This is a genomic window from Candidatus Pantoea deserta (assembly GCF_003813865.1).
GTDB classification, from domain to species: domain Bacteria; phylum Pseudomonadota; class Gammaproteobacteria; order Enterobacterales; family Enterobacteriaceae; genus Pantoea; species Pantoea deserta.
Map to the genome: position 1 here is coordinate 173,015 of NZ_RMVG01000001.1, position 56,438 is coordinate 229,452.

The window sequence follows — 56,438 nt, forward strand, 5'->3', positions numbered from 1 at the left end:
TCGGCACGCCCCAGGTGCGCTGACGAGAGATACACCAGTCCGGACGGTTGGCCACCATCGCCTCAATGCGCGCCTGGCCCCAGTCCGGGATCCACTGCACGCCTTTGATCTCTTTCAGCGACTGCGCGCGCAGCCCTTTCTGATCCATGCTGATAAACCACTGCGGCGTCGCGCGGAAGATGATCGGCGTTTTATGACGCCAGCAGTGCGGATAGCTGTGCAGCAATTTTTCCACATGCAGCAGCGCGCCCTTCTCTTTCAGCAGCTCAACGATGACATCGTTGGCTTTAAACACATTGAGACCGTCCAGCGTCGGGTAGGTGCCTGGCAGATAGCTGCCGTCCGGGCCGACCGGGTTCGCCACTTCAATGCCATACTTCTGACCGATAACATAGTCGTCCGGACCGTGACCCGGCGCGGTGTGCACGGCGCCCGTACCGGCTTCAAGGGTCACATGTTCGCCCAGCACCACCGGCGACTGGATGTTGACCAGGAAAGGATGCTGGAAGGTGAGACGCTCCAGCGCCGCGCCTTTGCATTCGCCCAGCACCGTCCATTCGGCGACGCCAGCGCGCTTCAGCACGCTCTCTGTCAGCTCTTTCGCCAGGATCAGGGCGCGCCCGTCGATCTGCACCAGCTGATAGTCAAATTCCGGATGCAGCGAGATAGCGCGGTTAGCCGGTATGGTCCAGGGGGTCGTCGTCCAGATAACCAGCGAAATCGGGCCATTGACCGGCGCGTCGCCAAATCTGGCGCGCACGGCGTCAGCATCCACCGCGTTGAACATCACGTCGATAGAGGGCGAGGTTTTGTCGTAGTATTCGACTTCCGCTTCCGCCAGCGCCGAACGGCAGTCGAGACACCAGTGCACCGGCTTCGCGCCTTTATGCAGATGGCCGTTGCCGATGATTTTGCCCAGCGCGCGGATGATGTTGGCTTCGGTGTCGAAATTCATCGTCAGATAGGGACGATCCCAGTCGCCCAGCACGCCGAGGCGGATAAAGTCCGCTTTCTGGCCTTCAACCTGCTCGGCGGCGTATTTGCGGCACGCTTCGCGAAATTCGGCTGGCGTTACTTTCTCGCCCGGCTTGCCGATCATCTGCTCGACTTTATGCTCGATCGGCAGACCGTGGCAGTCCCAGCCCGGCACGTAGGGCGAATCGAAACCCGCCATGCCTTTGGACTTAACGATAATGTCTTTCAGAATCTTGTTAACTGAGTGACCAATATGAATGCTGCCGTTCGCGTAGGGAGGGCCGTCATGCAGAATAAAGGTTTTTTTCCCTTTTTTGGCTTCGCGGATGATGTTGTACAGATTGTCATCATACCAGCGTTGCAGCATCCCCGGTTCGCGTTTGGCCAGATCGCCACGCATCGGGAACCCCGTTTCGGGCAAATTCAGGGTAGATTTATAGTCACTCATCAGATTCTCGTTTCCGTATTTCGCGGGATTAAAGCCCAAAGAATTGCCGGGCGGTTACCACATCTTTCGCAATTTGTTCTTTCAACGCCTCCAGCGAGGCAAAGCGCTGCTCGTTACGTATCTTATGCTTCAGCACCACATCAATGTGCTTTCCATACAGATTGATATTGATGTCAAGCAGGTGAACTTCAAGCTGCTGGCGCAATCCTTTTACCGTCGGCCGCGTGCCGATATTAGCCACGCCGGGAACAGGCGCGCCCAGGCCGTGCACTTCCACCGCGTAGACGCCTTTTACCGGCGAGACGATGCGGCGTAAAGGAAGATTCGCAGTGGGAAAACCGATAGTGCGCCCCAGGGCGTCGCCGTGCACGACGCGCCCGGAAATACTGAAAGGATGGCCCAGCAGCGTTTGCGCCTGCGCTAAATCGTCAGCAGCCAGCGCCTGACGTACGGCCGTGCTGCTGATGCGCTTACCGCCGTCGCAAAAGGTCTCGGTGCTGACAACGTCAAAACCGTATTCCGCACCGGCCTTCTGTAATAACAGGAAATCGCCCTGACGACCAGCGCCAAAGCGGAAATCATCTCCCACCGCCAGATAGCTGACGCCCAGCTTCTCGACCAGCAAATCGGTGATAAAGCACTGCGCCGACTGCGCGGCGAAGCGACGGTCAAAGCGCACGCAGAGCACCCGATCCACTCCGGCTTCCGCCAGATACTTCAGCTTCTCGCGCAGACGCGTCAGACGCGCGGGGGCTTTATCCCCGGCAAACAGCTCAAGCGGCTGCGGCTCAAACAGCATCACCATCACCGGAAGCTGGCGTTTTCGTCCCTCTTCGCACAGGCGCGCCATCAGCGCCTGATGGCCGCGATGCACGCCGTCGAAGTTACCAATGGTCAGGACGCAGCCGCGATGCTGCTCGTTTAAATTATGAATACCGCGGATAAACTTCATGGCTGACTCAAACCGGTGGAAATCGGCGGATTATACCCTTGAAAGGCACGAAGGTTAACCCGTTAACCACACCTTTCCTCGCTGGCGCGCGATTTAACAGGGCCTGGCGCGTATACGCCTTCCGGCTGAGAATTTTGTTGCGAAACGCTGTATTCAACGCGGGGAAGCTGGTAGAATCTTGCGCCATCAATTACGTAACCGAGCGTGGTTTGTAAAACGACGCTTATTTGCACAAATCCATTGACAAAAGAAGGCTCAAAAGGCATAGTCCTCGGCCTTTGATTTGTCCATATAGAACACATTTGGGAGTTGGACCTTGGCTAATATCAAATCAGCTAAGAAACGCGCCGTAACATCTGAAAAACGTCGCAAGCATAACGCGAGCCGTCGTTCTATGATGCGTACTTTCGTTAAGAAAGTATACGCGGCGATCGCAGCTGGCGACAAAGCTGCTGCGCAGAACGCATTTAACGAAATGCAACCGATCGTGGACCGTCAGGCTGCTAAAGGTCTGATCCACAAAAACAAAGCAGCACGTCATAAAGCTAACCTGACTGCTCAGATCAACAAAATGGCGTAAGCCTTTGTTTATCGCTTTGTAAAAAGAACCGGCGCTTAGCCGGTTTTTTTTCGCCTCAGTTATGCCGCCCCACGCCCCGCCAGACGTCTGCGCAGAATCAGATAGCCCGCCACCGCCGACAGGATCGAGCCAAGCAGAATGCCCAGCTTCGCCAGCGTAATAAGCTGCGGGTTGCTTTCGCCATAGGCCAGCGACGCGATAAAAATCGACATTGTGAAGCCTATGCCGCACAGCACGCCGACCGCGGCAATATCCGCCAGCGAGGTATTTTTCGGCAGCGAGGCCAGTCTGCCTTTTACCGCCAGCCAGCAGAACAGCGTAATGCCGAGCGGCTTGCCAAACAGCAGTCCCGCCATAATGCCCAGCGGCAGCAGCGAGAAAATACTGGCGGCGTGAACCCCGTCAAGCGACACGCCCGCGTTGGCGAAGGCGAACAGCGGCAGAATCAGCCAGCGCACCCAGGGATGCAGCGCGTGCTCCAGATGGATCGCCGGGGAATGCCCTTCCTGTTTCTTTAGCGGAATCAGGAACCCAACGACCACGCCCGCCAGCGTGGCATGGACGCCCGACTTGAGCACTGCGGTCCATAATACCAGCCCCACCAGCAGGTAGAGTCCGGTATTACGCAGATTAAGCAGGTTCATGGCGGCCAGCACGATAATCGCCAGCGCGGCGACGGCCAATGCGCTCATCGACAGCTCACTGGTGTAAAACAGCGCGATAATCACGATCGCGCCGAGATCGTCAATGATCGCCAGCGCCATCAAAAAGATCTTCAGCGCCGGCGGCACGCGGCTGCCCAGCAGCGCGAGAATACCCAGCGCGAAGGCGATGTCGGTGGCGGTCGGAATCGCCCAGCCGCTGCGCGTAGCCGCATCCGCGCCGTTAAAGGCCAGAAAAAGCAGGCCTGGCATCAGCATACCGCCCAGCGCGGCAATCAGGGGGAAAATAGCCTGTTCACGCTTCGCCAGAGCACCCATCACCATTTCCCGCTTCACTTCTAAACCGACCAGCAGAAAGAAAATCGCCATCAGCGCATCGTTAATCCACAGCAACAGATTCTTGCTGATGTCGAGCGCGCCGAAGCGAAATTCAACCGGTATCGCCAGCAGGTTTTGATAGCCTTGCTGGGTCGGCGCATAGTTCGCCAGAAACATTGCCAGCGCGGCGGCGAGGATGAGCACAACGCCGCTGGTCGCGTCGTTGTGGAGCAGTTTTTTCAGCCCGATATTCACGAAGCAGTCCTTTTCAGAAAATAAACAGCAAACAGACCGCAATGATAACATTTTGTAACAGCGGTTGAGTCCGGGACCGGAATGATTACTTAAGAAAGGGGCAAAAAAAAGCCAGCGGCTGCGCGCTGGCTTAGTTATCAGAACAGGAAACTTAGCGGGTCAAATCGTCAAAGAACTTCTTCACGCCGTCGAAGAAGCTTTTGGAGCGCGGGCTGTTATTTTCACCCGTCGGTCCGCCGAAGCTCTCTTCAAGGTCACGCAGCAGCTTTTTCTGTTTCTCGTTCAGATTCACTGGCGTTTCGACCACCACGCGACACAGCAGATCGCCGACCGCACCGCCTCGTACCGACTTCACGCCTTTGCCGCGCATGCGGAACAGCTTGCCGGTCTGGGTTTCCGCCGGAACTTTCAGCTTCACGCGTCCATCCAGCGTCGGCACTTCAATCTCGCCGCCCAGCGCCGCCATCGCAAAATTGATCGGCACTTCGCAGTAGAGGTTGTTATCTTCGCGTTCGAAAATCGGGTGTTTTTTCACCGACACCTGAACGTAGAGATCGCCAGCCGGCGCGCCCTGCTCGCCCGCTTCCCCTTCGCCGCTGAGACGAATGCGGTCGCCGGTATCCACGCCTGCGGGGATTTTCACCGACAGGGTTTTCGATTTCTCAACGCGACCGTGTCCATGACAGGCGTTGCACGGATCTTTAATCACCGAGCCGCGGCCATGACAGGTTGGACAAGCCTGCTGTACGGTAAAGAAGCCCTGACGCATCTGCACCTGGCCTGCGCCGTGGCAGGTCGGACAGGTTTGTGGCTGCGTACCTGATTTCGCGCCGCTGCCGTGGCAAACATCGCACTCTTGCAGCGTCGGGATGCGGATCTCTTTGGTCACGCCGCGCACCGCTTCTTCCAGCGTCAGCTCCATGTTGTAGCGTAAATCGGCACCGCGCGCTGCGCGCTGACGACGTCCGCCGCCAAAAATATCGCCGAAAACGTCGCCAAAGATATCGCTGAAGTCGGCGCCGCCGCCAAAGCCGCCGCCGCCGAACCCGCCGCCGCCCATACCGCCCTGTTCAAAGGCTGCATGGCCGTACTGATCGTATGCCGCGCGTTTCTGCGCGTCGGTCAGGATTTCGTAGGCTTCCTTAACCTCTTTGAATTTGGCTTCAGCTTCTTTGTCACCCGGATTACGGTCAGGGTGATACTTCATCGCCAGGCGCTTATACGCCTTTTTAATTTCACGTTCGTCTGCGGATTTGGAGACGCCTAAAATCTCGTAGTAGTCACTCTTCGCCATTTTTTCTTAGCCCTTAACATGCTCGCACGGGCGTGGAGAGATCTCCTACGCCCGTGCTGGTTTCAACGGCTGTCAGGCCAACCGTCGCGCCCGGTCAGGGGCAATTATTTTTTGTTATCTTTCACTTCTTCGAATTCAGCGTCGACAACGTCGTCATCTTTCTTCGCAGAAGCGTCGGCTGCATCCGCGCCGCCAGCCTGTGCCTGCTGCTGTGCCGCTTCCATCAGTTTGCTGGAAACCTGCATCAGCGCCTGCATCTTCGCGTCGATGGCTTCTTTGTCTTCGCCTTTCAGCGCGGTTTCCAGCTCGCTAAGCGCGGCTTCGATAGGCGCTTTGTCGTCGGCGGAGAGTTTGTCGCCCGCTTCTTCCAGCTGCTTACGCGTGCTGTGGGCAATCTGGTCGCCCTGGTTGCGCGTCTGCACCAGCTCTTCGAACTTGCGATCCGATTCAGCGTTCGCTTCGGCATCGCGAACCATTTTTTCGATCTCTTCCTCGTTCAGACCAGAAGAGGCCTTGATGGTGATCTTCTGCTCTTTACCGCTGTTCTTGTCTTTGGCTGAGACGTGCAGGATACCGTCCGCATCGATGTCAAAGGTGACTTCGATCTGCGGCATGCCGCGCGGCGCAGGCTGGATGCCGTCCAGGTTGAACTGACCCAGCGATTTGTTATCGCTTGAACGCTTACGCTCGCCCTGTAGCACGTGAATGGTCACGGCTGACTGGTTGTCTTCCGCCGTTGAGAACACCTGGCTGTGCTTGGTCGGAATCGTGGTGTTCTTGCTGATCAGCGAGGTCATCACGCCGCCCATGGTTTCGATACCCAGCGACAGCGGGGTTACGTCCAGCAGCAGAACGTCTTTCACGTCGCCAGCCAGTACGCCGCCCTGTACCGCAGCGCCGACGGCAACCGCTTCGTCCGGGTTAACGTCTTTACGCGGCTCTTTACCGAAGAACTCAGCGACTTTGGACTGCACCATCGGCATACGGGTCTGACCGCCCACCAGGATCACGTCGTTGATGTCGGAAACCGAGAGACCGGCATCCTGCAACGCGACTTTCAGCGGCTCGATAGAGCGGGTGACCAGATCTTCAACCAGCGACTCCAGCTTAGCGCGGGTCACTTTGATGTTCAGGTGTTTCGGACCGGTCGCGTCTGCGGTGATGTACGGCAGGTTAACGTCGGTCTGCTGCGCGGAGGAGAGCTCGATTTTCGCTTTCTCTGCCGCTTCTTTCAGGCGCTGCATCGCCAGCGGATCGTTGTGCAGATCGATGCCCTGATCTTTCTTGAATTCGGCAACCAGATAGTTAATCAGACGGCTGTCGAAGTCTTCGCCGCCCAGGTGGGTGTCACCGTTGGTCGCCAGCACTTCAAAGGTTTTTTCGCCGTCAACTTCGTCAATTTCGATAATAGAGATATCGAAAGTACCGCCGCCCAGGTCATAGACCGCGATGGTGCGGTTGCCCTGGCCTTTGTCCAGACCGTAAGCCAGCGCAGCGGCCGTCGGTTCGTTAATGATACGTTTTACTTCCAGACCAGCGATACGGCCGGCATCTTTCGTTGCCTGACGCTGTGCATCGTTGAAGTAGGCCGGAACGGTAATAACCGCTTCGGTGACCGGCTCGCCGAGATAGTCTTCAGCGGTTTTCTTCATTTTTTTCAGCACTTCCGCAGAGATCTGCGGCGGAGCCATTTTCTGGCCTTTTACATCCAGCCAGGCATCGCCGTTGTCGGAAGAGGTGATTTTGTACGGCATGATTTTAATATCGCGCTGTACTTCTTCATCCTGGAAACGACGGCCAATCAGACGCTTGATAGCAAACAGCGTGTTCTGCGGGTTTGTTACCGCCTGACGTTTAGCCGGTTGACCGACCAGAGTTTCGCCATCCTGCGTATAAGCAATAATTGAAGGCGTGGTGCGATCGCCCTCGGCATTCTCCAGCACGCGTGCTTTAGTGCCGTCCATGATCGCAACACAAGAGTTGGTTGTACCCAGGTCAATACCAATAATCTTACCCATCTAAACGTCTCCCACTTAAATTCTTTGTCAGTTTGGGTTGTGAACCCTTTATGCGGGCGCTTTGCTGGCTTTCAACCGCCAGGACTCGCTTTTTTCCCAGGCTCACAACGCTCGATGACAACTAGATGGGGCCGCTTCGAAGCGCATCAAGGGTTAAAAGAAAAAATTTTTTCAGACTGGTGCGCTTCGTGGCGTCGAACCTGGCGCAGACAAAAGAAAAAGCCGCCGAAAAGGCAAAAGAAAAGGCCGCAAAAACTGCGGCCTTTAAACGGATGTCTGATTAAGTGCTGTGTGAGTGCATCGGCCCACCTGGGGGTGCGATGAAAATGTATTATCGTTATTATTGCAAAACTAATTTATTTTTCTGTTTTTCCCTGGTGTCAGCAAGATGCTGTAAGAGGTGAATCAAATCAGCAAAGCCATCATAATACAGCTGGCTGACTGTCACAGGGGGAATATTAACCCTTGCGCGCCGCTTAGCGTCATGCTAATAATGGCAATTCTGGGCATGTTAATATAACACCCTTCCCTTACTCATCATTTATCAAACGGACGCGACTATAATATGGAAATTAAAATCAGCCATATTGAAGACCGTCAGACCGAAGAATATATTATTCAGCGACTCTGGCAGCACAATAACCGCTTTGCTGACGTCAATATGAAATCCCTGAATGTTTTTCTTTACGATGATGAGCAGCGTATTCAGGGCGGCCTGCTGGCGCATACCTGGTTTGGCACGCTGGATATTAACTATCTGTGGATTGATGAGGCGTACCGCCAGCACGGTTCGGGACGTCAGCTAATGCTGGCGGCTGAGGAAGAGGCGCGCGGCCGCGGCTGCCATATGGCGGTGGTAGATACTCTCAGTTTTCAGGCGCGCGGCTTTTATGAAAAACTGGGCTATCGCGTTTACGGCGAAAAAGACGATTATGCGCAGCGCTTTGCCCGTTATTATCTGGCAAAAAGATTATAAACCGGACTCTATTAGCGAGGCGCTATGGATAGTCCCTATCGCAGTGTTGATGATTTTATTGCCGCTTTTGCCACTACAATGGATTTATTACCCACGCCCTGGGGTTTTAAAGATGCGGCATCGCAGCATCTCTATATGAATGCGGCGGCGAGACTCTATACCGCCACGCCTAAAAACTATTCATTAGAGGGCAAAAAAGACAATGAGTTTCCTACCAGCTGGAGCGACTGCGCAGATGAGTTTTGCGAGCACGATGAAAGAGCGAAAGCCTTGCGCAACCGTGTCGCCGTCATCGAAACGCATTACTGGTATGGTAAAAACTACCTGACGCCCTTCGTCAGCGAAAAATTTCCCGTGTTTAACTGCGACGGCAAGTTCCTCGGCTGCATCTGGAACGCGCGTCCGATGGACTGCGTCACGGCGCTGACGTTTATTCATCCCCAGAAAGCCTCGGTCCTGACCACCCAGCTTGAGCATTCTCTTTTTACCCCAGCCGAACTGGATATCATCTTTCTGCTGCTACGACGATTTAGCGCCAAAGAGATCGCCCGTATCTATAGTCTCAGCGTGAAGACGATTGGCAATCGTATCGCGACCCTGTATCAAAAGGCGGGTGTGCACTCGCTTCAACAATTCGAACAATACTGTCGTGCTGAGTCGCTGGAGAATTATCTGCCGGAAAAGCTGCTCAGCAAGGGCGTTGCTTTTATTTAACCCGGTGAGGAAAACGCGTTGTGAGTAAATTAGATGACTATCCATTGAGCCGCGTCCCTGCGAATGAGAGACACTCATTGCTTAGCGTCGCGATTGTGCATATGGGGATGTTGACCGCTCTGGATCAGTTTATGCTTGGAGCCGTGCTGGGCAACAGTATGACCCTCGCGGAGGCCTTTACCGCTATTACGCTGGCGAGCCTGCTGTTCGGCGTGCTCACCTTCGCGCTCGGCTATGCCGGGATGCGTGAAGGCTTATCAGGCAGTCTGCTGGCGCGCTGGTGCGGCTTTGGTCGTCATGGCTCGGTCTTGATCGGTCTGCTGGTCGCCATTAGTTTGCTCGGCTGGTTTGGTATTCAGAATGCGGTTTTCGCGCGTTCGCTGAGCTACGCCCTGAAGGGCAAACTCAGTTTCGCCGAGTCGGCGGCGCTGTCGGGAGCGGTGCTGACGCTGCTGGTGGCATTCGGCTTTAAGGCGTTACGCTTCACCGCGCGCATTGCCGTTCCGCTCTTTATCGCGCTGGTCGGCTGGATTTTCTGGCACGCGTTTCACGGTCAGGCAGGCGATGCCGCCCTGCCCGTCGCGCCATCCGATCCCATTACCGTTAGCGCCGCCATTACCATGGTAATTGGCGGGGCGATTCTGGCCAGCCTGATGACGCCTGACCTGACCCGCTTTTCCCGCAGCGGCAAAGATGTGTTTAGCATTACCCTGCTGACGATACTGGCCGGGGAGTACGGCGTTAACGGTCTGGCCATTCTGATCGCCAGAGAGCTTCACACCTCTGACATTATCGCCATTATCACTCAGACAACCAGCACGCTGGGCCTGTTCGCCGTGGTTTTCTCTACCCTGCGCGTTAACGATCTCAACCTTTACTCCTCGTCGCTGGGTATCGCCAACGCCACGGAAGGGCTGACCGGCTATAAACCCCGTTACAGCGTGATAACGCTGCTGCTGGGCTTTCTCGGCACGCTCTGCTCTATTCTGGGCATTCTCGATCGCTTCGTCGATTTTCTTGAACTGCTGGGCGTGGTTTTCCCGCCGGTGCTGGGCGTGATGATTATTGATTATTATCTGCTGAAAACGGACCGTCAGATCCTTGAGCAGAGCCGGAGCAGCAACGCCCTTCCGGCTACCTCGCAGCTGATTGGCTGGCCCGCGCTGATTGCCAGCGTCGCCGGCAGCGCAACCGGCCTGCTGGTTGAAAGCGGCGTGCCGGTCTTCAATTCACTGATTGTCGCCTGCGTCGTCTATCTGCTGACCGCGCCGCTGATGAAGCGCGCCACGGTCATATCGAAACAAGCCGCAGAGTAAAAGTAAATGAAAACGCGCCTGCTTACAGGCGCGTTTCACTCACCAGTTGCCCCTGCCGTCCCGCGCTCTGTAGCCATATTCCAGTAAGCAGCCCCGCCAGCGCCAGCGCCAGCACATACCAGGCCGGTGCCAGTGGCGTGACGCGCAGGATCAGCGTAACGAAAATCGGCGTCAGGCCGCCGAAAATGGCATAGGCGACATTGTAAGAAAAAGAGATGCCGGTAAAGCGCACTGCCGCAGGAAAGGCGCGCACCATTAAAAAAGGCACCACGCCCACCACCCCGACGCTTAGCCCTGCCAGCCCGTAGTTAAAGAACAGCCCTTCCGCATCCGCCGTCTGGCTCGAAAAGAAATGCCAGCTACAGACGGCCAGCAGCAGCGAGCCGCCGATAAGCGTCTTCGCCGCGCCCATCCAGTCCACCAGCCATCCGGCCGCCACGCAACCTGCCAGCAGCATGACCGTTGCCAGGCAGTTAGCCTGCAAACTCAGCGCGGCGCTGATACCGTGCTGTTTCTGCATCAGGGCGGGAGCCATTAAAATCACCACCACAATACAGGCGGAGAGCAGCCAGGTCAGCAGCATAGAGAGCAGGACGCCGCCCTTATGCCGGGTCAGTACGGTCTTCAGCGGCAGCGTATCGGCCAGGGTTTTCTGCTGCTGCATTTGCTGAAAGACTGGCGTCTCATGCAGCCAGCGGCGTAAATACATCGCCAGCAGACCGAACAGCCCGCCGAGAAAGAAAGGAAGCCGCCAGCCGATGCTGGAAACCGTCTGCGGCGTCATGCTGCTGTTAATCGCCGTCGCCACCAGCGAACCCAGCAGGATCCCGGCCGTGAGACCGGCGGTCAGCGTGCCGCAGGCAAATCCGACCCGTTTTTCCGGCACATGCTCCGCCACAAAGACCCAGGCGCCCGGCACCTCGCCGCCGATCGCCGCGCCCTGCAACAGGCGCAGCAGCAGCATCAGCAGCGGCGCGATAATACCTGCCGTTTCATAAGTCGGCAGCACGCCCATCGCCAGCGTCGGCAGCGCCATCAGCAGGATGCTCAGGCTGAACATTTTCTTACGTCCAACCTTGTCGCCAAAGTGCGCCATAACAAGCCCGCCCAGCGGACGCGCCAGATAGCCGGCGGCGAAAATGGCGAAGGTTTGCAGCTGACGCAGCCAGTCGGGAATATCAGGCGGAAAAAACAGCTCGCCAATCACCGCGGCGAAAAATACAAAAATAATAAAGTCGTAGAACTCCAGCGCGCCGCCAAGCGCGGCCAGCGACAGCGTTTTATAGTCTTGCCTGGTCAGGCGATGAGAAGTAGGCGAATCCATAAGTGCACGGCTTCCGGCAGCAAGTGAGAGGTTGTAAAAGAAGACTTACTATACCGTCAATTTTTCACTACACCAGCGCTGCCAGAGGCTATGCCTGAAAAGATGAATATTTAGTTATTTATCTCTCTTATCGCGCTTTTAGGGCGAAAAGCTGCTACCACCTGCTGATGAGTTTCAACATAAGGCCCATCCAGCAGCTGTAAACAATAAGGTACAGCGGCAAAAATCCCAGGCACCCTGACCTTGCCGTCAGCCTCTTTTACCCCTTCCAGCGTTTCTTTAATCGACTTTGGCTGACCGGGCAGATTGAGCACCAGCGACTGCTTGCGAATCACGCCCACCTGTCGCGACAGAATCGCGGTCGGGACGAATTGCAGGCTAATCTGCCGCATTTGCTCGCCGAAGCCGGGCATTTCCCGATCGGCAACCGCCAGAGTGGCGTCAGGCGTCACGTCTCGACGCGCCGGACCGGTGCCGCCGGTGGTCAGCACCAGATGGCAGAAGCGCTCATCGACCAGCTCGCAAATCGCCTGTTCGATCAGCGGCTGCTCATCGGGCACCAGACGGGTTTCAGTGGTAAAGGGCGTCGCCAGCGCGCTGCTGAGCCAGGCTTCCAGCGCCGGAATACCCTGATCCTGATAAATGCCGTTGGCGGCGCGATCGGAAACGGAGATCAGTCCAATGCGTAAAGTATCCATGAGTTTTTACCCGGTTGACCGCAATGCGGTAAAAAGAGAGGAATGCAGAGAGAATAATAGAAAGTGAGGCAAAGAGAAAACCGTGGCGGCGGGCCGCCACGGGGAAAGATTACAGCAGGTCGGCAATCATCTTCTCAAGTTTGCCCTGATCGACGGCAAAGTTGCGGATGCCTTCCGCCAGCTTCGCGACGGCCATTGGATCCTGGTTGTGCTGCCACAGGAACTCAGATTCGGTCATTTTGGCCGGACGCGCCTTCACATCGCCGCTATAGCTCAGTTTGCGCTCGACGGTGCCTTCGCTCTCCGCCAGCTCTTTCAGCAGCGCCGGAGAGATAGTCAGACGGTCGCAGCCCGCCAGCTCCAGAATCTCGCCGATGTTACGGAAGCTTGCGCCCATCACCACCGTCTCATAGCCGTGCTGCTTGTAGTAGTTGTAAATCTCAGACACCGACACCACGCCCGGATCTTCATGCGGCGCGTACTCTTTCTTGTCAGTGTTATTTTTGTACCAGTCGAGGATACGTCCTACGAAGGGTGAAATCAGAAACACGCCCGCTTCGGCGCAGGCACGCGCCTGAGCGAAGGAGAACAGCAGCGTCAGGTTACAGTTGATGCCCTCTTTCTCCAGCTGCTCCGCCGCGCGGATGCCCTGCCAGGTAGAAGCCAGTTTGATCAGGATACGGTCGTTGCTGATGCCCGCATCGTTGTAGAGCTTAATCAGGCTACGCGCTTTGGCGATGCTGCCTTCCGTATCGTAAGAGAGACGCGCATCAACTTCTGTTGAGATACGGCCAGGGATCAGCTTGAGGATCTCCAGACCAATGTTGACGGCCAGTTTGTCCGACACCAGCGAGATCAGGTCTTCTTTGTTGCCGTTCTGCTCGCGCGCCCAGACGATGGCTTCATCAATCAGCTTACGGTATTCCGGGATTTGCGCGGCGTTAAGAATCAAAGAAGGGTTAGTGGTGGCGTCTTGCGGCTGATACAGCTTCATCGCTGCAATATCACCGGTGTCGGCAACCACGGTGGTGAGTTGACGCAGGGAGGTCAGTTTGTCCGTCATGTCTCTTGTCTCTTCTGTAATGTCAGGGTGAAAAAGGCTGTTGCGATAATATCATGCGGCAACCGAGGCGCAAGGTCGCCGGATGCCGTTTACGATAGCGCGAACAAATGGCTGCGATTTGCCGATCGCTGCGCCTTTTTTGCTACACTCGGCAGCCTGACAATCAGCACTTTTCCTGTAGCAACAAGGAATAATCGAGGAAGCGACTATGTTAATGGTGATCTCACCCGCCAAAACGCTGGATTTTAGCAGCCCGCTGGCAACGCAACGTTTTACCCAGCCCGCGCTGTTAGAAAAATCACAACAGCTGATTGAGGTGGCGCGCGATCTTACCCCGGCGCAAATCGCTTCACTGATGAGCATCAGCGACAAGCTGGCGCATCTGAACGCCGAACGCTTCAACAGCTGGCAGCCTGATTTCACGCTGGAGAATGCGCGTCAGGCGATTCTGGCCTTTAAAGGCGATGTGTATACCGGCTTACAGGCGGAAACCTTTAGCGAAGCGGACTTTGATTTCGCTCAGCAGCATCTGCGTATGCTGTCTGGCCTGTACGGCGTGCTGCGTCCGCTGGATCTGATGCAGCCTTATCGTCTGGAAATGGGGATTAAGCTGGCCAGTCCGGCAGGCAAAGATCTCTATAGTTTCTGGGGCGATCTGCTGACGGAACACCTTAACGCGGCGCTACAGGCGCAGGGCGACGAGGTGCTGATAAATCTGGCCTCAGATGAGTATTTCCGGGCGGTTAAGCCAAAGCAGCTGACTGGACGCGTGATTAAGCCCGTGTTCCTCGACGAGAAAAACGGCGCCTTTAAGGTCATCAGCTTTTATGCCAAAAAAGCGCGCGGCCTGATGAGCCGCTACATTATTCAGCATCGCCTGACCGACCCGGCAGCGCTAGAGCAGTTTGATGTAGAGGGTTACTTTTTTGATGCCGCCGCCAGCAGCGAGAACGAGCTGGTATTTAAGCGCTACGAGCAGAAATAACCATGGGCTGGCCGCTCGCTTCAGCGGAGGCCAGTCTTGATGATTAGGGCGCGCGGCATATCGCTCTTGCCTGTTACCGCCCTGTTAATTATCCGATCGCGCGCGTGATATTTAGTTAGCATAAGAGAAACCTTAAAAAATAAACTACCGCCTTATTTATCTACATTAATTAACAACTGGCTTTTGTTATTCACCTCTATCCGCGCAGTTAATTACCGCTTACTCCTCCAGGCAGAGAAGAGCACCCGGCAATATTCCTCTCCGTTGAATATTTATATACGTACCATCAGGAATACTACGTACCTCCATAGTCTGACCGGTCGCGTCAGGCTATATATTTTTTGAAATGCAATTAGGCAACAGGGAATATTTTCCTGGTTATTTTGCTTATACCTATAGAGACATTTTCAATGAAGATTAAAAACAGCTTTCTGCCATTGATCCTGGCGGGATTGATGTCATCCGGCGCGGCTTTTGCAGCTCCCACTGATGGTCCTTCCCCCATTCATACTAACCCAGGCGCGGATGCTGGTACTCAGGGCGCCGGCGGCGAAGTGAAATTTACCGGTGAAATCACCGATGTATCATGTGAAGTTTCTACTGCCAGCAAAAATCAGAGCGTTGACTTAGGCAAATGGGCAAAAACCTATTTCGATAGCCGCACTGAAACTACGCAAACGCCTTTCACTATTTCAGTGAAAAATTGCCCTCAGTCTGTATCGACAGTGGCGGTGCTTTTTGATGGCGATAAAGACAGCGACGACAATACGCTGCTGAAAACCACCGGCGGCGCAACAGGCGTCGGCATCAAACTCTATGAATCTGACCGCGCCAGCCCGGTCGCTATCGGTTCCATTTCAAATGCCGTTAACGTTACCTCTGGCAACGAAGGCGGATCGGCCGATCTGACTTTCTACGCGGACTATAAGAGTGATGGCGAAGCCATTGCCGTAGGTCAGGCAAACGCCACCTCTAACTTCGTGATGGTTTACAACTAATCGCTGGCAGGGGAAACCCTGCCTGCTACTTCCTGAAGAAAGAGTAACCGTAATGAAATTTTTTAATTTAAAAAAGATCAGGACTATTGTTCTCCTTTCAGCCTCTCTGCTGAGCATAACGGCGCAGGCCGGTATTGTTATGGGCGGAACACGCGTTATTTTCCAGGAAGGAAAAAAAGAAGCCACGCTTACCGTAACTAACCAGGATAAACAGACGCCTTATCTGGTGCAGTCGTGGATTGAAAACAGTAATAACAGCAAAGCCGCGGTGCCTTTTATCGTCACTCCGCCCCTTTTCCGTCTTGATGCGGAAAAAGAGAATGTGCTGCGTATTAACTATAATGGTCTGCCGCTGCCGAAAGACCGCGAGTCCGTATTCTGGCTAAACATTAAGTCGATTGCGCCCTCCTCGCGCGATCAAAATAATCAACTGCAAATCAATATCAAATCCAAATTCAAACTTTTTTACCGCCCCAATGGATTACCCGGCTCGGCGGCGGAGGCCTGGCGTCAAATTACTTTCCGCCGCGAAGGCAATCAGCTTATTGGCCATAACTCTACGCCCTACTTTGTCTCTTTTTACAAGCTGAGCGTCGGCGGTCATGAAATTCAGCAGCCAGGGATGATTGGTCCGGGCGAAGAACAGCGCTGGAAGGTGGTCGGTTCCGGACCGGTTACCTGGTCGGCAATTAACGACTTTGGCGGAACCACGCCGGAACAAACCCGTTAATTCTCCTGTTCAATACGGCGCACAGCGTCGTCGTAGCGGATTGTCTCTGGAAATATCGACGTGAAAGCAAGTATTCCGGTTCTAAAGGTCGCCTCAGAGGCTAATAAACGCCCTACCCGGTCATTCTACCCCTGGCTGGCAGGTTTGCCTGGCGTGCTGATGCTGATTAGCCCGGCGCGCACCGCTTTTGCCGAAGATTATTTTAATCCCGCCGCACTGGAGTTCTCTTCGACGCAGCAAAAAAGCGCGGATTTGCACTATTTCAGCCAGCAAGGCGGGGAAGAGCCAGGGACTTATCACGTTACTATTTTGCTGAACAATACCGCCTGGGAAAGCCGCGATATTACCTTTGTCGAAGGGCGTAAAGGACTGGTTCCGCTGCTGACCGTTCGGCAGCTGGCGGAGATGGGGGTGAACGTCCGCGCATTCGCCGCTTTCGATCATCTTAAAGAGGGCGAAACCCTACAGGAGCTGGGCAACTATATTCCCGACGCCTCGACAAGGTTCGACTTTTCGCAGCAGCAGCTGTTTATCAGTATTCCCCAGATCGCCCTGACGGAACAAAAGCGCGACTATATCGATCCCTCGCAGTGGGATGAAGGCGTGCCGGCAGCCTTTGTTAACTACACCCTGTCCGGCTCTCGTTCGCGCAACGAGGGCAGCGACTGGCAGTCGGCGCTGCTGAACCTGCGCAGCGGCGCCAACATCGGCGCCTGGCGCTTACGCAATACCTCCACCTACCGTTACGACCAGAAAAGTCACTGGCAGTCGCAAACCACTTATCTTGAACGCGACATTAAGATGCTGAAAAGCCAGTTTCGCGTAGGAGATACCTATACGCCCGGCGAAGTCTTTGACAGCGTGCAGTTCCGCGGGCTACAGATGATGTCTGACGACAATATGCTGCCGGACAGCCAGCGCGGTTTCGCGCCGGTAATTCACGGTATTGCTCACAGTAATGCCAGAATTACCGTGCGTCAGCATGGCTACGTGATTTATGAAACCCAGGTCGCGCCAGGCGCATTCGAGATCAAAGATCTTTACCCAACGGCGCAAAGCGGCGATCTGGAAGTGACCATCAAAGAGAGCGATGGTACGGAGCGTAAATTTACCCAGCCCTATTCCGCCATCCCTTTTATGCTGCGTCAGGGCCATAAGAAATACAGCCTCAGCGTCGGTCGTTATCACTACGCCAGCAGCACGCCGCTGCGATCGCCCGTGTTTATGCAGTCCACCTTGTTTTATGGTCTGCCGATGGCGTTTACCGCCTTTGGCGGCGCGCTGGTGGCGCAAAATTATCACGCGGCCGCGGCCGGTCTGGGAAAAGGATTTGGCGACTTTGGCTCAGTCGGGGTGGATGTCAGCCTGGCGAAAACCGAGCTGCCTCAGGGCAGGCACAGCAGCGGTCAGTCGGTGCGGGTGCAGTATCAGAAGAGTTTCGCCTCCACCAATACCACCTTTAGCATGGCGAACTACCGCTACTCATCCGGCGGGTTTTACTCTTTCAGCGAAGCAAACGCCCTGATGAGTCCGTCATCCTTTGTGAACAACAAGCGCAGTCGCTCAGAGATTTCCGTTTCGCAGGGTATCGGCGATTATGGCAGCCTCAGCCTCGCCGCCTATACGCAGAACTACTGGCGAAGCGGCAGCCAGGAGCGGACGCTGCATCTCGGCTTTTACAGCACCATTAAAAGCGTCTCATGGGGCATAGGTTATTTTTACACCGACTCCAGCGGCAGCAAAAAAGCTGACCGCGCCATTACGTTCAACCTCAGCATTCCCCTCAGCGCCCTGCTGCCGGACAGCTCGGTCAGCTACAGCATGAATAGCGACAACGACGGCAATACCTCTCAGCAGGTGGCCCTGTCGGGATCGATGCTGGAGAACAGAAATCTCTCCTACAGCCTGCAACAGGGCTATGACAGCAACGGGCAGAACGTAAACAGCAACGCCTCGCTGAGCTATCGCGGCAGCCGCGGTACGGCCAGCCTGGGCGTCAGTCATGATAAACGCAGCAGCCAGCTTAGCTATGGTCTGGCGGGCGGCGTCGTCGCGCATGCGCACGGCGTCACGCTGAGCCAGCCGCTGGGCGATACGTTCGGCATTGTCCGGGTGCCCGGCGCCAGCGACGTGAGCATCCAAAGCGCCAGCGACGTCAGCACCGATGGACGCGGCTATGCAGTGGTTCCCTCGCTGTCGCCCTACCACAAAAACACCGTTGAGCTGGATGAAGGGACGCTGCCGGACAACATCGACGTCGAGCTGGGCGCGCAGAGCGTCATTCCTACCAGCGGCGCGATAATGATGATTGACTACGCCACCCACATCGGCAATCGGGTGCTGTTTACGCTGACTTATCAGGATGGGACGCCGCCATTCGGCGCCACGGCGAAAGTGGATCTGCCAAAACAGGAAGAAGGCAGCAGCAGCGGCATCGTCGCCGAAAACGGGCAGCTCTATCTGAGCGGCGTGCCGGCGCAGGGAACGATCGTCCTGACCTGGCGCGAAGATGGCATGTCGAAAACCTGCCGTGCGCCATTCCGCCTGCCGGACACGCCCTCAGCCAGTTCGGTCAAATTGATCTCCGCCATCTGCCGGTAATAAACAGGAACAACTCATGAACGTATCTATGTCCCTAACGACGCCGCTGCTGGCTTTAGCGGCCCTGTTCAGCCTGCAAGCTTATGCGCAGGAGGAGTGTCACGGCGTCAGTCAGATTGTGGTTCAGACCCATGACGTCAACTATCTACCGGGCGCCACCGACGGCACGCCCATTTCCGCCCAGATGCCGCTGGATAACGATAACGCCTTTAACTGTAATAAAAACAACGGTGATAGCGGCCTGGCATATAAAGATATCGGCTACACCATAGACGCTGAAGAGAGCGGCCTGCAAGCCACCCTTGAGGGCGGTCACAGCACGCCGATTTATCGCATTGCGGGGACCAACGGCATTGGTTTCGCCATCGGCTTTAAAGAGCCTACCTACTGCGGCGGCTCCTTTTACGATTCCACGGCGAAAGGCAAACGCGTCTCTATTTGCAACTCGATGACCAGTTCGCAGATTAATCAGGCCAACACGCTGACCATGCAGTCTTATCTGGTGTTTTATAAAATTCCTTCGCAGTCCTCGCCGCTCCATCCGGGTAATCAGCCCGCTAACGTGCCCGAAACCACTATCGGTACCGCCACGTTGCAGGTTGGCGACAGCGCCGCCAGCAGCCAGCCGATCGCCGACAAACCCAGGGTGATCCTGTCCAGCTTTACCGTGAAGTACGGAAGCTGCGCCGTGACGTCCAATCAGTCGACAATCAATGTCGATATGGGCAAAGTGAGCAGAAGCGAATTTAGCGGCATAGGCAGTAAAGCGGGCAGCGAAAAAAGTTTTCAGATTCAGGTGTTGTGTGAAAACAGCGCGTCGGTAAAAGTCGGCTTCTTTGGCATGGCCTCTGCTGGCGATAAAGATGCGCTGGCGCTTACGCCTCAGACCAATTCCGCATCAGGCGTCGGCGTCGCGCTCTCCTACGGCTCCGGCCTTCAGGTTGCGGCGGGTCAGCGAGTGCCGCTGAATACGCCGACCGATCAGCTGCCGGTATTAGCGACGCTCAATACGCCGAATCAGACCCAGACGCTGGAGTTTAAAGCGCAATATATCCAGACGGATGCGCAGATTACGGCGGGCAAAGCCGACAGTATCGCGACCTTCAATCTGGTTTATAACTAGCAGCGTGATACAGCGCGCCGGTTGACGCCCGACAAGGGGGACAACCGGCGCGCCGTCAGCGGTTACGCCTTCAGAAGAAAGGCGCGCAGCGGCGCAAAATCAGCCTGCATGGTATGCGACAACAGCGGCAGGTCGGCGCGGTCCGCCAGCGCCTGCGGCAGCGGCAGCGTCTGGCCGAGAATCTCTTCCACGCTCTCCTTGAACTTCGCCGGATGCGCCGTGCCGAGGAACAAACCAAACTCCCCTTCCTGCAATTGATCGCGCAGCAGGCGGTAAGCGATAGCTGCGTGCGGCTCGGAGATATAGCCGATCTCCGCCAGTTCGCGCATGGTCGACTGCGTGGTCTCGTCGCTCACCGCGCCGTAAGCGAGATCGGTCAGACGCCAGGTTTTGCGGCGAAACAGCTCTTCGACGCGCGGCCAGTTATTAGGCTGGCTGACATCCATCGCATTCGATAAGGTGGCGACGGTGGCGTTCGGCGTCCAGCTGCCGCCTTCAAGAAAGCGCGGCACGGTATCATTAGCATTGGTCGCCGCGATAAAGCGCTTGATCGGCAGGCCCAGCGATTTCGCCAGCAGGCCGGCGGTAAGATCGCCGAAGTTGCCGCTCGGCACCGACACCACCAGCTGATTGCGCTTCTCCTGGGGCAGCTGCGCGACCGCTTCAAAGTAGTAGCAGATCTGCGCCAGCAGGCGACTGATGTTGATAGAGTTAGCCGAGTTCAGCCCAATCGCTTTCTTCAGCTCTTCATCGTCGAACGCCTGCTTCACCAGCGCCTGGCAGGCGTCAAAGTCGCCGTCGATGGCGATGGTTTCGATATTGCCGCCCAGCGTACAGAACAGTTTTTCCTGAAGCGGGCTGATTTTGCCCTGCGGGTAGAGGATCACGACGCGCACGTTTTCCATGCCGTAAAACGCGTGCGCCACGGCCGCGCCGGTGTCGCCGGACGTCGCGGTAAGAATAGTGATCTTCTCGTCCGCGCCCGAAACATAAGAGAGCATTTGCGCCATAAAACGGCCGCCAAAGTCTTTAAACGCCAGCGTTGGACCGTGAAACAGCTCCAGACAGGAGATGTCTTCGCTGACCTTCGCGACCGGCGCAGGGAAGGCAAACGCGGTTTTCACACGCTCGGCCAGCTGGTGCGGCGCGATTTCGTCGCCGATATAGGCAGAGAGGATTTTGCTGCTGCGGCTGACAAAGTCCATCTCCAGCATCGCGTCGATGTCGGTCAGCTCAAACTCTGGCAGTTCAAGCGGAAAGAACAGTCCCTGCTGCGAACCCAGGCCCTGTTTCACCGCCTGCGAAAAGCTCACCTGCTCGTTATGATCTTTAAGGTTGTAGAGTTTCATGCGTTATCCCAGTTTACGTGCGCCGGCCGTATCAAGACGGCAAATATGGACGAAGCCTTCATCATTTTGCAGATAGTGCTGGCGCAGCCAGTCCGCCATCCGCTGTGCCGTTTCCATCTGGTTGCAAACGGCGAAGAGCGTTGGGCCTGAGCCGGAAATGCCGCAGGCCAGCGCGCCGATGTCGGCAGCCGCGCCGCGCGCCTCGGCAAAGCCCGGCAGCAGTTTAGTGCGGTAAGGTTCAGCAATGACATCCTGCATCAGTTTAGCGGCCAGCAGCGGCTGGCGGGTATGGCAGGCATGAATAAAGCCGGCCAGCAGGCGGCCATGCTTAATCACGTCGTCTTTGCGGTATTGCGCGGGCAGAATGGCGCGCGCCTCGGCGGTGGAGACTTTAATGCCCGGATAGGCCATCACCCACAGCCAGTCGTCGAAGCCAGGCACGGCCTGACTGATAATGCCGTTCTCCTCCAGCATCAGCTGAATGCCGCCGAGGAAGCACGGCGCGACGTTGTCATAGTGCACGCTGCCGGAAATGCGCCCTTCCAGCTCTCCCATCAGCGTCAGCAGCTGCGTGTCGCTGAGCGGTTTGCCGCAATATTCATTCATCGCCAGTAAACCGGCAACCACTGAGCAGGCGCTGGAGCCAAGACCGGAGCCAATCGGCATATTTTTTTCCAGCGTCATCGCCACCGGCACCTCTTCGCCGATCGCCTCACAGAAGCGCTGCCAGCACTGGTAAACGATATTTTCTTTGGGATCGTCTGGCAGCTTGCTGACGAAACGCCCGCTGTTTTGCAACGAAAAGCGCGGAGCCGCCTCTACCGAAACGCAGTCGCCCAGCAACGAGCCATCCACCGGCGACACCGCCGCGCCCAGCACATCAAAGCCGACGCTAACGTTGCCAATCGAGGCCGGTGCGTAAATTTTTACCATCATCAAACTCCCAACTTCCACGACAGAGTACGCAGCAGATCGGCGAAAACGCCCGCCGCCGTCACATCATTTCCCGCGCCGTATCCGCGCAAGACCAGCGGGATCGGCTGATAATAGCGGCTGTAAAACGCCAGCGCGTTCTCGCCATTTTTCACTTTATACAGCGGATCGTTGCCGTCGACGGCGTCGATCTTCACTTTACAGACGCCGCCCTCTTCAATCACGCCGACGAAGCGTAACACTTTACCTTCATCACGCGCTTTGGCAACGCGCGCGGCAAAAGCGTTATCCAGCTCCGGCAGGCGCTGCATAAAGGCCTCGACGTCGGCGATCTCCGTCAGGCTGGCGGGCAGCAGCGGCTCGATGTCAATGTCGCTCAGCTCCAGCTGGTGACCCGCTTCACGCGCCAGGATAAGCAGCTTGCGCGCCACGTCCATGCCGGAGAGATCGTCGCGCGGGTCCGGCTCGGTAAAGCCCATCTCGCGCGCCATCGCCGTGGCCGCAGAGAGCGAAACTCCTTCGTCCAGCTTGCCAAAGATAAAGGAGAGCGAACCCGAAAGAATACCGGAGAACTTAATCAGCTCATCGCCGGCGTTGAGCAGGTTTTGCAGGTTTTCAATAACCGGCAGGCCCGCGCCGACGTTGGTGTCATAGAGGAATTTACGGCGCGACTGCGCGGCGGCGGCGCGCATTTGCTGGTAGTAGTTCCACGATGAGGTGTTGGCCTTTTTGTTCGGCGTGACCACATGAAAACCGTCAGCAAGAAAATCAGCGTACTGATCGGCGACCGCCTGGCTGGACGTACAGTCTACGATCACCGGGTTGAGCAGATGGTACTCTTTTACCAGACGATTGAGGCGGTCGAGGTTAAACGGCGCTTTGGCTTCGCTCAGCGCGCCTTTCCAGTCGCTGAGGTCGATGCCGTGCACGTTGGTCAGCAGCGCGCGGGAATTGGCGATGCCGCAAACGCGCAGATCGATATGCTTCTGCTTGAGCCACGCCTGCTGACGATAAAGCTGATCCAGCAGCGCGCCGCCGACGCCGCCGACGCCGACCACAAAGACTTCGATAACCTGATCGGTGGCGAACAGCATCTGATGCACGACGCGCACGCCCGTGGTGGCGGCGTCGTTGCTGACCACGACAGAGATAGAGCGCTCTGACGAGCCTTGCGCGATCGCCACGATGTTGATATTGGCGCGCGCCAGCGCCGAGAAGAATTTAGCGGAAATACCGCGCAGCGTGCGCATGCCGTCGCCCACCACGGAAATCACCGCCAGCTGCTCCATCACTTCCAGCGGATCGAGCAGACCGTCTTTCAGCTCCAGGTAGAACTCTTCCTCCAGCACGCGGCGCGCGCGCGCCTGCTCGTTCTGCGGCACGCAGAAGCTGATGCTGTACTCTGAGGAGGACTGGGTAATCAACACCACCGAAATGCCGGTGCGCGACATAGCGGCAAACACGCGCGCCGCCATCCCGACCATGCCCTTCATGCCCGGTCCGGAGACGTTGAACATCGCCATATTATTCAGATTGGTGATGCCTTTGACCGGATTCTCATCCTTTTCGCCTTCGCCGCCGATCAGGGTGCCCGGCGCCTGCGGATTAGCGGTGTTTTTGATCAGGCAGGGGATCTGGAACTGCGCAATCGGCGCGATGGTGCGCGGATGCAGCACTTTGGCGCCAAAATAAGACAGCTCCATCGCTTCCTGGTAGGACATCGACTTCAGCAGGCGAGCGTCGGGCACCTGACGCGGATCGCAGGTATAGACGCCGTCGACATCGGTCCAGATTTCACAGCAGTCGGCGCGCAGACAGGCGGCCAGCACGGCGGCGGAGTAGTCAGAGCCGTTGCGCCCCAGCACCACCAGCTCCCCTTTCTCATTGCCCGCCGTAAAGCCGGCCATAAGGATCATATTTTGCGGCGGGATCTGGCTGGCGGCGATACGGCGCGTCGACTCGGCAATATCTACCGTGGATTCAAGATAGTGGCCGATGGCCAGCAGTTTTTCGACCGGATCGATGACCGTTACGCTGTGGCCGCGCGCCAGCAACAGCGCCTCCATAATGGCTATCGAAAGCTTCTCGCCGCGGCAGATAATCGCGGCGTTAACGCTGTCCGGGCACTGTCCCAGCAGACTGATGCCGTGCAGCACCTGTTTTAGCTGAGCGAACTCCAGATCGACGCGAGTTTTCTGCCCGTCATAGTCAAAGCCCGGCTGCGCCTTCGCCAGCCCCACCAGCAGCTCATCGAAGATACGCTCAGCGTCGAGGATATTCGGCAGCGCGTCCTGACCGCTGATGGTTTTTTCGATCATCGCCACCAGATGGTTGGTAATCTTTGCGGGTGCAGAGAGTACGGTGGCAACCTGTCCCTGCTGCGCATTACTTTCCAGAATGTCAGCGACGCGAAGAAAACGTTCCGCGTTCGCTACCGAGGTTCCACCAAATTTCAGCACTCGCATAGTCAAGCTCTCCTGAATTTATGCCGAAAAAAAAGCCCGCACTGTTCAGGTGCGGGCTTTTTTCTGTTTTTCCTGTATGCGTCAGCCCGCACCCTTACCTGTGGTAATGGTGGTGGTAATAATGGTGATGTTCAGGCTGGTTGAGTTACGCATGTAGATTTTTCTGTCTGTCTTTTTAAGTCTGTCTGTGTTCCAGAAGTAAAGCAAAGCGCCGATCAAGTCAATGAATTTGTCTGGCGCTGAATTTATCGCCACTGCGCACTGCTGCCTTTATGCCGCGAAAATCTTTGCACGATCGTTTGCTGGTGCGCTACTTTCCACGATCTGCTGCCAGGAAAGCCGCGTTTTCAGGAAGATTTATCTATAAGTTTTTTTTCTATGTCATGCAAAAGGCGGTGCAGCATGGCGCTGTCGCGCTGCTCAAGCAGGCCAATGCGCTGATCGATCCAGTCAGCCATTTTGCGATCGTCGCTGACCTCCAGCGTGTGCAGCAGACGTTCAAAGCGCAGACGCAGCGCCTCTAGCTGTTGTGCGTCAGCCTGCGCCGCCTCAGGGGGCGCGACGCGATTCAGCGAAGAGAGCTGATAGCAGAAGACCATGACCGCCTGCCCCAGATTGAGCGAAGGGTAATCCTGCGCCATAGGGATGCCGGTCAGCAAATCGGCCTGCTCCAGCTCTTCATTGGTCAGCCCGCTATCCTCGCGGCCAAACACCAGCGCCATACTCGTTACCCACTGCCGCTTTTCCAGCAGCTGCGCCTCTACCTGCTGCGGCGTTGCGTAGTAGCGGAACTTCGCCCGACTGCGCGCCGTTGTGGCCACGGAAAAATCGATGTCCGCCAGCGCCTCGCTCAGGGTGTCGAAGGTACGCAGATTATCGAGAATGTCTCCCGCGCCGTGCGCGACGCGTCGTGCGGCCGGATCTTGCCAGGCGTCGCTGGCTACGATCCGCAGTTCGCTAAAGCCCATGGTTTTCATTGCGCGCGCCGCTGCGCCAATATTTTCTGCCCTGGCGGGCGAGACTAGGATAAGAGGAAAACGCATGATTATTCCATCTGTGTTTAGAAATCGCGCCGTATAGTAGCACGCAAGGCAGTAGAAGCCGGTATGAAGCCGAAACAGAAAATGAGAAGTAAAGGATGTTAAAAGTCAATAAATGCCGCTGAAGGGCAGGATAGATGCGCAATGCGCGTAAATTGCAAATTTACCGTATAAACCTCTTTTATTTCAGCTTAATAAACGATGAGTGTCTGGGTTTTATTCTGCTCAGCAGATACAACGAAAAGTTAGCAAATATGATGCTTTTTGTGAGCTAACCTTGCATTACAAGAGAAGTTTTTCACAAAAGTGTTAACGTGCTACAATTGCATTTGATATAAGTCAACGAAGCGTTGTTTTTATGCTTATCGGTTGTTGTTGGTGCTGTTAGGTTGCTGTTAATACAGTTAGGATATGCGCCAATTATTCTCTCCTGGGGCATGCAATTTTCATCCTGACTGGCTGAGCTAACACTGTTGTTGACGTTGATAGATGGTGTATCAAGAACATAATTTCGTACAACGGTTAAGCGCCTTATGCTGTGCGTTTTCTAGCGAGCCTGAAGACCCGCGTACGCCCTGTTTTCAATTTGTTGGCAAATTTTAGGTAGCGAAACATGCAGACCCCACACATTCTTATCGTTGAAGACGAACTGGTCACGCGTAACACGCTCAAAAGCATTTTTGAGGCGGAAGGTTATGTCGTATATGAAGCAACCGATGGCGCTGAAATGCATCAGGTGCTTACCGATAACGACGTCAACCTGGTTATCATGGATATCAACCTGCCCGGTAAAAACGGCCTGTTGCTGGCGCGCGAACTGCGTGAACAGGCAAATGTGGCGCTGATGTTCCTGACCGGTCGTGATAATGAAGTGGACAAAATTCTTGGCCTGGAGATTGGCGCCGATGACTACATCACCAAGCCGTTCAATCCGCGCGAACTGACTATCCGCGCCCGAAATCTGCTGTCGCGCACCATGAATCTGGCCATGCCGAATGAAGAGCGTCGTCAGGTAGAAAGCTACAAGTTTAACGGCTGGGAGCTGGATATTAACAGCCGCTCGCTGATCAGCCCGAACGGCGAGCAGTACAAACTGCCGCGCAGCGAATTTCGCGCCATGCTGCACTTCTGCGAAAATCCGGGAAAAATCCAGACTCGCGCGGATCTGCTGAAGAAGATGACCGGTCGCGAACTGAAGCCGCACGACCGTACCGTGGACGTGACCATTCGCCGTATTCGCAAGCACTTCGAATCGACGCCGGATACGCCTGAAATCATCGCCACTATTCATGGCGAAGGCTACCGCTTCTGCGGCGACCTGCAGGAATAATCGGCATCGCCCCGTCGCAGGTTGCAGACGGCTGCCAGGCTGAGCGGTCGGCAATGCCGCCTTAACCTCGTCATCAACCTGCGCTGATACGAAAAAAACGCCCTTTCGGGCGTTTTTTTATTCCCGCCACGGCATAATCGGCACCGCGCTCAGGGCATTTTTCGGCGAACCTTCCACGACGCGATCGGAATAGCTCAGGTAGATCAGCGCATGACGTTTCTGATCGAAGAAACGCACCACCTGTAACTTTTTAAACACCAGCGACGTTCGTTTCTTGAAAACCACTTCGCCCTGCGCTTTGCCACTGGCGATAGCGTCACTCAGCTCTACCGGCCCAACCTGCTGGCAAGAGATGGCTGCGTCAGCGGTATCTTCCGCCAGTCCCAGACCGCCCTTAATCCCGCCGGTCTTTGCCCGGCTGATATAACAGGTTACATTTTTTACGTCAGGATCGTCGAACGCTTCCACCACGATCTTGTGGTCAGGCCCAAATATCTTGAATACCGTATCTACCGAGCCGATCTCTTCAGCCATAACAGGAGACGCCAGCAGCAGCGTAGCGAGCGAGGCGGCTAAAAAACGAGATATTGTCATAGAGTTACCATTGCAAACTGAATAGATGAACATGTAATGTACTGGGAATTGGCCGCGTTGACCAAACCAAACCGGTTTACTCCTGCATTGACATGGCACAATCTCCCAACAAAACTACCCACGCCAGATGTGCAATGAGTGCTATTATTCGGCGACCGCATTAGCCGCGCCCAGAGAGTATGAGGATGTTTTATGGACCAAGCCGGTATCATTCGAGATTTGCTTGTCTGGCTGGAGAGCCATCTGGATCAGCCCCTTTCACTGGATAATGTTTCCCTTAAAGCGGGTTATTCCAAGTGGCATCTACAAAGGATGTTTAAAGACGTGACCGGCCATGCGATTGGCGCCTATATTCGCGCTCGACGTTTGTCCAAGGCTGCCGTGGCGCTGCGTCTGACCAGCCGCCCGATTCTGGACATTGCTTTGCAGTATCGCTTTGATTCGCAGCAAACCTTTACCCGCGCCTTTAAAAAACAATTTAATCAAACGCCTGCGTGGTATCGCCGTTCGTCGGAATGGAACTCGTTCGGCATTCGTCCGCCAATCCGTCTGGACGACAACAGCATGCCGGAATCCTCTTTCGTCACGCTGCCGGAAACCGTGCTGGTCGGTCAGACGCAAACCTACAGCTGTACGCTGGAGCAGATTTCCAGCTACCGCGACGAAATGCGCATCCATTTCTGGAAGCAGTTCTTGCTGGAAACCGACACCGTTCCGCCTGTGCTCTACGGCCTGCATCAGGTGCGCGCCAGTCAGGAAAAGGATGACGAGCAGGAGATCCTTTACACCACCGCAGTGCCGTCCGACCAGGCTATTAACCTGCACTCCGGCCAGAGCGTTATCCTTGAGGCCGGGGATTATGTGCAGTTTACCTACAGCGGCCCGCGCAACGAGCTACAGGAATTTATTCTGCTGCTGTATGGCACCTGCATGCCGACGCTCGGCCTGACGCGTCGTCAGGGCCAGGATATTGAACGTTTCTACACGCACGGCGGCAAGAAGCGCAGCGAACCGCCAAAAGAGATCCGCTGCGAATATCTTATTCCGATTCGCCGTCAGCAGGCCGCCAGCTAACGACTATGCCGTCCTCGCGACGGCATAACGGGATTAGCGCTGTAGCTCGTCCAGCGCAGGCGCGTCCAGATGCGACACGTCGCCTGCCGTTTCCACCACCCACCCCTCCGCCAGCCAGGCGCTGTGCTGATGATCGACGCGTGAAATCGAGCAGTTGCGCAGCCGCAGCCGGCGCTCCGCATGCGCTGGCAAACCGAGAATGGTGCTGATCAGCCCGCCCAGCGCCATACCGTGACTCACCAGCAGCGGTCGGCTGCCCGCCGGCAGTGACAGACAGGCGTTAAGCGCGTCGTGCATACGCGCCGCCATTTCCGCCATAGATTCGCCCTGCGGAATACGGCCGTCTACCGTGCCGTCCACCAGCGTACTGCGCCAGCGCTCTTCTTCCTCGGTTAAGCCGTCCAGCGGACGTTTCTCCAGCACGCCCATATTTAATTCCCGCAGGCGTGGGTCGAGCGTAACCGTACAGCCACAGGCGTCGGCGATAATTTCAGCGGTGCGCCGCGTGCGGCCCAGATCGCTGGCGATAACGTGGGTAATGCCAAGACGCTTTACGCGCTCGCCCACCTGGTGGGCCTGTTGCTCTCCTTTTTCCGTCAGCGGACTGTCGGATTGTCCCTGAATGCGGCGCTCCGCATTCCATACCGTTTCACCGTGACGAACAAGATAGACCTGTAGCATGCTGAGTTTCCGTTATACTGCGACAAATTTGCCTAAAGGGTTCAATAGATTATGTACCAGGTTATCGCAGCCACCATCAATCCGGCAAAAATTCGCGCAATTTCTCAGGCGTTCAGCGACGTTTTCGGCGAAGGATCCTGCCATATTCGCGGGGTCGAGGTCGATAGCGGCGTGGCGGCGCAGCCCCTGAGCGATAAGGAAACGCGAACCGGCGCACGCCAGCGCATCGCCAATGCGCGCGTTGCCGCGCCGGACGCGGATTTCTGGGTAGCGATTGAGGCCGGTATTGAGGAAGAGTGCGCCTTTGCCTGGATGGTCATCGAAAATGCGTCGCAGCGCGGCGAATCGCGCTCGGCCAGCTTTACGCTTCCCGACGTGGTGCTGGACGGCCTGCGCGCCGGGCGCGAGCTGGGTGACGAGATGGCGCAGCTGACGGGCGTTGAGAATATCAAACATAAAGGCGGCGCGATCGGCGCGCTGACGCACGGGCTGCTGACGCGGTCAGGCGTCTATCACCAGGCCTTAATTCTGGCGCTCTGCCCCTTTACTCACCCGCTTTATCAGCGTTGATGTCGTGACGTCCGAGATGCGCCTCCAGCCAGCGGCGCAGTTCGGGCGGCGCCTCTTTCAGACTGTTCGATCCGCGCGTAATGGTGGCGATACCCACGCCCAGCTCATTTTTCAGCTCGCGCTGGCTCATCTCGCCATTCATTAACTCTTCGACAATGCGCAGACGCGTGCCGAGCGCTTCGCGCTCATCCGGCGTCAGCATCAGCTGCAACAGCGGCAGCGCGACGTCATCGGCATAAGCCTGCTGCATCAGCGCGATAAAGCGTCGCCAGTTGGCTTCAGAGAGAGATTGTTGCGCCGGACGGGCAAGAGGTTGCGTCATTGAAAAGGCTTCCGTACTCACTAACGAGTACGGAAGCATAGCACAGCTAGTAACGTCGATTCCACTCGCTGTCAGACAGCACCTTATCCGGCTGCCCCATAAAGTGACGATAGTAGGCGTCATAGGCCAGCACATTCTTCACGTAGCCGCGCGTTTCCGAGAACGGAATCGTTTCGATAAAGGCCACCGCATCGAGATTGCCCGCGCTGACGTTCTGCCAGCTGCGAACGCGGCCTGGCCCGGCGTTATAGGCCGCCGACGCGAAAATACGGTTCTGCCCGAACTGCTGGTAAACGTATTCCAGGTATTGCGTACCGATTTGAATATTGGTCTGCGGGTCCAGCAGTTGATTGCTGTTGGAATAGCCGGGAAGATTGTACATCTTCACGGTATGCGCGGCGGTAGCGGGCATTACCTGCATCAGACCGCTGGCGCCCACCGGCGAGCGCGCTTTTGGATTCCAGGCGCTCTCCTGACGCGAGATAGCCATGGCGTAACTCGGCTGGATAGCTTTATCGCGGGTATTGTTGCGGTAGAAGCTCTCCCACGCCAGCGGGAAACGCTCTTTCAGGCTATCCCACATCTTCGCCGTAATCGTCGCCTGCACGCTGAGATCCCACCAGTCCTGTTCATTGGCGTAGCGCGCCAGCATTTGCTGCTGCGTGCGGCTTTTGCTGGCGATCAGGTTAGCCCATTCGCTGCGCGCGAGGTTGTCCAGTCCCCAGAACATCAGCTCGCGCACGCGCGCTAATTCGGGTCCCTGCACCGTCGCGCTGTCCGGCTTCGGCGCCTCATCGATCTGCAACGGATAGTTCACACCCAGCCGCTGCGCCGCCACCATCGGATAGAAGCCGCGCGCCTGCATCAGCTTATGCAGGATCTCGTCGGCCTCCTCTTTGCGCCCCTGTGAATAGAGCAGATCGGCCTGCCAGTACTGCCACTCATCTTTCTCTTTTGCCTCCAGCGGCAGACGAGCGATCCAGGTATTCAGCCCGCGACGGTCGTGCTGCGTCAGCGCCAGACGCACGCGCCTTTCAATCAGCGCCGTCGTCTGGCTGTTCATCACCACCGCGTCGCGCCAGCGCGCCTGCTCCGAGGTCAGATCGCTGCCCATCATGCGCCAGACCACGATCTCTTTCAGCGCCTGCTCGTCGTCGGCCTCCATTTTCTGCGCCCGCACCAGCAGCGGAATAAGGCTGCGCGCGTTTTCCATATCGGCGCGCGCCACGCGGGTAAAGGCGTAAATCGTTGCCTGGCGGGTAAAGTCGGTCGGCCCGACAGACTGGGCGAAGGTCAGTACGGTCTGCGGATCGCGCTGTAGATCCAGCACGCCGTTGGCAATGGTCTGGTAATCTTCGGGCAGGGTTTTCGCGAGGAAACTCACCAGGCTGTCGTTGCCCGCTTTCATCGCCAGGCGAATACGCTCCAGCACGGTAATGGGTGACATCTGACCGGAGGATTGCCAGACAGAGAAGAGGCGATCGCAGTCGTTGGGCAGCGAGGTGCCGCGCAGCCAAATCGCTTTCGCGCCCTCAAACGCCTGCTGCTGCGCGCCGGTCGCCCATTTCGCGTAGAGCCAGTTACAGCGCGCCTGCACCGGACCCGGCTCTTCCGGGCTGAAGCTCAGTACGCCCTGCCAGTCCTGACGATGCGCCAGCACGTTAACGAATCGCGTTTTCAGCGAGCGCGCCGGGGGCAGCGTCGGATACTGCTGAATGAAGTTTTTCACCGCAAGCGGCGTTTCCTGGTCGAGATCCTGCGCCAGCAAGCGGTACTGCAAGTAGGGATAGAGCGGATAATCCTGCAACGTCGGCAACAGCTGCTCGACCGTCGCCATTTGATTGCTGTCCCAGGCCTGTTTGATCTGTTGATATCGCTGCCGCTGTTGATCCAGCGAGTCGGCCCACGCGCTGCTGGCCGCCGCGGCCAGACAGATCCCTGTCATCCAGTTACGCCACTTCTCCACAAAAATCTCCTCTGTTGCTGCTCTCCGGCTGCGTGCCAGGCTTTATTCATGCTAACCAGGGGAACCGGCTCTTGCCACGTTCTTCACAAAATTTACGCAGCGCATTGAGATCCTCTATACCTTAGCGCGGGGTTTCCTTGTTACGGCAGGCCGCGACCCACGCTGACGTAAGGTTTACGGGACATTCCGCTTACCGTTAAGATGAGGCGTTCCGAAGCGCAACTTGTTAAAATAGCGATAATTATCGCAGCGCGCTAATGTACAGATGCGGTCGCCAGCGGCGCGCCGTTTTCGCTACCAACCACAACAGAGATGTCTATGGAAACCCGGCGCGACGAACGCATTCAGAAACTGATCCTGGCGCTAAAACGCACCGACAAGCTGCATCTGAAAGATGCCGCCCAGCTGTTAGGCGTCTCAGAGATGACGATTCGCCGCGATCTGAGCGAACCGGCCTCAACGGTGGTGCTGCTGGGCGGCTACATCGTCAGCGATCCCAAAAGCCACGTCGGACACTATTTTGTTTCAGACCAGCACGGGCAGAACGCCGCCAAAAAGCAGCGGCTGGCGCAGGCGGCCGTCAGCCTGATCGGCGAGAACGACACGGTGTTCTTCGACTGCGGCACCACTATTCCCTATATCATCGACGCCCTGCCCGACGCGCTGCCTTTTACCGCTATCTGCTGCGCCATGAATACCTTCCTGGCGCTAAAAGAGAAACCGGCCTGCAACGTGATCCTGAGCGGCGGCGAGTTCCACGCCGACAATGCCCTGTTCACGCCCGTCGGCGCGCACTCCATTCTTGACGATCTCTGTCCGACCCTGGCTTTTATCTCGGCGGCGGGCATCGACCCGCATCAGGGCGCGACCTGCTACAACCTTAACGAGCTGGCGATGAAGCACCGCGCCATGCTGCGTTCACGCCAGCGCATTCTGGTGGCCGACAGCAGCAAGTTCGGCAAAGTCCTGCCGGCGCGCATCGGCGAGCTGCATCGCTTTGACCTGCTGGTCAGCGACAGCGCGCCGGACAAGACGCTGGCCGACTGGCTGGCGCAGCAGCCGCTGCCGCTGCGTCTGCCCGATTCGCCGTAGCGCCCTCTTTTCTTTTGCGCATAACGCCGGCGCACGACTGGGATTAGCCAGGCAAAAAGGCTAAACTTCGTCACTAATTCACCCACCAGAATCAGAGGCTCATTACAACGTGGCTCAATTCGTCTATAGCATGCATCGCGTCGGTAAAGTGGTACCGCCGAAGCGTCATATTCTGAAGAACATCTCCCTCAGCTTTTTCCCAGGCGCGAAAATCGGCGTGCTCGGTCTGAACGGCGCGGGTAAATCCACGCTGCTGCGCATTATGGCGGGCATCGATAAAGACATCGAAGGCGAAGCGCGTCCGCAGCCGGGTATCAAAGTCGGCTATCTGCCGCAGGAGCCGCAGCTCAACCCGGAGCAGACGGTCCGCGAATCCATTGAAGAGGCAGTGTCTGAAGTGGTCGGCGCGCTGAAGCGCCTGGATGAGGTTTACGCGCTCTACGCCGAGCCGGACGCCGATTTCGACAAGCTGGCCGCGGAACAGGGTCGTCTGGAAGAAGTTATCCAGGCGCACGACGGCCATAACCTGGAAACGCAGCTTGAGCGCGCCGCCGATGCGATGCGTCTGCCAGACTGGGATGCCAAAATCGGCAATCTGTCCGGGGGCGAGCGCCGTCGCGTAGCGATGTGCCGCCTGCTGCTGGAAAAGCCGGATATGCTGCTGCTGGATGAACCGACCAACCACCTGGACGCCGAGTCCGTGGCCTGGCTGGAGCGCTTCCTGCACGAGTTTGAAGGCACCGTGGTGGCGATTACCCACGACCGTTACTTCCTCGACAACGTCGCGGGCTGGATCCTGGAGCTGGACCGTGGCGAAGGCATTCCGTGGGAAGGCAACTACTCGTCCTGGCTGGAGCAGAAAGATCAGCGTCTGGCGCAGGAAGCCTCTGCTGAAGCCGCTCGCCGCAAATCGATTGAAAAAGAGCTGGAGTGGGTGCGTCAGGGCGCGAAAGGCCGTCAGTCTAAAGGCAAAGCGCGTCTGGCCCGCTTTGAAGAGCTGAACAGCACCGAGTATCAGAAACGTAACGAGACCAGCGAACTCTTTATTCCGCCAGGTCCGCGCCTGGGCGATAAAGTGGTCGAGGTGAAAAACCTGACTAAATCCTACGGCGACCGCGTGCTGATCGACGATCTGTCGTTCTCAGTGCCGAAAGGGGCTATCGTCGGCATTATCGGTCCGAACGGCGCAGGTAAATCGACCCTGTTCCGCATGATGACCGGGCAGGAGCAGCCGGACTCCGGCAGCATCGAGCTGGGCGAAACCGTCAAGCTGGCGTCGGTCGATCAGTTCCGCGACTCGATGGATAATTCAAAAACCGTGTGGGAAGAGGTGTCCGGCGGTCTGGACATCATGCGCATCGGTAACTTTGAGATGCCGAGCCGCGCCTACGTGGGCCGCTTTAACTTCAAAGGCACCGACCAGGGCAAACGCGTCGGCGAGCTGTCCGGGGGCGAACGCGGCCGTCTGCATCTGGCGAAGCTGCTTCAGGTAGGCGGCAACCTGCTGCTGCTTGACGAACCGACCAACGACCTGGACGTAGAAACCCTGCGCGCGCTGGAAAACGCCCTGCTGGAGTTCCCTGGCTGCGCCATGGTGATCTCGCACGACCGCTGGTTCCTCGACCGTATCGCGACCCATATCCTCGACTATCAGGATGAGGGCAAAGTCGAATTCTTCGAAGGTAACTTCAGCGAATACGAAGAGTACAAAAAACGCACCCTCGGCGCAGAAGCGCTGGAGCCAAAGCGTATCAAGTACAAGCGTATTACCAAGTAATTCCTCAGGCGGCAGCGATGCCGCCTTTTCTTTATGCGCTTTTCTGTGACCCTTTGCGCGTTCCTTTGTCGCTTCGCCCAATTATCCCTTTTATTCCGCATTTAACCCTGGGCTGTCGCCCGATGCCGCCGCCTGGCGCGCTTTTTATACTCGCTGATGATCTGATTCGACTCACCCTACCGTTCCGGCAAGCTGTTATAAAAATTCACGCCGGGGGTCATCTTACGAGGTCTGTGGCATGAAAATAGTTTCAATCGACGTGATACGCGTCGCCATTCCTTTTAATGCGCAGCGACAGGCGCCCCGACAGCAGGAAACCACCTTTAACGCCGCCTCTTCATCGCTGCGCCGTATGGAAACGCTGCTGGTGAAAATCAGCTGCGATAACGGCCTGTGCGGCTGGGGAGAAGCCTTTGGTCATCTGGCGAACCCTGTTACCGAGCAGGCGATCTGCACGCTGGTCGCCCCGCTGTTTATCGGTAAACCCCTGCCGGATACGGCGCAGGCTATCGCGGATCTGATGCAGCAGGCAGAGCAAGCGCTGCATGCCTTTGGCCGCAGCGGTCCGGTGCGTTACGCGCTCTCGGCGGTAGATATTGCGCTGTGGGATGCGCTAGGGCAGCGACAAGATAAGCCGCTGTGGCAGCTTCTGGGAGCCAGCCGTCAGCGCGTTGAGCGCTATGCCAGCCTGGTCAGCTACGATAACGATCCCGTCGCCGTCGCCCGGCAGGTCAGACGCGCCTGGGATGAAGGCTTTACCACCCTCAAACTGCATGAAACCGCCTTCGCCGCCATTCAGGCGGCGCGCGACGCGTTGCCTGAGCAGGCTGAACTTATGGTGGACGTTAACTGTCCGTGGACGCGCGAACAGGCGACGCAGCAGGCGCACGAGCTGCGCGCGCTTCAGCTCGGCTGGCTGGAAGAGCCGATCTGGCCGCCTGATGATTATCAGGGCCTGGCGCAGCTGAAACGCGTCGGCGTGCCGCTGGCGGCCGGTGAGAACGTAGACGGCGACTGGGGCTTTATCCATCTGCTGGAAAACGGCGCGGTCGATGTCGCGCAGCCCAGCGTGGCGAAGGTGGGCGGCATTAGCGCCGCGCTGCGCGTATTTGCCGCCGCGCAGCAGTATCGGGTGCGGGTCGTGCCGCACTGCTTCTATTACGGCGCAGGCATGCTGGCGACCGCGCATCTGGTCGCGCTGTTGCCTGACGAGGTCAAAATGGAAGTGCCGTGGATCGCCTTTGAAGCCGAACTCTACCCCGATTTCCCGCAGGAGACGGTTTTTACTCTCTCCGCGCGGCCAGGACTAGGCTACGCGCCGGATGAAGAGGTGCTGCGCCGCTATCGCCTCTCGCTGAGCCAGATCACCGATAAAGGAGTGCGTCGCTATGCGTAAAAACTACCGTGTTGTCATTGCGCTACTGCTGTTTTTCGCCGGTATGCTGAACTATCTGGATCGCGCCGCACTCTCCGTTATGGCTCCGCTCATCAAAACCGATCTGCATATTAATGACGCAGAGATGGGCATTCTTTTTAGCTGTTTTTTTATCGGCTACTGCGCATTCTGCTTTCTCGGCGGCTGGGCCGCAGATCGTTTTGGCCCACGTCGCGTCTATGCGTGGGCGGCGGGCGTCTGGTCGCTGTTCTGCGGCGCAACCGCGCTGGTGACAGGATTTACTCACCTGCTGATCGTGCGCATGCTGTTCGGCATCGGCGAAGGGCCGATGGGCACCACCACCAACAAATCGATCGCCAACTGGTTCCCTAAAAAAGAGACGGGCCGCGCGGTGGGCTTTACCAACGCCGGCCAGCCGCTCGGCGCCGCGATTGCCGCGCCGGTTGTCGGGCTGGTTGGTTTGCACTATGGCTGGCGCATCGCCTTTGTCGTTATTGCGCTGGCGGGCTTTGTGTGGGTCGCCTGCTGGCTGTGGCTGTTCCGCGACAAGCCTGAAGATCATCCTCGCGTCGGCGCGGCAGAGCGCGAGCTGATCAGCGGCCAGCGTCCGGCGACGCAGGCCGCCGCTTCGCCACAGCAGGATCGCCATTCGCTATGGCGCTACATTTTTTCGCTGCCGGTGCTGGGCGTGGCGAGCGCCTTTTTCTGCTTTAACTATATTCAGTACTTTTTCCTTTCCTGGCTGCCCAGCTATCTCACCGATTTTCAGCATCTTGATATTAAGAGCATGAGCATTATCGGCGTTCTGCCCTGGCTGGGCGCAACGGTGGGCTTTCTCGGCGGCGGCATCGTCTCTGATATGCTGTTCCGCCGCACGCAAAACTTTTTGCTGTCGCGCAAGCTGGTGATCTTTATCGGCCTGGCGGTAGCGGCCCTGTGCGTGCTGTTAACGGCGTGGAGTCAGGATGTTGCCAGTGCGGTGACGCTGATTACGCTGGCCAGCGTTTTCGCCTATATGACGCCGCAAGCGTGCTGGTCGCTGTTGCAGGATATTGTTCCGGCGGGCCGTATCGGCACCGCAGGCGGCTTTGTTCATCTGCTGGCTAATCTTGCCGGTATCCTGTCGCCGGGCATTACCGGCTTTCTGATCCAGTACGGCGGCGGCTATCACACCGCGTTTCTGCTGGCGAGCGCGCTGGCGCTGGCGGGTATGCTGCTGCTGGCGCTGCTGGTGCGGCAAAAAGGGGTCAATATGCTGCGCGCGCTGGCGGCTGCCTGAAAAATGGGGCGTCAGCCCCATTTATAATCCTTTAATATAAAAACTAATGCAGCAAGCTAACCATTCACCTCTGAGCTGATGTCTTTATTAATACTCAGGTATTGCGTACTGGATTGTTAGCATGGCGATGTTTTTATTTTATTTTCACCCAGTCTTCAATATGTCCCTGGTGGTCTTCACCATTTATCTTGTAAAGAATACAGGTCAACGTATTAGTTTTATCAAAACCAACCACAATATTGTCGCCTAGCTGGGCTGAATTCATTACCTGGTTACTTTCGTAATAAAGCCTGAATTCGGAACGTGTTTCGTGCGACATTCTGGCTTCGTACCATTTCATACTTACTTTATGCGGCGTGTCATCACCACCGTAAAAAAAGTTAGTCTGGAAATTTTTATCAAGCGTTCCGAGCATGTTTTTCAATACTTTAACACCATTCAACTCCTTTTGATCATAAAGTTCACTTTTTGAGAGGGTTTTAATGCAAGCGCTTTTCAGACTCTGAGTCTTCATAAAATAACTCATCCTTTGAGAAATGAGATTTAATGATAAAGACCTTTTAATTCTTTTCTGTTACAGACATCAAATAATGGCTTAAGGGATTTTCCGTTGAAAATACGCTCTTTCTGGAAAGAAAACTCTGTAGAATGTTTATAAAAATATCCATTTGAAAAAAAATGACAAATTTCAGATGTAGTTATATTTTTACCAGGTTGTCTTTTTGACAACCCGTTTCTGATTAATTTATTTTGCAGCCGCGCTTGCTACCTTTTTTCCTTCCATCATCCCTTTCACCAGCTCAATACAGCGCAGAAACCGCGTATCGTAATCGTCCTCGCGCACATGCGCGAAATCGACGTTGTTTTCCCGCAGCATGGTCACCAGCAGAGACTGGAACTCCCGGCGATCCACCGAGCTGCCCAGGCTGCGCAGGCCGTCAGCGACCCAAGGCACGTTGTTCTCCAGCAGGATCACCAGGTCGAAGCGGTATTCGTCGATCAGCGCCTGCACAAAGGGGTGTTCGCGCCCTTCATACTTCAGGCAGAACGCCTGGGTAGTGATAAAGTCGGTATCGATAAAGGCGACTTTGTTGGCGTACTTCACCGCAAAGTCGATGTACTGCGCCTGGCCGAGCGCAATCTTGTCGTAGTCGGAATACTGCAGCGCCATTTCGTCGCCGCCCAGATGCGAGAAGACGTAGTCGCGCCCGTACTCCCAGGCGCTGGTCGTGTTGAAAATATTAGCCAGCTTGTTGACCAGCGTGGATTTGCCGCTCGATTCGCCGCCGAGCACGGCCACGGTGCGCACAAAGAAGGGCTTTACCTCGGTGGGAATATATTCCCAGTAGCGGAACGGATCCTGACGGATCTGCCCGCCGCTGATATTCATAAAGGATCGCGCGGGATCAATCAGCACGGTGTTAATGCCCAGATGCTGCTGATACATCTCGGCATCCGCGGTTTCGCTGGTGTAGATGCAGTCAGGGGAAATGCCTTGATCGCTGAGAAAGCGTTTGACGCCCTCGCTCCAGACATCCCAGCCGTGCGGATAAGGCTCGATGCCCTCTTCGTTAAAAGAGTGGATGCGAATGTTTTTCTGATATTTGAAGGTCTGTAGCAGCCAGCGCAGCCGATCGCTGACGGTCGGCTGCTGCGACATCGCGCTGTTTTCGAACAGTTCACGATCGCGCGGCTCGTCGTGACCCATGATGATATGCAGCTCGTCCACCTGGCTACAGGCGCGCTGGATCAGATAGATATGGCCGGTGTGCAGCGGATAAAACTTGCCGAACACCACCCCAACCGTTTTTTCGCGACGCGGAAACTCCAGCCCCAGAAAACGATGCAGCGCTTCCAGCTTCTGCGCGCTGGGGCTTTTAATTTTGGCATTGAGCAGCTGGCTCAGATAGCCCTTGGTCATCCCGCTGGCGTCGGCCACCTGTTGCAGGGTATGCCCCTGCTGGCGAATGGCGGTTTTCAAATAGTCGAACGACGTCATGCTGCCTCCTGCATGGATTGAATTTGCCAGCGAGTTTACCCGCTCAGCCTTTAAAGCTCATCCAGTATCGCCAGCGCGTCCGCCAGTTTTTTCGCGCTGTAAACCTTCATACCGTCGATCGCTTTTTTAGGCGCGTTGCCAGCCGGCACGATGGCGCGTTTGAAGCCGTGCTTGGCCGCTTCAGAGATGCGCTCCTGGCCGCTTGGCACCGGACGGATCTCGCCCGCCAGCCCCACTTCGCCAAAGATCACCAGATCCTGCGGCAGCGGCCGATCGCGCAGGCTCGACACCATCGCCAGCAGCAGCGCCAGATCGGCGCTGGTTTCGGTTACCTTTACGCCGCCCACCACGTTGACGAAGACATCCTGATCGGCCATTTGCAGCCCGCCGTGGCGGTGCAGCACCGCCAGCAAAATAGCCAGACGATTCTGTTCCAGCCCGACCGCGACGCGGCGCGGATTGCCCATCATCGAGTGATCGACCAGCGCCTGAATCTCAACCAGCAGCGGACGCGTTCCTTCCCACACCACCATTACGGAGCTGCCAGAGGTAATCTCATCGCCGCGCGACAGGAAAATCGCTGAGGGATTGCTGACTTCCCGCATGCCCTGCTCGGTCATAGCGAATACGCCCAGCTCGTTAACGGCGCCAAAACGGTTTTTATGGCTGCGCAGCGTGCGAAAGCGCGAGTCGGCGTCGCCGTCCAGCAATACCGAACAGTCGATGCAGTGCTCCAGCACTTTCGGACCGGCCAGCGAGCCGTCTTTGGTGACGTGGCCGACCATGACGATCGCCACGCCGCGCGTTTTGGCGAAGCGCGTCAGATAGGCGGCGGTTTCGCGCACCTGCGCCACGCTGCCCGGCGACGACTGAATATCCGCCATATGCATCACCTGGATGGAGTCGATCACCATCAGCTTCGGCTGCTCCTGCTCGGCGATCTGACAGATCTGCTCGATGCTGGTTTCCGACAGCATATTGAGGTTTTCGCTCGGCAGGCCCAGACGGTGCGCGCGCATCGCCACCTGCTGCAACGACTCTTCCCCGGTGACATACAGGGTTTTCATCTCCTGCGCCAGGCGGCACATCACCTGCAACAACAGCGTTGATTTACCCGCGCCGGGGTTGCCGCCAATCAGAATGGCGCTGCCCGGCACCACGCCGCCGCCCAGCACCCGGTCAAACTCTTTAAAGCCGGTAGAGAAGCGCGGCAGCGCCTCAAGGCTAATCTCTGACAGCTTCTGTACCCGGCTGACGCCCGCGCTGCCCGCATAGCCGCTCAGGCGCTCATTGCGCGCCGCCGCTGGCGACGCCGCAATGCGCACTTCGGTGATGGTGTTCCAGGCGTGGCAGGCGCTGCATTGCCCCTGCCAGCGCGGATAGTCTGCGCCGCATTCGTTACAAACAAAGGCGCGTTTTGCCGCTTTGGCCAAATCAGTACCTCTAACGCTCTTCGTGGATCAGGCTGCCGCTGAGGATGCAAAAAACACCCATCAGATCGGCGTGACGGATAGTGACCTCCGTCTGCTCATTCACCTTTGGTTTAGCATGATAGGCGATACCCAGCGCTGACGCTTTTATCATCGGCAGATCGTTGGCGCCGTCGCCAATCGCGACGGTCTGTTCCGGCGCGATGTCAAAACGCTGCGCCAGCTTTTTCAGGGTATCAGCCTTGTATTGCGCATCGACAATCTGCCCCAGCACCTCGCCGGTCAGCTTGCCGTCGCGCATTTCCAGTTCATTGGCGGCGACGTGCGCCAGATGCAGCTTGTCGCGCAGGTATTCGGCGAAATAGGTAAAGCCGCCTGACGCGATCGCCACCTGCCAGCCCAGCGCCTGTAGCTTCTGCACCAGCTCGGTCAGCCCCGGCATCAGCGGCAGCTCGTCGCGCACCTGCTTAAGAATATTGGCATCGGCATCCTTCAGCGTCGCCACGCGCTGTCTCAGGCTGGCGGCAAAGTCCAGCTCGCCGCGCATGGCGCGTTCTGTGACTTCCGCCACCAGCTCGCCGCTGCCCGCCAGTTTAGCAATCTCATCGATGCATTCGATCTGAATGGCCGTGGAGTCCATGTCCATCACCAGCAGGCCTGGCGTCTTCAGATGCGGAATCTTGCCAAGCGGCGCGACGTCAAGACCATTGTCATGCGCCAGCCTGGCGGCGCGCGGCGTCAGCGAACCGGCCAGGCGCACCACCTGATACTCATCGATACGCCAGGCGCTGACGATGACCATCGCCGCGCCCAGCTTGCGCTGATAATCGGTAAGCTGCTGTTTATCGAGTCCACGACCATACAGCAGCCAGCCGGTCCGACCGGCACGGTAATCCAGCGGCATCACTTCATCGCCGCTGAGGGAAAGAGGTAAACCCGGCCATTCGGAGAGTTCGGCGGGCAAATCGCACCAGGTAAGACGGTTCGGCATCAGAGCTCCTGTAGGGGGACAACAAAACCACGCAAGAGGCTACCTTGTCTGCGCCGCTTCTGGCAACATAATCTCCTGGTTTCTGTTGTTACGTGACACGGGTTATTGATGGCTAAAAGCGCACTAAAATTTCGCTTACATCGCACGGTTATTGTGCTGATCTCGCTGGCGCTGCTGGTGGTGCTAATGCAGGGCGCCTCCTGGTTCAGCCTCGGCCATCAGATGGCGCGCTCCGAGCAGGTCGAAGAGCTGGCGCAGACGCTGACAAAGCAGGTCGCCTTTAGCCTGTCGCCGCTGATGGACAATAGCGAAGACAACCGCAGCCAGATTGAAGCCATCCTTAATCAGATGACCACCAACAGCCGCATTCTTGACGCCTCGGTCTACGCCGACGACGGCAGCCTGGTGGCGCACAGCGGTGAAAACATCAACGTGCGCGATCGGCTGGCGCTGGACGGCAAGCGCGCCGGCAGCTACTTCAACCATCAGCTGGTGGAGCCGCTCGGCAACAGCGACGGCCCGCTCGGCTTTCTGCGCGTCACGCTGGATACCCATGTGCTGGTCACCGAATCGCGTCAGGTCGATAACACCACCAATATTTTACGCCTGATGATGCTGCTGGCGCTGGCCATCGGCATTATCCTGTCACGCACCCTGCTGCGCGATCGCCGCACCCGCTGGCAGCAGTCGCCGTTTCTGCTGACCGCCAGCACGCCGGTAAAAGAGGATCGTGAGGATGAGGGCGAGAAAAGAGACGCCGCCCCCTGACGCGCCGACGCGCTGACGCGCTGACGCTGACCGTTATCGTCACGCGCGCCACAGGCTAAATGCGGTCATTTTTCAGTGTTTCAAGCCGCAGGCGCGCACTCGCGATCGGAGCGCCAGGGCGACGCTGCCGGCGAACGGCCCGTTACGCAAAACCGCAGCCCGCTAACCGGGCTTTTCAGCATGAAGCAAAACAGCCGACGCGAGACTCAGGCGAGTAACAGCGCCTTCAGCTCAGACAGGGTTTTCACCGTCCAGGTGGGCTGAATGGTATCGGGCAGCGGACGCGTGCCGTGATCGATCCAGCAGGTTTTCAGGCCCGCATTGATGCCGCCGAGAATATCCGACTCTGGCGTATCCCCGACCATCAGCACGCGGCTGCGATCCGGATTGCCCATCTTTTCCAGCGCATAGTCGAAAATGGCCGCGTCCGGTTTCGGCACCCCTACCTGCTCAGAGATAACCAGCGCAGAAAAGTAGTCGCGAAAGCCGGTGCGCTCAAGACGCGCCTGCTGCAACGCGGTAAAGCCGTTGGTGATAATCCCCATAGGCACCTTGTTATGCAGAGCATGCATCAGGCTGACCGCGCCTTCCAGCGGCATACAGATCTCGGACATAGCGGTAAGGAACCCGCTGTTCAGCACCTCTGGCGGCACGCTCAGCTTTTCCGACCAGCCGGTAAAGCGGCGTGTCTGAAGCTGCAACGCAGAGATGGCGCCGTTCTGGTAATCCACCCACAGCGGTTTGTTGATCGCCTGATAGTCGGCGTAGTCCTGATCGGTGAAATGCACGTCATAGCCGGCGAACAGACGTTGCAGCCCGGCAAAAGCATCAAAATGGAAAAGGGTGTCATCTGCATCGAACAGGATGCAATCCCAGTCTGTTAACATTACAACTCCTGAAAGGCCTAGAGCGTCAGCGCCATGATAATGGCATCTTCACGTCCGCTGGCGGTGGGATAGTAGTTGGGGCGACGGCTAACCTGATGAAAGTCGAGCTGCTCGTACAGCGCGATGGCAGGATGATTCGAGGCGCGCACCTCCAGCCACAGCGTCATCACCTCGCGCTTCTCCAGCTCGGCAATCAGGTGCTGCAACAGCTGACGACCGTAGCCGCGCCGCTGAAAAGCGGGATCGACGGCGATATTAAACAGCGATGCCTCATCCAGCACCACCTGGGTAATAGCGAAGGCCGCCATCACGCCGTCGACGTCGAGTCGATAGTTAAGAAAACGCTCGCCCTGATTGCTGGCAAAGGTCTGTTCCCGCCACGGAAAAGCATGGCTGCGGCACTCGATGGCAAACGCCTGAGCATTGTCCTCAGGGGTGAGGAAAGAGATCGCTGTCATAGTTACACATCTGTTGCCAGAGCGCGCGTTTCGCCTCGCCGCTGCTGGAAAGTTCACTTAAAGAGGATGAGTGGAGCGCGACGCCGCTGAAGGGATGCGCAACGTCGATACCGAGCAGCCAGCCCACACAGTCAAGCGACTCAGGCAGCATTTGCAGCTGATCGGGCGTCAGCGTCATCACCTGCTCCGGTTGCAGGCCGAGCGCGCGGAGAATGTCGCGCACCAGCGGCTCATGCAGGCCAGGCGCCACATCCGCCACGATAATTAACTTCGTGCCCGGCGTCAGCCTGACGGCAATTTCGCCCTGAAGCACGCGCGGGCGACGCAGTTGATACTGCGTTATTCCCATTTGCTGTAACAGCCAGTCGCGCCTGGACGTCATGTTCTACCCCTGGAGTGCTGCCGGAATGCGACGCTATGCTAGCAAACCCATCGAACATGCGCCAACAAACCACTATAATCCCCGCTCTGATCTAACAGGAGCCTTTCATGTCTGCTTTTACCCCGGCCAGCGAAGTTATACTGCGCCACAGTGATGAATTTACCGCCCGCCACGTGTTGTTCGCTGGCGATATGCAGGATGACCTGCCCGCTCAGCTGGAAACCGCCTCGTCGCGCGTGCATACCCAGCAGTATCATCACTGGCAAAACCTGAGCCGCCGCCTGGGCGAGCGGGCGCGCTATGGTCTGGTGGCAACGCAGGAAGACGCTGAAGGCTGCGACACCCTGGTTTACTACTGGCCGAAGAACAAGCCAGAAGCGCTGTTCCAGCTGACCAACCTGCTGTCGCTGCTGCCGCTGGGCTGCGATGTCTTCATTGTGGGTGAAAACCGCAGCGGCGTTCGCAGCGCCGAAGGGATGGTGGAAGCCTGGGCAACGCTGGACAAAATCGACAGCGCGCGCCGCTGCGGTCTCTATCATGGTCGCCTGGAAAGCCAGCCGACCTTCGACGCCGATAGCTTCCGCGATAGCTACGATCTCGATCCGCTGACCATTTGCACGCTGCCTGGCGTCTTCAGCCGTGACGATCTCGACATTGGCAGCGCGCTGCTGCTCACCACTCTGACGCCGCACACCAAAGGCAAAGTGCTGGACATCGGCTGCGGCGCAGGCGTGCTCTCTGCGGTGCTGGCGAACCATTCGCCGAAGGTGCGCTTAACGCTGTGTGACGTCAGCGCCGCGGCGATCGAGGCGAGCAAGGCGACGCTGGCCGTCAACGGCTTTGAAGGCGACGTTTTTCCCAGCAACGTCTTCTCAGACGTTACCGGCCGCTTCGATCTGATCCTCTCCAATCCCCCCTTCCACGAAGGGCGCGAAACCAGCCTTGACGCGGCGCAGACGCTGATCCGCGGCGCGGTGAAACACCTTAACACCGGCGGCGAACTGCGCATTGTCGCCAACGCCTTCCTGCCCTATCCGCAGGTGCTGGATGAAACCTTCGGCAGCCATGAAGTGCTGGCGCAAAACGGACGCTTTAAGGTTTATCGCGCCGTTTACGGCCGCGGCGCCAGGGCGCGCTAAGCGCATGCGACGGTGAGAGCGTTGCTTTTTGCAGCAGTCGCATCACCGTCGCGAAATATCTGTTGACGTCAGGTGTAAAATCTCTAGAATGCGCCTCCGTGGTTGCAATACTGTCATGTATTGCTGGTACGCGAAGGTGGCGGAATTGGTAGACGCGCTAGCTTCAGGTGTTAGTGTTCTTACGGACGTGAGGGTTCAAGTCCCTCTCTTCGCACCAACAACCACGATTTTCATCTCGCATCGCACTGCGCGAAGGTGGCGGAATTGGTAGACGCGCTAGCTTCAGGTGTTAGTGTCCTTACGGACGTGAGGGTTCAAGTCCCTCTCTTCGCACCAATGCGGCGATATGAAAAATAAGATGACTCCAATGCGAAGGTGGCGGAATTGGTAGACGCGCTAGCTTCAGGTGTTAGTGTCCTTACGGACGTGAGGGTTCAAGTCCCTCTCTTCGCACCAGAGTTGTCCTTCTCTGCTTCTCCCCTCTGAATGACCTCCCTGCTTTACGACCCGTTAAAATTTATCGCAACGGCCGCTAATCCGCCCGCTAACGCCAGACATGAAGGCAGCAGCAGATAGTGACGCAGTCGGCGATGAAACAGCATCACCACCGTCAGCAGCAGCGCCGCCATCATCAAAAGCCGCCACTGGCTAAAGCTCGGTTCCCATAAGGCGAAGCACGGCATTGCCGCGCAGGGCAAGAGTACGCCCCAGGCGCTGTCCAGTTTCTTTCCCATCATCCAGCTGAATCCCCACATGCCGCAGGCGGCGAGCATAGCCATTATCATGGCGCAGACCTCAAATGATAAGTATTACCATTAGCATATGATAATTAATCTCATCTTGCAGTGCTTTTTTGTGTTCGCTGACCAGAAGATGACAGACCAGTTGGAAAATGCTAGATTGCGGCCGATAACACCTTTCATAACACAGCAAATTTGCTCATTGTCCGGCTAAATTTCCTTTTTTCGCCGGAATGCGCTTTGATATTTCAGGGCCGTTTCGAGTATCAATAATGAAATTACAATCTTACGATGAACTGAAACACAGCAAATATCGGCTCTCGCTGATGCTTTTCCTGTTTTTAAATGTCGCCGTATCGCTTTTTTGCCTGATTCCTTTTAGCCATTGCCCGCACGCAGAATTATCAGCGCCCGTTATTTCTATTGCCTCGTTTAGCGTTTTAACGCTAATTACGTGTTTCATCAGGCCGAAACTAAAATTTCCGTTATTAAATCCTGTCGCGCTGCTGCTTGGCGCGCTCTGGGCCTGGCATATTTACCACAGGTATCATCAGGTTTTCCTTATAGACGGTAATTTTTTATTAATCAGTTTGCTGAGCGTCTTTTTCATCAGCGCGATTGCCCTCAGCGATTATCTGCTGGCCTTTTGTCTGCATATCACCCCGCCAGTGGTAACGGTGCTGCTGCTGGATAACGGCGAACATCTGACGATGCTGCTGCTGACCCTTTCGCTGCCGCTGATTGGCTTTTCTCTGCAACATCTGATGCGCCGACGCGTTGATCGCTTTACCCGCCAGCTGATGCGTCAGCTTTATGAAGAAAAGGAAACCTTCAGCGATCTCAGCATGCTGGATCCGCTGACCGGCCTGTATAACCGGCGCGGACTGAAAAACCGGCTGGATAATATTCTGGAAAACCACGCCGGCAGCCACTACGTCCTGCTGCTGGATATTGACCACTTCAAGGCTTATAACGACAACTACGGTCACGCAATGGGCGACCAGGCGCTGGCTCGCGTGTCGGTGGCGATTCGCGACGCGGTACGCTCGCGCGACGTCGTGGTGCGCTATGGCGGCGAGGAGTTTCTGGTGCTGATGACCAACGTCAATGCGTCTATTGCCATGAAGCTGGCTGAGCGCATTCGTCAGTACGTGGTCGATCTGGAAATTCCCCACCGTTTCAATGAAAAGGTCTCTACCCACGTCACCGTGAGCGCCGGTATCGCGCCCATCTTTGATAATGAATTTGATCAGGCCGTGGCGAATGCCGATCGCGCGCTCTATGTGGCCAAAAATCAGGGACGCAATACCATTCTCGCCTGGGAGGATTTACCTCAAACCGCGCCAGCCGCCGGCGAAGCGCTCTGATAGTTTGCTCAGCAAAAGGCGCGATAACGCCTTTTGCTGAGCCGGACCGCGCGTTGACGCCCCTTCCGCCCCGATTTCCGCCCTGCCGATTCCGCTCATTCCTTGCCCGCTTCCCTGACGCCGCAACGAAACGGTTAACTTGTGAATAGGACTAAGAACGATTATCATTCTTTCTTCTCTGCTTTCCGGGCGCGTGATCCAGCATGTCAATTATCAGGCAGCAACCTCAACGCTATCAGCACAGTCAGCCGATCTTTATGCAGCGCGACCGCTCGCTGGCCTGCGCCCTGCGCGACCTGATGCGCGAACAGCGCAGCTATATGCTGGAGACGATTCACCTCGATGAAGCCGCCCCCGCGGACGCCCTTACGCTGGCGGACTGGTCGCAAGCAGAACACTTTCCCGTGCTGGCGCAGCGCTACAGCGACTATCTCTATCGCCAGCATCCCGATGTCGTTCAGGAAGCGAAGCCGGTGCAGTCGCTCTGGGCGCAGTGGTACTTTGGCCTGCTGTTGCCGCCGCTGATGCTGGCGCTGCTGGCCGAATCGCGCGCGCTGGACTGCTCGCCGCAGCAAATTCACGTCCAGTTTCACGAGCATGGCTATCCCTGCGCCTTCTGGATTAGCGCGCGCGAGGATGAAGAGGCGCGCTATCTCAACGCTCCCCAGCGCCTTGACCGCCTGATCCAGCAGCACCTGATCCCCGTCGTAAACGCCATCGCCCGGCATGGCGGTATTAACGCCAGACTGATCTGGAATAATATGGGCTTCTCCTTCCACTGGTTCCTTGGCGAACTGAAAACCCTGCTGGATGAGTCCACCCTTCTGCAACTGGAGCAGGCGCTGTTTTTCACCAGCCGTCTGCTGGACGGCAGCGATAATCCTCTTTACCGCACCATGCTGCCGCGCGACGGCGAGATGGTCAGGCGCAGCTGCTGCCAGCGCTACCGTATTCCCGATGTGGAACGCTGCGGCAACTGCACTCTCAACGTTTAAAAGCGCGCCGCGGCGCAATTTCTCCTTTTCTCTCGTTTACACTTTTTCCGCCTTGTGGCAGTTTTTACGCCTTCGATCTGCATGGAGAAAGAGATGAGCCTGGAGTCGGTACGGCAGTTTTTCGCCGAGCATGCGCCTGACATCGACATTATTGAGATGTCGCAAAGCACCGCTACCGTTGAGATGGCGGCGCGCGTTCACGGCGTTGCGCCTGGACAAATTGCCAAAACCCTGTCGCTGAAAGTCAGAGATGAAGTGGTCCTGATCGTCACGCGCGGCGATGCGCGGCTGGATAATCGCAAACTCAAAGCGGCGCTGGGCGCGAAAGCGCGTATGCTCAGCGTGGATGAAGTGGTGAACTGGACCGGCCATCCGGTCGGCGGCGTCTGCCCGTTCGGGCTGGAGAATCCTCTGAAGGTGTACTGCGATCGATCGCTGCACGATTTCGATGAGGTGCTGCCCGCAGCAGGCGCTACCCATAGCGCCGTGCGTATTACGCCACAGCGCATGGCCGAACTGACGCAGGCGCAGTGGGTTGACGTGTGCGAGGCGATCTAATGCTCGCCTTCGCCGTCTGCTCAGCGCTTAAGCTGCGACAGCGCCTCTTCAATCATGGTTAACAGCAACGCATTATCGACGTGGTGCAGCACATGCACCAGCGCGCCCGCCTCGGCAGGAATTCCGACGTCGACGCGCAGCGGAGTGCGGTAGCGCCAGCTCTTGCCGCGCGTTGCGCCAGGACGGAGTTCGATGTCCACGCGATAGTCAGTGCCGCTCGCGACGCGCTGGTTAAGCAGCCAGGCGACCACCAGCACGTCATGGATCCAGCTGCCCGGTATATTACGGGTTCGCATAGAGTAGTCGATCCACGGACGCAGCGTCTCGCGAACAAAGTGCGACAGGGGATGATCGCTGGCGGTAATGCGCAGCAGATCCTGATGCGTCAGCATCGTTTGCGTCGTTACGTCCATTGGCACCAGCGTAATCGCCGCGCCGCTGTGCAGCACCTGATGAGCCGCTTCGGGATCGAGGCCGAAATTGGTGTCCTTGATATAATCATCCAGCCCGAACACGCCGCCCATAATGACAATTTCGGCTACCGCTTCGGCCATCGCCGGATAGCGCTGCATCGCCGTCGCCACATTTGTCAGCGGACCGATAGCCACCAGGGTAATTTCACCTGGGTTATTACAGATTAATTCGCCGATGGCGCTGGCCGCGTCATCGCCATCCGGCGCGACCGCCGCAGGCTCCCGCACGCCGCGCCACAGCCTCTGCATATCTGGCTGGCAAACCCGGTTGTCCAGCGCCGCGCGCCACGGCGTCGGATCCTCCTTCAGCGCCTGCGTTGCCCCCTGCACCACCGGAACAAAGGAGCCGAGACGCAGCAGCAGATCTTTTGCGACCCGCGCCCCTGTCTCGCTGGGGGTATTGCCCGCCACCGTGGTGATTAATTCTACCGACAGCGCAGGCGAAGCCAGCGCCAGCGCGATTGCCAGCCCATCATCCGTGTTGGCCCCCGCGATGCCGTTGCCCGGATCGCAGTCAATAATCACTCTTTTCATGTTGTTGTCGCGTTGTCTTCTGTATGCGGCGTACAGCCGCAGGATTCGCCGATTTCAAGGTAGTGGGGAAACTCCCGCAGCGTCGCCTCCCCGTCCCAGTTTTGCAGCATGGCGATAGCGCAGCGCGCCATATCCCGCAGCGGCTGGCGAACGGTGGTTAAGGTGGGAATATGGAAGGCTGACTGGTCGGTGCCGTTAAAGCACACCAGCGCCACATCCTGCGGCACGCGAATCCCCCGTTCGGAGAAGGCGCGCAGACAGCCGATCGCCTGCCCTTCATTGCTGGCAAACAGCGCACGCAGCGCGCCAGGCCCCGCCAGCATCCGCTGCGCCGCGTCATAGCCGCCCTGCCGTGAATAGCTGGCCGGAAAAATCAACGCCTCATCTACTGGCAGCCTGTATGCCGTCATCGCGTCGCGCCAGCCCTGAATACGATCCTGCGCGTTCAGCATCTCCAGCGGCCCGCTAATCATGCCGACCCGCTGATAACCGTGGCTGAGCAGATGCGACGTCACCTGAAACGCCGCCTGACGCTCGTCGACGCGCAGCATGCTGACGCCCGGCTGCGGCTCTACGCGATCCAGCATGATAAAGGGCGTGCCGCTGGCCTGAATAACATCGATATAGGGATGGCGATCGACGCTGTTGTAAAACAGGCCGTCAACCTGCCGGTTTAATAAGCTCTGGATTAGCTCCAGCTCGCGCTGTCGATCGTCGCCGGCATCGCCGAGCAGCATAACGTGACCGTGGTCCAGCGACTCCTGTAGCAGCACATGTGCCATGGACGCGACAAAAGGATTGCCGATATTGGGCACGATCAGGCCATAGGTTTTCGTGCTGCCTGACGCCAGCGCGCGCGCCACGCCGTTAGGGCGGTAGCCGGTGACGCGAATGGCGTCCAGCACGCGCTGACGGGTGCTTTCCGCCACCGGGCGCGGGCCGTTATTCATGACGTAACTGACCACCGCAACCGATGTGCCCGCCATTTTCGCCACGTCGCTGCGTGTCACTTTGCCTGACGGCTGTTTCAACCCGTTAACTCCTGTTGTAAACGCAACAGGCCGTGAGCGATCACGGCCTGTTCGGCTGCCACGACAACTAAATGGCGTCTTCCGGTAAATTGAGATCCCGTCCGCGCGTTTCCGGCGCGACGAAGGTGGTAAAGAAACCTATGGCGGCCATGACGGTGAAATAGACCGCTACCGGCCACCAGTGACCGCTCCATGAGAGCATGGCCGCCGCCAGCAGCGGCGCGGTGCCGCCCGACAAAATCGAGCCAAACTCTTTCGCCACCGCCATTTTGGTGTAACGGTGGCGGACGCCGAACATCTCCACGCCCCAGGCGGCCTGTACGCCGTAGATGCCGAGCGACGCCAGCGCCATACCGACAATAATCACCGGAATCACAATCATCGGTTCGCGGCTGTCGAGCAAAGAGAAAGCGGGCCAGGCATAGAACATCAGCAGCAGGCAAAATCCGCGATAAGTTATGCGGCGTCCAAACCGATCCGACAGCCAGCCCGCCAGCGGAATCACCGCAAAGCCCAGCACCGACGCGATAAACACCGCGGTGGTCGGCACCGATTTATCCACCATCAATACTTTGGCGACGTAGCCGACCATAAAGCCCTGCGCCAGATAAGAAGGCCCGTTTTCTCCGATACGCAGGCCGACCATGGTCCAGAAAGCGCGCGTGCGCGACCAGAAGCCGCGATCGTCCACCACCGGCTGGCCGCCAGCGGCCAGGGCGCGCTCCGCTTCCAGCTCCTGCTTTCTACGCTCAAACACCGGCGTTTCGCGCAGATGTCGGCGGATCCACAGCGCCGCCAGCGCAATCAACACGCTGCTGAGAAAAGGAATACGCCAGCCCCACGCCAGCAGACTCTCTTGATCCATCTGCACCACCGCCAGCCACACCAGCGCGGCCAGCAGCGTACCGCTGTTCGATCCCAGCGCAATCACCGACGACACCAGCCCGCGTCGTTCGACCGGCGCATATTCGCCCAGCATCACGGTGCCGCCGGACAGCTCAGCGCCCGCACCCAGCCCCTGCGTAAAGCGCAGCAGCACCAGGCAGGCAGGCGCCCAGACGCCGATAGTGGCGTAGCTGGGGATCAGGCCGATTAACGTCGTGGAGGCGCCCATCAGAATAATGGTGATAACCATCACCACCTTGCGCCCTTTACGGTCGCCTATCCAGCCGAAGAGAACCGCGCCAATGGGGCGAGCGATAAATCCCACCGACCAGGTAGCGAAGCTGGAGAGCAGCGCCATTGCAGGCGTCGCCTGAGGAAAGAAAACATCGCCAAAGATAATGCCCGCCGCCAGACCATAAAGCGCGAAATCCGCGTACTCCATGGCCGTGCCCAGCCAGCAGGATAAGGTGGCGCGCCAGAAATCGCGGCGTCCGGAAGAGGTGGCGAACCGCTCATCTGCGGCAGAGTGTGAGAGCGATGAAGCGCGCTCCGTGGAGTGTTGAAGTGTCATACTTTTTCCCTGTTTCAGCGATCGTTAACGCCCTTCCGTGGGACGATTCCCTGATATGACTCAGGATCCCCAGGTGGCGATGTTCTGGTTGGCTAACGTTTAACAGTCAGTAAAGGTTTCCCTGGTGTCAGGATCTTTAATCTTTGCCGCTTTCTGCCGATGTTAATCATCGGTCGTGTTAAAAAGGCAAAGCACTTACCTGTCGGCCATTCTCGCATCGTCCGCCACGAGTAATCACTGACCGCCAGTCTATCTACGCGCGTAGATAAATCAAGTAAATTTAGCCTTACCGCTCAATAAATCTACCGCCACCTTTAACCTTTCAAAGATATTTTTATTTAAATTCAAGAAGATAAATAATAAATACTGTTATTGAGATTAACAGTACCATTTGATACTTAGCATTTTTACTTAACATTAGCTGTGGTAACCGGCCAGTCGGCAACAGCGCATTTTATCGCCTGAAATCATGATCATCTGATGACAGCAGGCAATTTTGTAGCTGCAAAAGGTTAGGTTTTAACATTACGCGACTTTGCATTAGGCTTTAGCAAGAGCGAAGCAGGAGGTTTATGACCATTATCTTGATGCGACATGGCAAACCGGACCACCGAGCCGGCGGCCGACTCAGCGCGCAGGCGCTGGCGGACTGGTGCGAGGCGTATGATATGGCGCAGGTATGCGATACGCCGCCCGACCGCAGCCTGACTCTCGCGCGTCAGGCTTCAGTGGTGGTATGCAGCCCGCTGCCGCGCGCCCGGTCGTCGCTGGCGAAGCTTGGCCTGCATCCGGTGGAAGTTAACGCGCTGTTCAGCGAAGTATCGGTGCCGCTTATCGCCTCGGATCGTCTCGAACTCCCGACGCATCTCTGGCTGCTGCTGCTGCGCATGCTGTGGCTGTTCGGCTATGCGGGAGAAAGCGAGTCGCTGCTTATGGCGCGTCAGCGCGCCGCGCGCGCCGCCGAGAAATTAATCGCCCTGTCAGAACAGGGCACGGTGCTGCTGCTGGGTCACGGGCTGATGAATAAAATGATCGCGCGCGAGCTGCGCAAGCGCGGCTGGCAGGCGGAAAAACATGCCAGCAGCCGCCACTGGAGTTCAGCGATCTACCATCGCCCTTTTATCTGACAGCATCGAAAAAACTCAGCACCTCGCAGCCCGTACCGACGCGAGGCGTGGCGATAACGCGACGCTGCGCCAGATCGATAACGCTCAGCGTGCCGTCGCCTTCGTTGGCGATCAGCAGTTGCTGATTGTCCGGACTAAAACAGCCGTCCATAGGTTTATTTCCCACCGGAATATCGCCGAGCGGATTCAGCAGGTCGTCAAACAGCGTGACAACCGGCTCCTCGTCGCCGATTGCCACCAGCCGCTCGCCGTCTGCGCTGAAGCGCACCACCTGACAGGGTTTATTATGGCCCGGCAGCGTCAGCCGCTGACGAACGCGGTGGCTCTGCCGATCAATAACATAGAGCTGCGGCGCATCGGCTGCGCTGGCGACCAGATAGGGATGCTTCGGCGAGGCCGCAATACCGGCAATGGGACCAGGCAGCAGAATCGTATCGATGACCCGCCCTTCCGCTTCGCACAGATCCACTACGGTAATGCTGGCGTCCTCTTCATTCTCGGTGAATAGTTTGCGGCCGCTGGGCGACAGCGTCAGGCGGTGCGCGTTATGCGAAGGCAGAGAGATGGTTTTTTCCACGCGATCGTTCACCGGATCGATAACGGCCACGGCGGCGCTGTTTTCGCAGCAGAGATAAACTTTACCATCGCGTCCCAGCTGTCCGCTGTGCGGCGCACGCAGCGGCGAGAGGTCGATAAAGCCGCTGATTTCGCGCTTTACCAGATCGACGATCGCCACTTTATGGCCAGGATGCGGGTTATCGCCGTGAATACCGTCGCCATAGATGGGAATGTAGGCCTTTTGCCAGGGCGTTAGCATCAGCAACTCATGCGGACGCGGCGGAAAGGCGTTAAGCTCGCGCTGTACGGCAAAGGTCTCTGGATCGAGAAACAGTACGCGGTTGCCCTGTTTATCGACCGCCAGCAGCCCTCGGGTTGGTTCAGACATAGCGCCTCCTTATCTCAGTAAGCCCTCCTTAAGCGTAGACAAATGCCGCTGCGCCATCACGCGCGGCGCAACACATCAGCCTTATTAATCAGCGTAATTAAATCGAATTTTTTGCAAAATAATAAAAATCATGGCTGAACAGCGAGCTGCGCAGGAGGGAAATAAGAATTTCTTTATTTAAAACCTTAAGCGACGCGCCGGATATTTTATTTAACGATAAGGCGAAGCGAAAGGCGGTAAGCGACGATCTGGTCGGCCGCTTTCCGGATTATCTGAAATTCAGCAAAAATCGTAGCGCGCATATAAATAATGCTTTATTAAATCGGTGAAGAACATTTACACAGTAGTGAGGAAACTAACGCGCACTCTGCGCTGCGCCTCACCAGGGAAAATCCGCAGCCTACATCACAATAACAGGTGCCTCATGAACCAACACCGTCAACGTCCTGCACATGCGCTCTGGCGCAACTGGAAAAGAGTCTCTTTCAGCAGTCAAATGTTGTGGCAGAAGAAAAAGCACAGCGCGCTGACTGCGCCAGAATATGATGCCAGCCAGGAGGAAAACCTGGTGATCCTGTCGGCGGAGAAAGCGCCTGTTGAGATCCCGAAAACCATCTGGATGTACTGGCATGACGATCAGCTGCCGCCCTCGCTGCGCCTCAATATCAATCAGCTGCGTCAGGATAATCCCGACCATTCGCTGCATCTGGTGACAAAAAGCACGCTGGCGCAGTGGCTGCCGGATTTAGAGTTTATCTCCGCCGATCTGACCTCAGCGCAAAAAAGCGAAATTATTCGGCTGGAGCTGCTGCACCGTTTCGGCGGTATCGGTATTGACTGCGGCACCCTGCTATTTGAAAAGCTCGACTGGGTCCATCAGGTTCAGCAGGATAAGCCAATGGACGTTATTGGCTATTATCGCGAAACCAGCACCCTTAATTTTTTGTCTCCCGTGATTGAAAGCTGGTTTATCGCCGCCGCGCCGGGCAATGCCTTTATTCGTGAATGGCTGAAGCAGCTGGCGCCAATTAAAAACCTCGGCGCGCAGAACTATATTAATGAGCTGAAAAAACGCGACGACTATCCCCTTATCGTGCAGAAAATCCATCATCCGGCGCAGGCGCTGTTATCGCTGGCGCAGCAGGTAGCGATTAAAGAGTATCGCCGCGTGAACCTCTATTTACGCAAGGCCGACGCTAACGCATGGTTTTACCAGCAGCTGCACGCCGGCAACAGCGATGCGTTCGCCTGTTCCGTGC

At 57.0% G+C, this 56,438-nt stretch carries 52 protein-coding genes, 3 tRNA genes and 1 other annotated feature (2 of these 56 running past the window's edge); of the genes, 26 read left to right on the forward strand and 29 right to left on the reverse strand.

Going from position 1 to position 56,438, the window contains the following annotated elements:
* On the reverse strand, positions 1-1,423 hold the 5' portion of the coding sequence (gene ileS / locus BBB56_RS00740) for an isoleucine--tRNA ligase (protein ID WP_123798037.1). The gene continues 1,397 nt to the left of window position 1, outside the view; the window shows 1,423 of its 2,820 coding nt (coding positions 1-1,423); it begins with the start codon at positions 1,421-1,423; the stop codon falls past the left edge of the window.
* Between the two features lie 28 nt (positions 1,424-1,451).
* A complete protein-coding gene (gene ribF, locus BBB56_RS00745) occupies positions 1,452-2,375 on the reverse strand; it encodes a bifunctional riboflavin kinase/FAD synthetase (protein ID WP_123798038.1) in 924 nt (307 codons plus the stop codon).
* Between the two features lie 316 nt (positions 2,376-2,691).
* Here ribF and rpsT point away from each other — a divergent pair, with 316 nt between their 5' ends.
* A complete protein-coding gene (gene rpsT, locus BBB56_RS00750; RefSeq protein ID WP_033749434.1) occupies positions 2,692-2,955 on the forward strand; it encodes a 30S ribosomal protein S20 in 264 nt (87 codons plus the stop codon).
* Between the two features lie 59 nt (positions 2,956-3,014).
* Here the strand turns inward: rpsT and nhaA are convergent, their stop codons facing one another.
* The 3 genes from nhaA to dnaK all read right to left on the reverse strand — a co-directional run bounded on the left by nhaA (position 3,015) and on the right by dnaK (position 7,502).
* The gene (gene nhaA / locus BBB56_RS00755) at positions 3,015-4,190 is read right to left on the reverse strand and encodes a Na+/H+ antiporter NhaA (protein ID WP_123798039.1); all 1,176 of its coding nucleotides are present in this window, start codon (positions 4,188-4,190) and stop codon (positions 3,015-3,017) included.
* A 151-nt stretch (positions 4,191-4,341) separates the two neighbouring features.
* Positions 4,342-5,484, reverse strand: a complete 1,143-nt coding sequence (gene dnaJ, locus BBB56_RS00760) for a molecular chaperone DnaJ (protein ID WP_123798040.1) — start codon at positions 5,482-5,484, stop codon at positions 4,342-4,344.
* Positions 5,485-5,588: 104 nt separating this feature from the next.
* On the reverse strand, positions 5,589-7,502 hold the full coding sequence (dnaK, locus tag BBB56_RS00765; RefSeq protein WP_123798041.1) for a molecular chaperone DnaK: 1,914 nt from the start codon (positions 7,500-7,502) through the stop codon (positions 5,589-5,591).
* Positions 7,503-8,067: 565 nt separating this feature from the next.
* Here dnaK and BBB56_RS00770 point away from each other — a divergent pair.
* The 3 genes from BBB56_RS00770 to BBB56_RS00780 are packed head-to-tail and all read left to right on the forward strand — an operon-like array spanning position 8,068 to position 10,508.
* Positions 8,068-8,478 (forward strand): GNAT family N-acetyltransferase, encoded by a 411-nt coding sequence (locus tag BBB56_RS00770; protein ID WP_123798042.1) that lies wholly within the window; start codon positions 8,068-8,070, stop codon positions 8,476-8,478.
* 24 nt (positions 8,479-8,502) lie between these two features.
* Positions 8,503-9,192: a helix-turn-helix transcriptional regulator gene (locus BBB56_RS00775; protein ID WP_123798043.1), complete on the forward strand. Its 690-nt coding sequence runs from the start codon at positions 8,503-8,505 to the stop codon at positions 9,190-9,192.
* Positions 9,193-9,212: 20 nt separating this feature from the next.
* Positions 9,213-10,508, forward strand: a complete 1,296-nt coding sequence (locus BBB56_RS00780; RefSeq protein ID WP_123798044.1) for a cytosine permease — start codon at positions 9,213-9,215, stop codon at positions 10,506-10,508.
* Between the two features lie 22 nt (positions 10,509-10,530).
* Here BBB56_RS00780 and BBB56_RS00785 read toward each other — a convergent pair whose 3' ends face one another.
* The 3 genes from BBB56_RS00785 to tal form a co-directional block, all read right to left on the reverse strand.
* A complete protein-coding gene (locus BBB56_RS00785) occupies positions 10,531-11,832 on the reverse strand; it encodes an MFS transporter (protein ID WP_123798045.1) in 1,302 nt (433 codons plus the stop codon).
* 110 nt (positions 11,833-11,942) lie between these two features.
* Positions 11,943-12,530 carry a molybdopterin adenylyltransferase gene (gene mog, locus BBB56_RS00790; protein ID WP_123798046.1) on the reverse strand — a complete coding sequence of 196 codons (588 nt, stop codon included), beginning with the start codon at positions 12,528-12,530 and terminating at the stop codon, positions 11,943-11,945.
* 109 nt (positions 12,531-12,639) lie between these two features.
* Positions 12,640-13,593 carry a transaldolase gene (gene tal / locus BBB56_RS00795; RefSeq protein ID WP_123798047.1) on the reverse strand — a complete coding sequence of 318 codons (954 nt, stop codon included), beginning with the start codon at positions 13,591-13,593 and terminating at the stop codon, positions 12,640-12,642.
* Between the two features lie 208 nt (positions 13,594-13,801).
* Here tal and yaaA point away from each other — a divergent pair, with 208 nt between their 5' ends.
* The 5 genes from yaaA to BBB56_RS00820 all read left to right on the forward strand — a co-directional run bounded on the left by yaaA (position 13,802) and on the right by BBB56_RS00820 (position 20,030).
* On the forward strand, positions 13,802-14,578 hold the full coding sequence (yaaA, locus tag BBB56_RS00800; RefSeq protein ID WP_123798048.1) for a peroxide stress protein YaaA: 777 nt from the start codon (positions 13,802-13,804) through the stop codon (positions 14,576-14,578).
* 410 nt (positions 14,579-14,988) lie between these two features.
* The gene (locus BBB56_RS00805; protein ID WP_123798049.1) at positions 14,989-15,576 is read left to right on the forward strand and encodes a fimbrial protein; all 588 of its coding nucleotides are present in this window, start codon (positions 14,989-14,991) and stop codon (positions 15,574-15,576) included.
* Positions 15,577-15,628: 52 nt separating this feature from the next.
* On the forward strand, positions 15,629-16,306 hold the full coding sequence (locus tag BBB56_RS00810) for a fimbrial biogenesis chaperone (protein ID WP_199756179.1): 678 nt from the start codon (positions 15,629-15,631) through the stop codon (positions 16,304-16,306).
* Positions 16,307-16,366: 60 nt separating this feature from the next.
* Positions 16,367-18,907 carry a fimbria/pilus outer membrane usher protein gene (locus BBB56_RS00815; protein WP_233592964.1) on the forward strand — a complete coding sequence of 847 codons (2,541 nt, stop codon included), beginning with the start codon at positions 16,367-16,369 and terminating at the stop codon, positions 18,905-18,907.
* A gap of 16 nt (positions 18,908-18,923) precedes the next feature.
* A complete protein-coding gene (locus BBB56_RS00820) occupies positions 18,924-20,030 on the forward strand; it encodes a fimbrial protein (RefSeq protein ID WP_123798051.1) in 1,107 nt (368 codons plus the stop codon).
* A 62-nt stretch (positions 20,031-20,092) separates the two neighbouring features.
* Here the strand turns inward: BBB56_RS00820 and thrC are convergent, their stop codons facing one another.
* The 5 genes from thrC to BBB56_RS00845 form a co-directional block, all read right to left on the reverse strand.
* The gene (gene thrC, locus BBB56_RS00825; RefSeq protein ID WP_123798052.1) at positions 20,093-21,379 is read right to left on the reverse strand and encodes a threonine synthase; all 1,287 of its coding nucleotides are present in this window, start codon (positions 21,377-21,379) and stop codon (positions 20,093-20,095) included.
* 3 nt (positions 21,380-21,382) lie between these two features.
* Positions 21,383-22,312 carry a homoserine kinase gene (gene thrB, locus BBB56_RS00830; protein WP_123798521.1) on the reverse strand — a complete coding sequence of 310 codons (930 nt, stop codon included), beginning with the start codon at positions 22,310-22,312 and terminating at the stop codon, positions 21,383-21,385.
* Between the two features lie 2 nt (positions 22,313-22,314).
* The gene (thrA, locus tag BBB56_RS00835; RefSeq protein WP_123798053.1) at positions 22,315-24,777 is read right to left on the reverse strand and encodes a bifunctional aspartate kinase/homoserine dehydrogenase I; all 2,463 of its coding nucleotides are present in this window, start codon (positions 24,775-24,777) and stop codon (positions 22,315-22,317) included.
* 25 nt (positions 24,778-24,802) lie between these two features.
* Positions 24,803-24,920, reverse strand: a sequence feature (Thr leader region).
* Positions 24,859-24,930: a thr operon leader peptide gene (thrL, locus tag BBB56_RS23945; protein WP_127908399.1), complete on the reverse strand. Its 72-nt coding sequence runs from the start codon at positions 24,928-24,930 to the stop codon at positions 24,859-24,861. It overlaps the preceding feature by 62 nt.
* 194 nt (positions 24,931-25,124) lie before the next feature.
* Positions 25,125-25,820 (reverse strand): tRNA/rRNA methyltransferase, encoded by a 696-nt coding sequence (locus tag BBB56_RS00845; protein WP_123798055.1) that lies wholly within the window; start codon positions 25,818-25,820, stop codon positions 25,125-25,127.
* A gap of 610 nt (positions 25,821-26,430) precedes the next feature.
* Between BBB56_RS00845 and arcA the strand changes: the two genes are divergently transcribed.
* The gene (arcA, locus tag BBB56_RS00850; protein WP_123798056.1) at positions 26,431-27,147 is read left to right on the forward strand and encodes a two-component system response regulator ArcA; all 717 of its coding nucleotides are present in this window, start codon (positions 26,431-26,433) and stop codon (positions 27,145-27,147) included.
* 117 nt (positions 27,148-27,264) lie between these two features.
* On the opposite strand, the gene creA is transcribed toward arcA, so the two are convergent.
* The gene (creA, locus tag BBB56_RS00855) at positions 27,265-27,741 is read right to left on the reverse strand and encodes a protein CreA (protein WP_123798057.1); all 477 of its coding nucleotides are present in this window, start codon (positions 27,739-27,741) and stop codon (positions 27,265-27,267) included.
* 192 nt (positions 27,742-27,933) lie between these two features.
* On the opposite strand from creA, the gene robA reads away from it, so the two are divergent.
* A complete protein-coding gene (gene robA / locus BBB56_RS00860; RefSeq protein ID WP_123798058.1) occupies positions 27,934-28,815 on the forward strand; it encodes an MDR efflux pump AcrAB transcriptional activator RobA in 882 nt (293 codons plus the stop codon).
* A 33-nt stretch (positions 28,816-28,848) separates the two neighbouring features.
* Here the strand turns inward: robA and gpmB are convergent, their stop codons facing one another.
* Complete coding sequence (gpmB, locus tag BBB56_RS00865) at positions 28,849-29,496, reverse strand: 2,3-diphosphoglycerate-dependent phosphoglycerate mutase GpmB (RefSeq protein WP_123798059.1); 648 nt, start codon at positions 29,494-29,496, stop codon at positions 28,849-28,851.
* A gap of 51 nt (positions 29,497-29,547) precedes the next feature.
* Between gpmB and yjjX the strand changes: the two genes are divergently transcribed.
* Positions 29,548-30,066, forward strand: coding sequence for an inosine/xanthosine triphosphatase (gene yjjX / locus BBB56_RS00870; RefSeq protein WP_123798060.1), 519 nt, complete (start codon positions 29,548-29,550; stop codon positions 30,064-30,066).
* Here yjjX and trpR read toward each other — a convergent pair.
* The gene (gene trpR, locus BBB56_RS00875; RefSeq protein ID WP_123798061.1) at positions 30,041-30,388 is read right to left on the reverse strand and encodes a trp operon repressor; all 348 of its coding nucleotides are present in this window, start codon (positions 30,386-30,388) and stop codon (positions 30,041-30,043) included. The genes yjjX and trpR overlap by 26 nt on opposite strands.
* A gap of 46 nt (positions 30,389-30,434) precedes the next feature.
* On the reverse strand, positions 30,435-32,354 hold the full coding sequence (sltY, locus tag BBB56_RS00880; RefSeq protein WP_123798062.1) for a murein transglycosylase: 1,920 nt from the start codon (positions 32,352-32,354) through the stop codon (positions 30,435-30,437).
* A gap of 318 nt (positions 32,355-32,672) precedes the next feature.
* On the opposite strand from sltY, the gene deoR reads away from it, so the two are divergent.
* From deoR to BBB56_RS00900, 4 genes are all read left to right on the forward strand, one after another.
* Positions 32,673-33,446 carry a DNA-binding transcriptional repressor DeoR gene (gene deoR / locus BBB56_RS00885; protein WP_123798063.1) on the forward strand — a complete coding sequence of 258 codons (774 nt, stop codon included), beginning with the start codon at positions 32,673-32,675 and terminating at the stop codon, positions 33,444-33,446.
* 109 nt (positions 33,447-33,555) lie between these two features.
* Complete coding sequence (gene ettA / locus BBB56_RS00890) at positions 33,556-35,223, forward strand: energy-dependent translational throttle protein EttA (protein ID WP_123798064.1); 1,668 nt, start codon at positions 33,556-33,558, stop codon at positions 35,221-35,223.
* 238 nt (positions 35,224-35,461) lie between these two features.
* Complete coding sequence (locus tag BBB56_RS00895) at positions 35,462-36,619, forward strand: mandelate racemase/muconate lactonizing enzyme family protein (RefSeq protein WP_123798065.1); 1,158 nt, start codon at positions 35,462-35,464, stop codon at positions 36,617-36,619.
* Positions 36,612-37,898, forward strand: coding sequence for an MFS transporter (locus tag BBB56_RS00900; protein WP_123798066.1), 1,287 nt, complete (start codon positions 36,612-36,614; stop codon positions 37,896-37,898). Before BBB56_RS00895 ends, BBB56_RS00900 begins: the two co-directional genes overlap by 8 nt.
* 133 nt (positions 37,899-38,031) lie before the next feature.
* Here BBB56_RS00900 and BBB56_RS00905 read toward each other — a convergent pair whose 3' ends face one another.
* From BBB56_RS00905 to serB, 4 genes are all read right to left on the reverse strand, one after another.
* A complete protein-coding gene (locus BBB56_RS00905) occupies positions 38,032-38,412 on the reverse strand; it encodes a type II restriction endonuclease (protein WP_123798067.1) in 381 nt (126 codons plus the stop codon).
* A gap of 231 nt (positions 38,413-38,643) precedes the next feature.
* Complete coding sequence (nadR, locus tag BBB56_RS00910; protein WP_123798068.1) at positions 38,644-39,897, reverse strand: multifunctional transcriptional regulator/nicotinamide-nucleotide adenylyltransferase/ribosylnicotinamide kinase NadR; 1,254 nt, start codon at positions 39,895-39,897, stop codon at positions 38,644-38,646.
* A 50-nt stretch (positions 39,898-39,947) separates the two neighbouring features.
* Positions 39,948-41,330 carry a DNA repair protein RadA gene (gene radA, locus BBB56_RS00915; RefSeq protein ID WP_123798069.1) on the reverse strand — a complete coding sequence of 461 codons (1,383 nt, stop codon included), beginning with the start codon at positions 41,328-41,330 and terminating at the stop codon, positions 39,948-39,950.
* A 10-nt stretch (positions 41,331-41,340) separates the two neighbouring features.
* Positions 41,341-42,318 (reverse strand): phosphoserine phosphatase, encoded by a 978-nt coding sequence (gene serB, locus BBB56_RS00920; protein WP_123798070.1) that lies wholly within the window; start codon positions 42,316-42,318, stop codon positions 41,341-41,343.
* Between the two features lie 108 nt (positions 42,319-42,426).
* On the opposite strand from serB, the gene BBB56_RS00925 reads away from it, so the two are divergent.
* Positions 42,427-43,086, forward strand: a complete 660-nt coding sequence (locus BBB56_RS00925) for a YtjB family periplasmic protein (protein ID WP_123798071.1) — start codon at positions 42,427-42,429, stop codon at positions 43,084-43,086.
* Positions 43,087-43,292: 206 nt separating this feature from the next.
* Here BBB56_RS00925 and yjjG read toward each other — a convergent pair whose 3' ends face one another.
* Genes yjjG through BBB56_RS00940 form a run of 3 tightly spaced genes read right to left on the reverse strand, consistent with a single transcriptional unit; the run spans position 43,293 to position 44,813 of the window.
* Positions 43,293-43,973 (reverse strand): pyrimidine 5'-nucleotidase, encoded by a 681-nt coding sequence (gene yjjG / locus BBB56_RS00930; protein WP_123798072.1) that lies wholly within the window; start codon positions 43,971-43,973, stop codon positions 43,293-43,295.
* 17 nt (positions 43,974-43,990) lie between these two features.
* Positions 43,991-44,431 (reverse strand): ribosomal protein S18-alanine N-acetyltransferase, encoded by a 441-nt coding sequence (rimI, locus tag BBB56_RS00935; protein ID WP_120455588.1) that lies wholly within the window; start codon positions 44,429-44,431, stop codon positions 43,991-43,993.
* Positions 44,403-44,813 carry a DNA polymerase III subunit psi gene (locus BBB56_RS00940; RefSeq protein ID WP_123798073.1) on the reverse strand — a complete coding sequence of 137 codons (411 nt, stop codon included), beginning with the start codon at positions 44,811-44,813 and terminating at the stop codon, positions 44,403-44,405. The genes rimI and BBB56_RS00940 overlap by 29 nt, the downstream gene beginning before the upstream one ends.
* A gap of 107 nt (positions 44,814-44,920) precedes the next feature.
* On the opposite strand from BBB56_RS00940, the gene rsmC reads away from it, so the two are divergent.
* From rsmC to BBB56_RS00960, 4 genes are all read left to right on the forward strand, one after another.
* Positions 44,921-45,952 carry a 16S rRNA (guanine(1207)-N(2))-methyltransferase RsmC gene (rsmC, locus tag BBB56_RS00945; protein ID WP_123798074.1) on the forward strand — a complete coding sequence of 344 codons (1,032 nt, stop codon included), beginning with the start codon at positions 44,921-44,923 and terminating at the stop codon, positions 45,950-45,952.
* Positions 45,953-46,082: 130 nt separating this feature from the next.
* A tRNA-Leu gene (locus BBB56_RS00950) sits at positions 46,083-46,169 on the forward strand.
* A gap of 32 nt (positions 46,170-46,201) precedes the next feature.
* Positions 46,202-46,288 (forward strand) — tRNA-Leu (locus BBB56_RS00955).
* A gap of 33 nt (positions 46,289-46,321) precedes the next feature.
* Positions 46,322-46,408, forward strand: a tRNA-Leu gene (locus BBB56_RS00960).
* A gap of 44 nt (positions 46,409-46,452) precedes the next feature.
* Here the strand turns inward: BBB56_RS00960 and BBB56_RS00965 are convergent.
* A complete protein-coding gene (locus BBB56_RS00965; protein ID WP_123798075.1) occupies positions 46,453-46,737 on the reverse strand; it encodes a DUF1435 domain-containing protein in 285 nt (94 codons plus the stop codon).
* A gap of 227 nt (positions 46,738-46,964) precedes the next feature.
* On the opposite strand from BBB56_RS00965, the gene BBB56_RS00970 reads away from it, so the two are divergent.
* The 3 genes from BBB56_RS00970 to BBB56_RS00980 all read left to right on the forward strand — a co-directional run bounded on the left by BBB56_RS00970 (position 46,965) and on the right by BBB56_RS00980 (position 49,612).
* Positions 46,965-48,059 (forward strand): GGDEF domain-containing protein, encoded by a 1,095-nt coding sequence (locus tag BBB56_RS00970; protein ID WP_123798076.1) that lies wholly within the window; start codon positions 46,965-46,967, stop codon positions 48,057-48,059.
* A gap of 203 nt (positions 48,060-48,262) precedes the next feature.
* Positions 48,263-49,054 (forward strand): siderophore-iron reductase FhuF, encoded by a 792-nt coding sequence (fhuF, locus tag BBB56_RS00975; protein ID WP_123798077.1) that lies wholly within the window; start codon positions 48,263-48,265, stop codon positions 49,052-49,054.
* Positions 49,055-49,147: 93 nt separating this feature from the next.
* Positions 49,148-49,612 carry a YbaK/EbsC family protein gene (locus BBB56_RS00980; RefSeq protein ID WP_123798078.1) on the forward strand — a complete coding sequence of 155 codons (465 nt, stop codon included), beginning with the start codon at positions 49,148-49,150 and terminating at the stop codon, positions 49,610-49,612.
* A gap of 20 nt (positions 49,613-49,632) precedes the next feature.
* Here the strand turns inward: BBB56_RS00980 and BBB56_RS00985 are convergent, their stop codons facing one another.
* The 3 genes from BBB56_RS00985 to BBB56_RS00995 form a co-directional block, all read right to left on the reverse strand.
* Positions 49,633-50,619, reverse strand: a complete 987-nt coding sequence (locus tag BBB56_RS00985) for a nucleoside hydrolase (RefSeq protein WP_123798079.1) — start codon at positions 50,617-50,619, stop codon at positions 49,633-49,635.
* Positions 50,616-51,605 carry a LacI family DNA-binding transcriptional regulator gene (locus tag BBB56_RS00990; RefSeq protein ID WP_123798523.1) on the reverse strand — a complete coding sequence of 330 codons (990 nt, stop codon included), beginning with the start codon at positions 51,603-51,605 and terminating at the stop codon, positions 50,616-50,618. The genes BBB56_RS00985 and BBB56_RS00990 overlap by 4 nt, the downstream gene beginning before the upstream one ends.
* A gap of 112 nt (positions 51,606-51,717) precedes the next feature.
* Positions 51,718-53,106 carry an MFS transporter gene (locus BBB56_RS00995; RefSeq protein ID WP_123798080.1) on the reverse strand — a complete coding sequence of 463 codons (1,389 nt, stop codon included), beginning with the start codon at positions 53,104-53,106 and terminating at the stop codon, positions 51,718-51,720.
* A gap of 572 nt (positions 53,107-53,678) precedes the next feature.
* Between BBB56_RS00995 and BBB56_RS01000 the strand changes: the two genes are divergently transcribed.
* Positions 53,679-54,233 carry a histidine phosphatase family protein gene (locus tag BBB56_RS01000; RefSeq protein ID WP_123798081.1) on the forward strand — a complete coding sequence of 185 codons (555 nt, stop codon included), beginning with the start codon at positions 53,679-53,681 and terminating at the stop codon, positions 54,231-54,233.
* On the opposite strand, the gene BBB56_RS01005 is transcribed toward BBB56_RS01000, so the two are convergent.
* A complete protein-coding gene (locus tag BBB56_RS01005; protein WP_123798082.1) occupies positions 54,226-55,179 on the reverse strand; it encodes a beta-propeller fold lactonase family protein in 954 nt (317 codons plus the stop codon). The two genes, BBB56_RS01000 and BBB56_RS01005, sit on opposite strands and share 8 nt — an antisense overlap.
* A gap of 424 nt (positions 55,180-55,603) precedes the next feature.
* Between BBB56_RS01005 and BBB56_RS01010 the strand changes: the two genes are divergently transcribed.
* Positions 55,604-56,438: the 5' portion of a glycosyltransferase family 32 protein gene (locus BBB56_RS01010; protein ID WP_123798083.1), read on the forward strand. It continues 179 nt past the right edge of the window; the window shows 835 of its 1,014 coding nt (coding positions 1-835); its start codon is at positions 55,604-55,606; its stop codon lies beyond the right edge, outside the window.

Excerpts from the sequence above, each read along its gene's own strand:
- ribF (WP_123798038.1), bottom strand. The coding sequence starts at position 2,375 with ATGAAGTTTATCCGCGGTATTCATAATTTAAACGAGCAGCATCGCGGC.
- dnaJ (WP_123798040.1), bottom strand. The coding sequence starts at position 5,484 with ATGGCGAAGAGTGACTACTACGAGATTTTAGGCGTCTCCAAATCCGCA.
- dnaK (WP_123798041.1), bottom strand. The coding sequence starts at position 7,502 with ATGGGTAAGATTATTGGTATTGACCTGGGTACAACCAACTCTTGTGTT.
- BBB56_RS00770 (WP_123798042.1), top strand. The coding sequence starts at position 8,068 with ATGGAAATTAAAATCAGCCATATTGAAGACCGTCAGACCGAAGAATAT.
- BBB56_RS00775 (WP_123798043.1), top strand. The coding sequence starts at position 8,503 with ATGGATAGTCCCTATCGCAGTGTTGATGATTTTATTGCCGCTTTTGCC.
- BBB56_RS00785 (WP_123798045.1), bottom strand. The coding sequence starts at position 11,832 with ATGGATTCGCCTACTTCTCATCGCCTGACCAGGCAAGACTATAAAACG.
- mog (WP_123798046.1), bottom strand. The coding sequence starts at position 12,530 with ATGGATACTTTACGCATTGGACTGATCTCCGTTTCCGATCGCGCCGCC.
- tal (WP_123798047.1), bottom strand. The coding sequence starts at position 13,593 with ATGACGGACAAACTGACCTCCCTGCGTCAACTCACCACCGTGGTTGCC.
- yaaA (WP_123798048.1), top strand. The coding sequence starts at position 13,802 with ATGTTAATGGTGATCTCACCCGCCAAAACGCTGGATTTTAGCAGCCCG.
- BBB56_RS00805 (WP_123798049.1), top strand. The coding sequence starts at position 14,989 with ATGAAGATTAAAAACAGCTTTCTGCCATTGATCCTGGCGGGATTGATG.
- BBB56_RS00810 (WP_199756179.1), top strand. The coding sequence starts at position 15,629 with ATGAAATTTTTTAATTTAAAAAAGATCAGGACTATTGTTCTCCTTTCA.
- BBB56_RS00820 (WP_123798051.1), top strand. The coding sequence starts at position 18,924 with ATGAACGTATCTATGTCCCTAACGACGCCGCTGCTGGCTTTAGCGGCC.
- thrC (WP_123798052.1), bottom strand. The coding sequence starts at position 21,379 with ATGAAACTCTACAACCTTAAAGATCATAACGAGCAGGTGAGCTTTTCG.
- thrB (WP_123798521.1), bottom strand. The coding sequence starts at position 22,312 with ATGGTAAAAATTTACGCACCGGCCTCGATTGGCAACGTTAGCGTCGGC.
- thrA (WP_123798053.1), bottom strand. The coding sequence starts at position 24,777 with ATGCGAGTGCTGAAATTTGGTGGAACCTCGGTAGCGAACGCGGAACGT.
- BBB56_RS00845 (WP_123798055.1), bottom strand. The coding sequence starts at position 25,820 with ATGCGTTTTCCTCTTATCCTAGTCTCGCCCGCCAGGGCAGAAAATATT.
- arcA (WP_123798056.1), top strand. The coding sequence starts at position 26,431 with ATGCAGACCCCACACATTCTTATCGTTGAAGACGAACTGGTCACGCGT.
- creA (WP_123798057.1), bottom strand. The coding sequence starts at position 27,741 with ATGACAATATCTCGTTTTTTAGCCGCCTCGCTCGCTACGCTGCTGCTG.
- robA (WP_123798058.1), top strand. The coding sequence starts at position 27,934 with ATGGACCAAGCCGGTATCATTCGAGATTTGCTTGTCTGGCTGGAGAGC.
- gpmB (WP_123798059.1), bottom strand. The coding sequence starts at position 29,496 with ATGCTACAGGTCTATCTTGTTCGTCACGGTGAAACGGTATGGAATGCG.
- yjjX (WP_123798060.1), top strand. The coding sequence starts at position 29,548 with ATGTACCAGGTTATCGCAGCCACCATCAATCCGGCAAAAATTCGCGCA.
- trpR (WP_123798061.1), bottom strand. The coding sequence starts at position 30,388 with ATGACGCAACCTCTTGCCCGTCCGGCGCAACAATCTCTCTCTGAAGCC.
- deoR (WP_123798063.1), top strand. The coding sequence starts at position 32,673 with ATGGAAACCCGGCGCGACGAACGCATTCAGAAACTGATCCTGGCGCTA.
- BBB56_RS00895 (WP_123798065.1), top strand. The coding sequence starts at position 35,462 with ATGAAAATAGTTTCAATCGACGTGATACGCGTCGCCATTCCTTTTAAT.
- BBB56_RS00900 (WP_123798066.1), top strand. The coding sequence starts at position 36,612 with ATGCGTAAAAACTACCGTGTTGTCATTGCGCTACTGCTGTTTTTCGCC.
- BBB56_RS00905 (WP_123798067.1), bottom strand. The coding sequence starts at position 38,412 with ATGAAGACTCAGAGTCTGAAAAGCGCTTGCATTAAAACCCTCTCAAAA.
- nadR (WP_123798068.1), bottom strand. The coding sequence starts at position 39,897 with ATGACGTCGTTCGACTATTTGAAAACCGCCATTCGCCAGCAGGGGCAT.
- serB (WP_123798070.1), bottom strand. The coding sequence starts at position 42,318 with ATGCCGAACCGTCTTACCTGGTGCGATTTGCCCGCCGAACTCTCCGAA.
- BBB56_RS00925 (WP_123798071.1), top strand. The coding sequence starts at position 42,427 with ATGGCTAAAAGCGCACTAAAATTTCGCTTACATCGCACGGTTATTGTG.
- yjjG (WP_123798072.1), bottom strand. The coding sequence starts at position 43,973 with ATGTTAACAGACTGGGATTGCATCCTGTTCGATGCAGATGACACCCTT.
- rimI (WP_120455588.1), bottom strand. The coding sequence starts at position 44,431 with ATGACAGCGATCTCTTTCCTCACCCCTGAGGACAATGCTCAGGCGTTT.
- BBB56_RS00940 (WP_123798073.1), bottom strand. The coding sequence starts at position 44,813 with ATGACGTCCAGGCGCGACTGGCTGTTACAGCAAATGGGAATAACGCAG.
- rsmC (WP_123798074.1), top strand. The coding sequence starts at position 44,921 with ATGTCTGCTTTTACCCCGGCCAGCGAAGTTATACTGCGCCACAGTGAT.
- BBB56_RS00965 (WP_123798075.1), bottom strand. The coding sequence starts at position 46,737 with ATGATAATGGCTATGCTCGCCGCCTGCGGCATGTGGGGATTCAGCTGG.
- BBB56_RS00970 (WP_123798076.1), top strand. The coding sequence starts at position 46,965 with ATGAAATTACAATCTTACGATGAACTGAAACACAGCAAATATCGGCTC.
- fhuF (WP_123798077.1), top strand. The coding sequence starts at position 48,263 with ATGTCAATTATCAGGCAGCAACCTCAACGCTATCAGCACAGTCAGCCG.
- BBB56_RS00980 (WP_123798078.1), top strand. The coding sequence starts at position 49,148 with ATGAGCCTGGAGTCGGTACGGCAGTTTTTCGCCGAGCATGCGCCTGAC.
- BBB56_RS00985 (WP_123798079.1), bottom strand. The coding sequence starts at position 50,619 with ATGAAAAGAGTGATTATTGACTGCGATCCGGGCAACGGCATCGCGGGG.
- BBB56_RS00990 (WP_123798523.1), bottom strand. The coding sequence starts at position 51,605 with ATGGCGGGCACATCGGTTGCGGTGGTCAGTTACGTCATGAATAACGGC.
- BBB56_RS00995 (WP_123798080.1), bottom strand. The coding sequence starts at position 53,106 with ATGACACTTCAACACTCCACGGAGCGCGCTTCATCGCTCTCACACTCT.
- BBB56_RS01000 (WP_123798081.1), top strand. The coding sequence starts at position 53,679 with ATGACCATTATCTTGATGCGACATGGCAAACCGGACCACCGAGCCGGC.
- BBB56_RS01005 (WP_123798082.1), bottom strand. The coding sequence starts at position 55,179 with ATGTCTGAACCAACCCGAGGGCTGCTGGCGGTCGATAAACAGGGCAAC.